This is a genomic window from Psychromarinibacter halotolerans, assembly GCF_029168315.1.
Taxonomy (GTDB): Bacteria; Pseudomonadota; Alphaproteobacteria; order Rhodobacterales; family Rhodobacteraceae; genus Psychromarinibacter; species Psychromarinibacter halotolerans.
The window spans coordinates 222,945-279,414 of sequence record NZ_JARGYD010000003.1 but is presented as its reverse complement, the minus strand read 5'-3'; the positions used below and the strand labels follow the sequence as shown (position 1 = coordinate 279,414).

Annotated in this window: 55 protein-coding genes and 1 tRNA gene (2 of these 56 only partly in view); 30 read left to right on the top strand and 26 right to left on the bottom strand. The window is 60.9% G+C overall.

The window, feature by feature from the left end; all coding sequences use genetic code 11:
- From crcB to P1K30_RS09865, 8 genes are all read left to right on the top strand, one after another.
- On the top strand, positions 1-165 hold the 3' end of the coding sequence (gene crcB / locus P1K30_RS09900; protein WP_275632561.1) for a fluoride efflux transporter CrcB. It extends 213 nt beyond the left edge of the window; only the last 165 of its 378 coding nucleotides appear in the window; the start codon falls outside the window, past its left edge; its stop codon occupies positions 163-165.
- Positions 162-1,208: an RluA family pseudouridine synthase gene (locus P1K30_RS09895; RefSeq protein WP_275632560.1), complete on the top strand. Its 1,047-nt coding sequence runs from the start codon at positions 162-164 to the stop codon at positions 1,206-1,208. The genes crcB and P1K30_RS09895 overlap by 4 nt, the downstream gene beginning before the upstream one ends.
- The gene (locus P1K30_RS09890) at positions 1,205-1,885 is read left to right on the top strand and encodes an HAD-IA family hydrolase (RefSeq protein WP_275632559.1); all 681 of its coding nucleotides are present in this window, start codon (positions 1,205-1,207) and stop codon (positions 1,883-1,885) included. The genes P1K30_RS09895 and P1K30_RS09890 overlap by 4 nt, the downstream gene beginning before the upstream one ends.
- Positions 1,882-2,601, top strand: a complete 720-nt coding sequence (locus P1K30_RS09885; RefSeq protein ID WP_275632558.1) for an ATP12 family chaperone protein — start codon at positions 1,882-1,884, stop codon at positions 2,599-2,601. Before P1K30_RS09890 ends, P1K30_RS09885 begins: the two co-directional genes overlap by 4 nt.
- A gap of 191 nt (positions 2,602-2,792) precedes the next feature.
- A complete protein-coding gene (locus tag P1K30_RS09880) occupies positions 2,793-3,812 on the top strand; it encodes an amino acid ABC transporter substrate-binding protein (RefSeq protein WP_275632557.1) in 1,020 nt (339 codons plus the stop codon).
- Positions 3,813-3,947: 135 nt separating this feature from the next.
- Entirely contained in the window at positions 3,948-5,216 is a 1,269-nt protein-coding gene (locus P1K30_RS09875; RefSeq protein ID WP_275632556.1) for an amino acid ABC transporter permease, read from the top strand.
- 1 nt (position 5,217) lies between these two features.
- Positions 5,218-6,534: an amino acid ABC transporter permease gene (locus P1K30_RS09870; protein ID WP_275632555.1), complete on the top strand. Its 1,317-nt coding sequence runs from the start codon at positions 5,218-5,220 to the stop codon at positions 6,532-6,534.
- A 12-nt stretch (positions 6,535-6,546) separates the two neighbouring features.
- Entirely contained in the window at positions 6,547-7,350 is an 804-nt protein-coding gene (locus P1K30_RS09865) for an amino acid ABC transporter ATP-binding protein (protein WP_275632554.1), read from the top strand.
- Positions 7,351-7,489: 139 nt separating this feature from the next.
- Here P1K30_RS09865 and P1K30_RS09860 read toward each other — a convergent pair whose 3' ends face one another.
- The 3 genes from P1K30_RS09860 to argB are packed head-to-tail and all read right to left on the bottom strand — an operon-like array spanning position 7,490 to position 9,514.
- Positions 7,490-7,999, bottom strand: a complete 510-nt coding sequence (locus P1K30_RS09860; RefSeq protein WP_275632553.1) for a SixA phosphatase family protein — start codon at positions 7,997-7,999, stop codon at positions 7,490-7,492.
- Positions 7,996-8,682 carry a 4Fe-4S dicluster domain-containing protein gene (locus P1K30_RS09855; protein ID WP_379561800.1) on the bottom strand — a complete coding sequence of 229 codons (687 nt, stop codon included), beginning with the start codon at positions 8,680-8,682 and terminating at the stop codon, positions 7,996-7,998. Before P1K30_RS09855 ends, P1K30_RS09860 begins: the two co-directional genes overlap by 4 nt.
- Entirely contained in the window at positions 8,654-9,514 is an 861-nt protein-coding gene (gene argB / locus P1K30_RS09850) for an acetylglutamate kinase (RefSeq protein ID WP_275632552.1), read from the bottom strand. The genes P1K30_RS09855 and argB overlap by 29 nt, the downstream gene beginning before the upstream one ends.
- A 102-nt stretch (positions 9,515-9,616) precedes the next feature.
- Here argB and ttcA point away from each other — a divergent pair, with 102 nt between their 5' ends.
- The 5 genes from ttcA to yihA all read left to right on the top strand — a co-directional run bounded on the left by ttcA (position 9,617) and on the right by yihA (position 15,459).
- A complete protein-coding gene (ttcA, locus tag P1K30_RS09845) occupies positions 9,617-10,486 on the top strand; it encodes a tRNA 2-thiocytidine(32) synthetase TtcA (protein WP_275632551.1) in 870 nt (289 codons plus the stop codon).
- A 78-nt stretch (positions 10,487-10,564) separates the two neighbouring features.
- The gene (locus tag P1K30_RS09840) at positions 10,565-12,115 is read left to right on the top strand and encodes a putative bifunctional diguanylate cyclase/phosphodiesterase (RefSeq protein ID WP_275632550.1); all 1,551 of its coding nucleotides are present in this window, start codon (positions 10,565-10,567) and stop codon (positions 12,113-12,115) included.
- Between the two features lie 127 nt (positions 12,116-12,242).
- The gene (gene yidC / locus P1K30_RS09835; protein ID WP_275632549.1) at positions 12,243-14,072 is read left to right on the top strand and encodes a membrane protein insertase YidC; all 1,830 of its coding nucleotides are present in this window, start codon (positions 12,243-12,245) and stop codon (positions 14,070-14,072) included.
- Positions 14,069-14,812, top strand: a complete 744-nt coding sequence (locus P1K30_RS09830; protein WP_275632548.1) for an MOSC domain-containing protein — start codon at positions 14,069-14,071, stop codon at positions 14,810-14,812. Before yidC ends, P1K30_RS09830 begins: the two co-directional genes overlap by 4 nt.
- Positions 14,812-15,459: a ribosome biogenesis GTP-binding protein YihA/YsxC gene (yihA, locus tag P1K30_RS09825; protein WP_275632547.1), complete on the top strand. Its 648-nt coding sequence runs from the start codon at positions 14,812-14,814 to the stop codon at positions 15,457-15,459. The genes P1K30_RS09830 and yihA overlap by 1 nt, the downstream gene beginning before the upstream one ends.
- 9 nt (positions 15,460-15,468) lie before the next feature.
- Here the strand turns inward: yihA and yidD are convergent, their stop codons facing one another.
- From yidD to rpmH, 3 genes are read right to left on the bottom strand one after another with little or no spacing between them, the layout of a single operon-like run.
- On the bottom strand, positions 15,469-15,690 hold the full coding sequence (gene yidD / locus P1K30_RS09820) for a membrane protein insertion efficiency factor YidD (protein WP_275632546.1): 222 nt from the start codon (positions 15,688-15,690) through the stop codon (positions 15,469-15,471).
- The gene (rnpA, locus tag P1K30_RS09815) at positions 15,687-16,085 is read right to left on the bottom strand and encodes a ribonuclease P protein component (RefSeq protein WP_275632545.1); all 399 of its coding nucleotides are present in this window, start codon (positions 16,083-16,085) and stop codon (positions 15,687-15,689) included. Before rnpA ends, yidD begins: the two co-directional genes overlap by 4 nt.
- A 37-nt stretch (positions 16,086-16,122) precedes the next feature.
- Entirely contained in the window at positions 16,123-16,257 is a 135-nt protein-coding gene (gene rpmH / locus P1K30_RS09810) for a 50S ribosomal protein L34 (protein WP_012177012.1), read from the bottom strand.
- Between the two features lie 290 nt (positions 16,258-16,547).
- Between rpmH and P1K30_RS09805 the strand changes: the two genes are divergently transcribed.
- The 4 genes from P1K30_RS09805 to P1K30_RS09790 all read left to right on the top strand — a co-directional run bounded on the left by P1K30_RS09805 (position 16,548) and on the right by P1K30_RS09790 (position 20,244).
- Entirely contained in the window at positions 16,548-17,282 is a 735-nt protein-coding gene (locus tag P1K30_RS09805) for a TVP38/TMEM64 family protein (RefSeq protein WP_275632544.1), read from the top strand.
- On the top strand, positions 17,282-18,694 hold the full coding sequence (locus P1K30_RS09800) for a dihydrolipoyl dehydrogenase family protein (RefSeq protein ID WP_275632543.1): 1,413 nt from the start codon (positions 17,282-17,284) through the stop codon (positions 18,692-18,694). The genes P1K30_RS09805 and P1K30_RS09800 overlap by 1 nt, the downstream gene beginning before the upstream one ends.
- A gap of 16 nt (positions 18,695-18,710) precedes the next feature.
- On the top strand, positions 18,711-20,114 hold the full coding sequence (locus tag P1K30_RS09795; RefSeq protein WP_275632542.1) for a sensor histidine kinase: 1,404 nt from the start codon (positions 18,711-18,713) through the stop codon (positions 20,112-20,114).
- 53 nt (positions 20,115-20,167) lie between these two features.
- A tRNA-Arg gene (locus P1K30_RS09790) sits at positions 20,168-20,244 on the top strand.
- Here P1K30_RS09790 and P1K30_RS09785 read toward each other — a convergent pair.
- Genes P1K30_RS09785 through P1K30_RS09765 form a run of 5 tightly spaced genes read right to left on the bottom strand, consistent with a single transcriptional unit; the run spans position 20,207 to position 24,503 of the window.
- The gene (locus P1K30_RS09785) at positions 20,207-21,775 is read right to left on the bottom strand and encodes a recombinase family protein (protein ID WP_275632541.1); all 1,569 of its coding nucleotides are present in this window, start codon (positions 21,773-21,775) and stop codon (positions 20,207-20,209) included. The two genes, P1K30_RS09790 and P1K30_RS09785, sit on opposite strands and share 38 nt — an antisense overlap.
- A complete protein-coding gene (locus tag P1K30_RS09780; protein WP_275632540.1) occupies positions 21,772-22,212 on the bottom strand; it encodes a hypothetical protein in 441 nt (146 codons plus the stop codon). Before P1K30_RS09780 ends, P1K30_RS09785 begins: the two co-directional genes overlap by 4 nt.
- On the bottom strand, positions 22,193-22,471 hold the full coding sequence (locus tag P1K30_RS09775; protein ID WP_275632539.1) for a hypothetical protein: 279 nt from the start codon (positions 22,469-22,471) through the stop codon (positions 22,193-22,195). Before P1K30_RS09775 ends, P1K30_RS09780 begins: the two co-directional genes overlap by 20 nt.
- Complete coding sequence (locus P1K30_RS09770; protein WP_275632538.1) at positions 22,468-22,827, bottom strand: hypothetical protein; 360 nt, start codon at positions 22,825-22,827, stop codon at positions 22,468-22,470. Before P1K30_RS09770 ends, P1K30_RS09775 begins: the two co-directional genes overlap by 4 nt.
- Before the next feature lie 2 nt (positions 22,828-22,829).
- Complete coding sequence (locus P1K30_RS09765; RefSeq protein ID WP_275632537.1) at positions 22,830-24,503, bottom strand: type IV secretory system conjugative DNA transfer family protein; 1,674 nt, start codon at positions 24,501-24,503, stop codon at positions 22,830-22,832.
- A gap of 95 nt (positions 24,504-24,598) precedes the next feature.
- On the opposite strand from P1K30_RS09765, the gene P1K30_RS09760 reads away from it, so the two are divergent.
- From P1K30_RS09760 to P1K30_RS09735, 6 genes are all read left to right on the top strand, one after another.
- A complete protein-coding gene (locus P1K30_RS09760) occupies positions 24,599-25,450 on the top strand; it encodes a hypothetical protein (RefSeq protein WP_275632536.1) in 852 nt (283 codons plus the stop codon).
- A gap of 27 nt (positions 25,451-25,477) precedes the next feature.
- Positions 25,478-25,816: a low molecular weight protein tyrosine phosphatase family protein gene (locus tag P1K30_RS09755; protein ID WP_275632535.1), complete on the top strand. Its 339-nt coding sequence runs from the start codon at positions 25,478-25,480 to the stop codon at positions 25,814-25,816.
- Positions 25,817-26,609: 793 nt separating this feature from the next.
- On the top strand, positions 26,610-27,911 hold the full coding sequence (dcm, locus tag P1K30_RS09750; RefSeq protein ID WP_275632534.1) for a DNA cytosine methyltransferase: 1,302 nt from the start codon (positions 26,610-26,612) through the stop codon (positions 27,909-27,911).
- Positions 27,911-29,485 (top strand): ATP-binding protein, encoded by a 1,575-nt coding sequence (locus tag P1K30_RS09745; RefSeq protein WP_275632533.1) that lies wholly within the window; start codon positions 27,911-27,913, stop codon positions 29,483-29,485. Before dcm ends, P1K30_RS09745 begins: the two co-directional genes overlap by 1 nt.
- Complete coding sequence (locus tag P1K30_RS09740) at positions 29,478-31,679, top strand: Z1 domain-containing protein (RefSeq protein WP_275632532.1); 2,202 nt, start codon at positions 29,478-29,480, stop codon at positions 31,677-31,679. The genes P1K30_RS09745 and P1K30_RS09740 overlap by 8 nt, the downstream gene beginning before the upstream one ends.
- A 5-nt stretch (positions 31,680-31,684) precedes the next feature.
- Positions 31,685-32,644: a PD-(D/E)XK motif protein gene (locus tag P1K30_RS09735; RefSeq protein WP_275632531.1), complete on the top strand. Its 960-nt coding sequence runs from the start codon at positions 31,685-31,687 to the stop codon at positions 32,642-32,644.
- Positions 32,645-32,735: 91 nt separating this feature from the next.
- Here the strand turns inward: P1K30_RS09735 and P1K30_RS09730 are convergent, their stop codons facing one another.
- Together P1K30_RS09730 and P1K30_RS09725 are read right to left on the bottom strand one after the other, a co-directional pair.
- Entirely contained in the window at positions 32,736-33,668 is a 933-nt protein-coding gene (locus tag P1K30_RS09730; protein ID WP_275632530.1) for a hypothetical protein, read from the bottom strand.
- Between the two features lie 2 nt (positions 33,669-33,670).
- Positions 33,671-34,750 (bottom strand): hypothetical protein, encoded by a 1,080-nt coding sequence (locus tag P1K30_RS09725; RefSeq protein ID WP_275632529.1) that lies wholly within the window; start codon positions 34,748-34,750, stop codon positions 33,671-33,673.
- 484 nt (positions 34,751-35,234) lie between these two features.
- Between P1K30_RS09725 and P1K30_RS09720 the strand changes: the two genes are divergently transcribed.
- From P1K30_RS09720 to P1K30_RS09710, 3 genes are all read left to right on the top strand, one after another.
- The gene (locus P1K30_RS09720) at positions 35,235-36,137 is read left to right on the top strand and encodes an ArdC family protein (protein WP_275632528.1); all 903 of its coding nucleotides are present in this window, start codon (positions 35,235-35,237) and stop codon (positions 36,135-36,137) included.
- Positions 36,138-36,169: 32 nt separating this feature from the next.
- Positions 36,170-36,430: a hypothetical protein gene (locus P1K30_RS09715; RefSeq protein WP_275632527.1), complete on the top strand. Its 261-nt coding sequence runs from the start codon at positions 36,170-36,172 to the stop codon at positions 36,428-36,430.
- 156 nt (positions 36,431-36,586) lie between these two features.
- Positions 36,587-37,468, top strand: coding sequence for an SIR2 family protein (locus P1K30_RS09710; protein WP_275632526.1), 882 nt, complete (start codon positions 36,587-36,589; stop codon positions 37,466-37,468).
- A gap of 71 nt (positions 37,469-37,539) precedes the next feature.
- Here the strand turns inward: P1K30_RS09710 and P1K30_RS09705 are convergent, their stop codons facing one another.
- Complete coding sequence (locus P1K30_RS09705) at positions 37,540-37,719, bottom strand: hypothetical protein (RefSeq protein ID WP_275632525.1); 180 nt, start codon at positions 37,717-37,719, stop codon at positions 37,540-37,542.
- Between the two features lie 441 nt (positions 37,720-38,160).
- Between P1K30_RS09705 and P1K30_RS09700 the strand changes: the two genes are divergently transcribed.
- Positions 38,161-38,526 carry a hypothetical protein gene (locus tag P1K30_RS09700; RefSeq protein ID WP_275632524.1) on the top strand — a complete coding sequence of 122 codons (366 nt, stop codon included), beginning with the start codon at positions 38,161-38,163 and terminating at the stop codon, positions 38,524-38,526.
- A 39-nt stretch (positions 38,527-38,565) separates the two neighbouring features.
- On the opposite strand, the gene P1K30_RS09695 is transcribed toward P1K30_RS09700, so the two are convergent.
- From P1K30_RS09695 to P1K30_RS09645, 11 genes are all read right to left on the bottom strand, one after another.
- Positions 38,566-39,888, bottom strand: coding sequence for a relaxase/mobilization nuclease domain-containing protein (locus P1K30_RS09695; RefSeq protein WP_275632523.1), 1,323 nt, complete (start codon positions 39,886-39,888; stop codon positions 38,566-38,568).
- Positions 39,885-40,307 (bottom strand): plasmid mobilization relaxosome protein MobC, encoded by a 423-nt coding sequence (gene mobC, locus P1K30_RS09690; RefSeq protein ID WP_275632522.1) that lies wholly within the window; start codon positions 40,305-40,307, stop codon positions 39,885-39,887. The genes P1K30_RS09695 and mobC overlap by 4 nt, the downstream gene beginning before the upstream one ends.
- 1,037 nt (positions 40,308-41,344) lie before the next feature.
- Positions 41,345-42,721, bottom strand: a complete 1,377-nt coding sequence (locus tag P1K30_RS09685; protein WP_275632521.1) for an amidase — start codon at positions 42,719-42,721, stop codon at positions 41,345-41,347.
- A gap of 224 nt (positions 42,722-42,945) precedes the next feature.
- Positions 42,946-43,848, bottom strand: a complete 903-nt coding sequence (locus tag P1K30_RS09680) for a polysaccharide deacetylase family protein (protein ID WP_275632520.1) — start codon at positions 43,846-43,848, stop codon at positions 42,946-42,948.
- A 3-nt stretch (positions 43,849-43,851) separates the two neighbouring features.
- The gene (locus P1K30_RS09675) at positions 43,852-45,348 is read right to left on the bottom strand and encodes an aldehyde dehydrogenase family protein (protein ID WP_275632519.1); all 1,497 of its coding nucleotides are present in this window, start codon (positions 45,346-45,348) and stop codon (positions 43,852-43,854) included.
- Positions 45,348-46,097: a maleate cis-trans isomerase family protein gene (locus tag P1K30_RS09670; RefSeq protein WP_275632518.1), complete on the bottom strand. Its 750-nt coding sequence runs from the start codon at positions 46,095-46,097 to the stop codon at positions 45,348-45,350. Before P1K30_RS09670 ends, P1K30_RS09675 begins: the two co-directional genes overlap by 1 nt.
- The gene (locus P1K30_RS09665) at positions 46,094-47,308 is read right to left on the bottom strand and encodes an FAD-dependent oxidoreductase (protein WP_275632517.1); all 1,215 of its coding nucleotides are present in this window, start codon (positions 47,306-47,308) and stop codon (positions 46,094-46,096) included. Before P1K30_RS09665 ends, P1K30_RS09670 begins: the two co-directional genes overlap by 4 nt.
- A gap of 13 nt (positions 47,309-47,321) precedes the next feature.
- On the bottom strand, positions 47,322-48,641 hold the full coding sequence (locus P1K30_RS09660) for a TRAP transporter large permease (protein ID WP_275632516.1): 1,320 nt from the start codon (positions 48,639-48,641) through the stop codon (positions 47,322-47,324).
- A 2-nt stretch (positions 48,642-48,643) separates the two neighbouring features.
- Positions 48,644-49,168, bottom strand: coding sequence for a TRAP transporter small permease (locus P1K30_RS09655; RefSeq protein ID WP_275632515.1), 525 nt, complete (start codon positions 49,166-49,168; stop codon positions 48,644-48,646).
- Between the two features lie 67 nt (positions 49,169-49,235).
- Entirely contained in the window at positions 49,236-50,213 is a 978-nt protein-coding gene (gene dctP / locus P1K30_RS09650; protein WP_275632514.1) for a TRAP transporter substrate-binding protein DctP, read from the bottom strand.
- Positions 50,214-50,376: 163 nt separating this feature from the next.
- Positions 50,377-51,408 (bottom strand): LysR family transcriptional regulator, encoded by a 1,032-nt coding sequence (locus tag P1K30_RS09645; RefSeq protein ID WP_275632513.1) that lies wholly within the window; start codon positions 51,406-51,408, stop codon positions 50,377-50,379.
- A 92-nt stretch (positions 51,409-51,500) separates the two neighbouring features.
- On the opposite strand from P1K30_RS09645, the gene P1K30_RS09640 reads away from it, so the two are divergent.
- Positions 51,501-52,274 carry an SDR family oxidoreductase gene (locus P1K30_RS09640; protein WP_275632512.1) on the top strand — a complete coding sequence of 258 codons (774 nt, stop codon included), beginning with the start codon at positions 51,501-51,503 and terminating at the stop codon, positions 52,272-52,274.
- Positions 52,275-52,278: 4 nt separating this feature from the next.
- Here P1K30_RS09640 and P1K30_RS09635 read toward each other — a convergent pair whose 3' ends face one another.
- A complete protein-coding gene (locus P1K30_RS09635; protein WP_275632511.1) occupies positions 52,279-53,739 on the bottom strand; it encodes an aldehyde dehydrogenase family protein in 1,461 nt (486 codons plus the stop codon).
- Between the two features lie 179 nt (positions 53,740-53,918).
- Here P1K30_RS09635 and P1K30_RS09630 point away from each other — a divergent pair, with 179 nt between their 5' ends.
- Positions 53,919-55,547: a GMC family oxidoreductase gene (locus tag P1K30_RS09630; RefSeq protein ID WP_275632510.1), complete on the top strand. Its 1,629-nt coding sequence runs from the start codon at positions 53,919-53,921 to the stop codon at positions 55,545-55,547.
- Positions 55,548-55,823: 276 nt separating this feature from the next.
- A protein-coding gene (locus P1K30_RS09625) for an AbrB family transcriptional regulator (protein ID WP_275632509.1) crosses the window boundary here: on the top strand, positions 55,824-56,470 show its 5' portion. 376 nt of this gene lie beyond the right edge of the window; only the first 647 of its 1,023 coding nucleotides appear in the window; its start codon is at positions 55,824-55,826; the stop codon falls past the right edge of the window.

Below are 56,470 nucleotides of genomic sequence, written 5' to 3'. Positions count from 1 at the left end.
CTGTTGGGCGGGTTCACCACCTTCTCGGCCTTCTCGCTGGACGCGGTGACGCTGTATGAACGCGGCGCGATCGGGACGGCGGCGCTGTACGTAATCGCCTCGGTGGTTCTGTCGCTGGCCGCCTTGTTCGCGGGCCTTGCCGCCGCGCGCGGGGTGGCGGCATGAGCGGTGTTCAGACCCTGACCGTCGGTCCTGACGAGGGCGAACAGCGGCTCGACCGCTGGTTCCGCCGCCAGTTCCCGCACGTCCCGCAGGGCCGCATCGAGAAGATGTGCCGCAAGGGCGAGATCCGCGTCGATGGCGGCCGGGTAAAGACCTCGACCCGCGTCGGGCCGGGGATGCAGATCCGCGTACCGCCCCTGCCCGAACCAGGCGAGGCGCCGACGCTGCCCGCGCAGCCGAAGATGTCGGACAAGGACGCCGAGATGATCCGGTCCTGCGTTCTGTGGCGCGACGACCATATCATCGCGATCAACAAGCCGGCGGGCCTGCCCACGCAGGGCGGCAGCAAGCAGACGCGCCACGTCGACGGCCTGTCCGAGGCGCTGCGCTTTGGCTACGACGAGAAACCCCGGCTGGTGCACCGTCTGGACAAGGACACCTCGGGTGTCTTGCTCCTGGCGCGGACGCACGCCGTGGCTCAGGGGCTGACCGCCGCGATCCGGCACAAGATGACGCGCAAGATCTACTGGGCGCTCGTCGCCGGGGTGCCGACGCCCTATCTGGGCGAGATCCGGTTCGGTCTTGTGAAGGCCGGCGGGCACGGCAAGGGCGGCGAGGGCGAGAAGATGCACATCGTCCACCCCCGCGACATCGACAAGACGCCGGGCGCGAAACGCGCCGACACGCTGTACGCCACGCTGTACCGCGTCGCCAGCCGCGCCAGCTGGGTCGCGATGGAGCCGATCACCGGCCGCACGCACCAGCTTCGGGCGCATATGGCGGCAATCGGCCATCCGATCATCGGCGACGGCAAGTATGGCGGGTCGGGGCAAGAGAACCTTGGCGACGGCTGGGGCGCACAGTTGGGCGGCATCATCTCGAAGAAGCTTCACCTGCACGCCCGGTCGATGACCTTCGAACATCCGGTGACGCGCAAGGCGGTCACGGTGACCGCGCCGCTGCCCGATCACATGGCGCAAAGCTGGGAGACGCTGGGCTGGACCGAGGACCTTGCAGCGGACGACCCGTTCGAGCAGGTGAAGTGACCGACCGGCTGAAACTGGTGATCTTCGACGTCGACGGAACGCTGGTCGAAGGAGAGTCCCACATCGTCGACGCGATGCAGCAGGCCTTTGCCGCGCACGATCTGTCGCGTCCCGCGTCCGCCGACGTGCGGGCGGTGATCGGTCTGTCGGTCGAAACCGCCGTCGCGCGCCTGTCCCCTGACCTTGACCCTGCGACCTGCGCCGCCGTCGGGCGTTCGTACCGCACCGCGTTCCGCGACATTCGGCTGTCGATGGGCGCCGCCCGGATGAACCCGCTGTTCCCCGGCATCCGTGAGGTTCTGGACGAACTGGCCGCCGATCCGTGGACGCTGCTGGCCGTGGCGACCGGCAAATCGCGCCGCGGTCTGGATGCCCTGATCGAGGGGCATGGGCTGACCGGCCTGTTCATCTCGACCCAGACCGCTGACGACCACCCGTCCAAGCCGGATCCCTCGATGATTGCCGCCTGCCTTGCCGACGCTGGGGCCGAGGCGCGCGACGCGGTGATGATCGGTGACACAAGCTATGACATGGAGATGGCCCGCGCCGCCGGCGTCCGGTCCATCGGCGTGACGTGGGGCGCGCATGCCGCCGACCGGCTGGCGGCAGACGCTCTTGCGCATCGCGTCGAGGACCTGCCCGGCGCCATCGGGTCCCTGCTCGGAGAACCTGCATGACCGAATGGAAAGCCCGCCGCTTTTGGAAGGACGTCACCGTGGAACCGCACGCCGGTGGCTTCGGCGTCCGGCTGGACGACCGCCCGGTGAAAACCCCCGGCAAGGCGGATCTTGCGGTGCCCAGCCGCGCGCTGGCAGACGAGATCGCCGCCGAGTGGGCCGCGCAGGACGAGGTGATCGCGCCGCTGACCATGCCGTTCACCCGCGCCGCCAACTCTGCCATCGAGAAGGTCACGCCGCAGCGGTTCGAGGTGGCCGAGATGCTGGCGGCCTATGGGGACAGCGACCTGACCTGCTATCGCGCGGACTCGCCCGAGGGGCTGGTGCTGCGCCAGTCCGAAGCGTGGGACCCCCTGCTGGACTGGGCCGCCGACACCTTCGGCGCCCGGTTGATCCCGGTCGAGGGCGTGATGCACCAGCCGCAGCCCGACGCCGCGCTGTCGGCCCTGTCCGCCGAGGTCCACCGCATGGATCCGTTCGAGCTGACCGGTTTTCACGACCTCGTGTCGCTGTCGGGTTCGCTGGTGATCGGCCTTGCCGCGACTCGGAATCTTCTTCCGGTGGAAGATTTGTGGGAAAGGTCGCGCATAGATGAGACATGGCAGGCGGAACAGTGGGGCGTCGACGACGAGGCGGCCGAGCTGGCCGAGGCAAAACGCACCGATTTTCTCCGGGCGCACAGGTTCTTTCACCTGTTGTCCAACGAGTGCCCGTAAAAACTGCGCCTGACGAAAAATCAGGCTGTTGACCCTTCCCTTTCGTCCACAGCAGCCTTGACCTTCCAGTCAATTCTCGCCCACACTCCCGGGCGTTGAGGGGGGTTCTCTGCCTTCACATGATCTCAATCCGGCCAAAGGGCCGGGAGAAACGCCCGACGGGAAGGGCGGTAACTCAGGAAGAGGTAAACATGAAAAAATCCGTATTTCTTGGCGCACTCACCGTCGCCGGCGTTGCCGCTGGCGTGGCTTCGGCCGCTACGGTTGACGACGTCAAGGCCCGCGGCACGCTGAACTGCGGCGTTGCGACCGGCGTGCCGGGCTTCGCTGCTCCCGATGCCAATGGGGAATGGCAGGGCTTCGACGTTGCTGTCTGTCGTGCCGTCGCGGCCGCCGTTCTGGGCGACCCGACCGCTGTCGAATTCGTTCCGACCACCGGCAAAACCCGTTTCACCGCGCTTGCGTCGGGTGAAATCGACATGCTGGCCCGGAACACCACCTGGACCTTCTCGCGCGACGTGGACCTCAAGTTCACCTTCGTCGGCGTGAACTACTACGACGGCCAGGGCTTCATGATTCCGAAAGAGCTGGGCGTGACCTCGGCCAAGGAACTCGACGGCGCCACCGTTTGCATCCAGACCGGCACCACCACCGAGCTCAACCTCGCGGACTACTTCCGCGTCAACAACATGAGCTACGAGCCGGTTCCGATCGAAACCAACGCCGAAGCTCAGCAGCAGTACCTTGCCGGTGCCTGCGACGTGTACACCACGGACGCGTCCGGCCTTGCCGCGACCCGCGCCACCTTCGAGACCCCGACGGATCACGTGATCCTGCCGGAAATCATCTCGAAAGAGCCGCTGGGCCCGCTGGTTCGTCACGGTGACGACGAGTGGGGCGACATCGTCCGCTGGACGCTGAACGCGCTGATCGCTGCCGAAGAATACGGCGTGACCTCGGCCAACCTGTCGGACATGGCTTCGGCCGCCACCGACAACCCCGAGATCAACCGCCTGCTGGGCACCGAGGGCAACCTTGGCGAAATGCTTGGCCTCGACGCCGACTGGGCCGTGAACGCCCTGGGCGTCGCCGGCAACTACGGCGAGATCTTCGAGAAGAACATCGGTGAGTCCACCCCGATCGGTCTGGCCCGTGGCCTGAACGCTCAGTGGACCAACGGCGGCCTGCTCTACGCACCGCCGTTCCGGTAACACGGACACGGCGAAGGGCGCGGGTCAAACCGCGCCCTTCTGCCATATAACAACAAGAATAAGCCGCACCCGCAGTTCCAGGAACGCCGATAACGGCGTCGGGAGGAGAGGCCGCGGGGCAAACAGGGGAAATTCATGACGACCTTGACGGACCCACCACGGGAGTCGTTCAGGCTGAGCATGCTGATCTACGACACCCGGTATCGTTCCATGACGATCCAGGTTGTTGCGATGATCGGCTTCATGCTGCTGGCGGCCTGGCTCATCAACAATACCATCGCCAACCTGAACACGCTCGGCAAGCCGGTCGAATTCGGCTTCTTCACCGAGCCGGCGGGTTACGACATCAACCAGATGCTGATCGAGTACAACAACCAGGACTCGCATCTTCGGGCCGCCTTCGTCGGCCTGCTGAACACGCTTCTGGTCGCGTTCCTCGGCTGTATCACGGCGACGATCGTCGGTGTGCTTGTCGGCGTGCTGCGCCTGTCGAGCAACTGGCTGGTGGCGCGGATCATGACGGTCTACGTCGAGATGTTCCGCAACGTGCCCGTGCTTCTTTGGATCGTGCTGGCGATGGCCGTCCTGATCGAAAGCCTTCCGGCGCCAAGCGCCTTCCGGGGGGACGAGCCCGAGGCGACGATGAAGGTGTTCGACACCGTCGCGATCACGAACCGGGGCGTCTATGTCCCCGAACCCCTGTTTTCGCGGTCGCTGGGCGATGCCCACCTGTTCGGAAATTCGTCGCTGCGGTTCGATATCTCGCTGGACCTGATCCTGATCCTCGCCGTGCTGGTTGCCAGCATCTTCGGCATCCGCGCGATGTCGGCACGGGCGAGCCGCATTCAGGAATCCACCGGCGTCCGGCCGAAGACATGGCACATCAACCTTGCCATCCTGTTCGTGCCGATGCTGATCGTGCTGATCGCGCTGGGCTTCCACCTTGGATACCCGGAACTGCGCGGCTTCAACTTCGGCGGCGGCACGCACATGCGCAACTCGCTGATCGCCCTGTGGCTGGCCCTGTCGCTGTACACCGCGGCCTTCATCGCAGAAATCGTCCGGGGCGGCATCCTTGCCATCTCGCGCGGGCAGACAGAGGCGGCGAACGCCCTTGGCCTGCGTCCGGGCAAGACGATGCGTCTTGTGATCCTGCCGCAGGCGATGCGGGTGATCATCCCGCCGCTGATCTCGAACTATCTGAACCTGACCAAGAACTCCTCGCTGGCGATTGCCGTGGGCTACATGGACATCACCGGCACCCTTGGCGGGATTACGATGAACCAGACAGGGCGCGAGCTGGAATGCGTGCTGCTTCTGATGCTGGTCTACCTTGTCATCTCGCTGCTCATCTCGGCGGTGATGAACTGGTACAACAACCGTGTGAAGCTGGTGGAGCGGTGACATGAGCGATACGCATGAAGAAACCATCCGCTTCGTCCGCGACAGCATGCTGCCTCAGCAAGAGCCGCCGGCATCGTCCGTCGGCGCCGTGGGCTGGGCGCGGGCCAACCTGTTCTCGGGGCCGGTCAACACGGTCCTGAGCCTCCTTTCGCTGCTGTTCATCGCCTATATTCTGGCGGGCATCCTGCCGTGGGTGTTCCAGTCCGTCTGGACCGCCAGTTCGCTGAACGAATGCCGCGAGATCATGCAGGCCACTTGGGGCGAGACCCACGGCCACGCCTGCTGGGCCGTGATCAACGAACGCTGGCTGCAGTTGATGTTCGGCTTCTACCCGTCCGAACTGTACTGGCGCCCGATCTTGGCGTTCGTGCTGTTGCTGGTGGCGGTCGCCCCGGTGCTGTTCCCGTGGGCGCCCAACAAGCTTCTGTGGGTGACGGCGGCCTATCCCTTCGTCATGCCGTGGCTGATGTGGGGTGGCACCATCTGGGGCCCGATCTGCGTGGCCGTCGGCTTTGCGATCCTGTTCTTCGGCGCCAAGCTTCTGGCACCGCGGATCGGCTCGCTGTCTGCGCTGATCGCGGCGGTCGTCGCGGCGGTGCTGTGGTGGCTGTTCATCGCGGGCCCGCTGGCCGGAGAACTCGGGCAGATCATCAATATCGGCCTCGAACCCGTCGCCTCGCGCAACTTCGGCGGCTTCATGCTGTCGATCCTGATCGGCGTCGTCGCCATCGGCTGTTCGCTTCCCATCGGGATCGTGCTGGCGCTGGGCCGCCAGTCCGACCTGCTGATCGTCAAGGCGATCTGCGTGGGCTTCATCGAGTTCATCCGGGGCGTGCCGCTGATCACCCTGCTGTTCGTGGCCTCCACGCTGCTGAACATCTTCATGCCGCCGGGCACGAACTTCGACATCATCCTGCGGGTGATGATCATGGTGACGTTGTTCGCCGCGGCCTACATGGCCGAGGTGATCCGTGGCGGTCTCGCCGCACTGCCCAAGGGTCAGTACGAGGGCGCCGACAGTCTTGGCCTCGACTACTGGCAGTCGCAGCGGCTGATCATCATGCCGCAGGCGCTGAAGATCTCGATCCCGGGGATCGTGTCGACCTTCATCGGGGTGTTCAAGGACACCACGCTGGTATCGATCATCGGCCTGCTCGACCCGCTCGGGCTGTCGAACTCGATCCGCTCCGACTCGGCGTGGAACGGCGTCTACTGGGAACTGTTCGCCTTCATCGCCCTTCTGTTCTTCATCTTCTGTTTCTCGATGTCGCGCTACTCGATGTATCTCGAGCGCCGGCTCAAGACGGACCACCGGTAAGGAGACCTCTCTATGACCGATACTCAAAACGAACCCGTCATGGACCGCGCCGTGGACAAGAGCCACATGAAGGTCTCGGACGAGGTCGCGATCCAGATCTCCGAGATGAACAAGTGGTACGGCACGTTCCACGTTCTGCGGGACATCAACCTGACCGTCTATCGCGGCGAGCGGATCGTGATCTGCGGGCCCTCGGGCTCGGGTAAGTCGACCCTGATCCGCTGCATCAACCGGCTGGAGGAACACCAGGCCGGACAGATCGTGGTGGACGGGACCGAGCTGACTTCGGACCTGAAGAACATCGACAAGATCCGGTCCGAGGTCGGGATGTGCTTCCAGCACTTCAACCTGTTCCCGCACCTGACGATTCTGGAAAACTGTACGCTGGCGCCGATCTGGGTTCGCAAGATCCCCAAGAAGGAAGCCGAAGAGACGGCGATGCACTACCTTGAAAAGGTGAAGATCCCCGATCAGGCCAACAAGTACCCCGGCCAGCTGTCGGGCGGCCAGCAGCAGCGGGTCGCCATCGCGCGGTCGCTGTGCATGAAGCCGCGGATCATGCTGTTCGACGAACCCACGTCGGCGCTGGACCCCGAGATGATCAAAGAGGTGCTCGACACCATGATCGAGCTTGCGGAAGAGGGCATGACGATGCTTTGCGTCACGCACGAGATGGGCTTCGCCCAAGCGGTGGCGAACCGGGTGATCTTCATGGACCAGGGTCAGATCGTCGAACAGAACGAACCCAAAGAGTTCTTCAACAACCCGCAGTCGGACCGGACCAAGCTGTTCCTCAGCCAGATCCTCGGCCACTGACGACCGGGCGACGACACGAAAAGGGGGCCTCCGGCGAAACCGGGGGCCCTTTCGTGTTTCCGGGCGCCCCTGCTTCTTCTGTCCGGAAATATCCTGGGGGGAGGCCCGCAGGGCCGGGGGGCAAAGCCCCCTCGCGGTCTCAGTCCGTCAGATCGGCGGGCACCGTGAAGGCCACCACGCGACCTGTCCCGAACGCCACGGTCCGCCAATCGTCGCCATCGAACTCTGCCACCAGCGTGGCGCAGGTCGGATAATCGCTGAACCGCGCATGGTGCGGGGGGCTGGCGACGATCGAGGCGGCGAATTGCGCGATGCCGGGGTTGTGGGCCAGCAACAGGACGCTTCGGGCGTCGCCCGCGCCGCGCAACGCGGTCAGGATCGCGCCGGTCCCGGCAAGGTACAGCGACCGCGTCCACTCGGTGCGGGCGGGTGCGGGCAGGGCGTCCTGCATACAAGCCCATGTTTCGCGCGTGCGGGTCGCGTCGGACGACAGCACAAGGTCGGGCACGTACCCGTTCCCGTTCAGCCATGCGCCGATCGTCGCGGCCGCCTGCCGGCCGCGCTTGGTCAGCGTCCGCTCGTGGTCCGAAAGCTCGGGGTCGTCCCAGCCGGACTTTGCGTGGCGGGTCAGAATCAGGCGAAGGGTCATCGGTGAAAGGCTTTCATGTGAAATCGGGACTGTTCCGGCAGGCGACCGTACCGCGCGGACACCGGGCAGGCGCGGCGCACCGCACATCCGTTCTCCATGCAGTCCCGTCCTTCCGGTCCGTCAAGGAAGCTATGGCACGCCGCCAGATCGTAGCCCGCCGGCGTCAGGGCGCCAACAGGGCAGGCCGTGGCGCAGGGCGCGCCGTCGCAGGTGTTGCACGGGCGCGAAGCGGCGGGCGGCAGTGGCAACCGGTCCGTCAGCGCAAGCGCGCCGCGATAGGACACCATCAGCCCGGCCCGGTCGTGCACCAACAGTTGCACGGGCGAGGTCCAGGCCCGACCGCTGCGCGTCGCCCAGCGGATAAAGGGCCGCCACGGCGGGCCGCCGAAGGGAAACAGCGCCGTTGTCCTGGTCGCCTTTGCGATGTCGGCAATCACCCGAAGCGACCAGCGGTCCATCGGGTCGGCACGCCCGTCCAGAAACTCGGGCGCGGCGCTGACGTGGGCCCAGAAACCCGGCTCGTGCGGGCCCAGCAGCAGGATCGTCCCGGTGCCGTCCGGCGCGTCGTCGTCGGCGTTGGGGTGAAACGCGCCGAACACGTCCAGCCGGGCAGCCGCCAGCCGCGCGGCCAGATCGCCGGGCAGGGCGAGGCCGTCAGCCGCGGATGAGGGTGCCGGCGCCATGTTGGGTGAACAGCTCCAGCAGACAGGCATTGGGCGCGCGACCGTCTAGGATCACCACCGCGCGCACGCCCGCGGCCATCGCGGCCAGCGCGGTTTCTGTCTTCGGGATCATGCCGCCGGCGATCACGCCGTCGTCGGTCAGCTGGCGCACCTCGGCGGCGGTCAGCTGGGTCAGGACGTTGCCTTCGCCATCCTTCACCCCGGCCACATCGGTCAGCAGCAGCAGGCGGTCGGCCTTCAGCGCCCCGGCAACCGCGCCAGCGGCGGTGTCGCCATTGATGTTGTAGGTCTCGCCCGAGCGGCCGGTGCCGATGGGGGCGACGACCGGGATCGTGTTGGCCGAATGCAGCTGACGGATCAGCGTCGGGTCGACCTCTACCGGGTCGCCCACGAACCCCAGCGCGGGATCGGCCGGGTCGCAGACGATCATGTTGGCGTCCTTGCCCGACAGGCCGACGGCGCGGCCGCCCTCGTCGTTGATCGCCTGCACGATCCGCTTGTTCACCCGGCCGGACAGCACCATCTCGACCACTTCGACCGTGGCCGCGTCGGTGACGCGTTTGCCGCGCACGAACTCGCTTTGGATATCCAGCCGCTTGAGCATGTCGTTGATCATCGGGCCGCCGCCGTGGACGACCACGGGATGCACGCCGACCTGCTGCAGCAGCACGATGTCGCGGGCGAAACTCGCCATCGCGTCCTGATCGCCCATCGCGTTGCCGCCGAACTTGATGACCACCGTCGCCCCCGCGTATCGCTGCAGGTAGGGCAGCGCCGTGTTCAGGGTGCGGGCCGTCACGATCCAGTCGGGGTTCATCTCGCGGGTCTTCATGCTGTCTCCGTTGTTGTGATCCCTGTTAAGCGTGATCACGGGTCGGCTCAAGTCCTGCCGAGATTGCCTTTGGACCCCGCGCAGGCTAGGAGATCGGCCATCATGCTCGACGAATCCGAAGACATCCATCCGCTCTTTTCCGGCGCGCCCGCGACCACGGAGTTCAAGAAACTCCGCAAGCGGATCGTGCGCGACACGCGCGACGCCATCGAAAAGTACGGGATGATCGAACGCGGCGCCCGCTGGCTGGTCTGCCTTTCGGGCGGCAAGGACAGCTACACGCTGCTGGCGGTCCTGCATGAATTGCAGTGGCGCGGGCTGCTGCCGGTGGACATCCTTGCCTGCAACCTCGATCAGGGTCAGCCGGGATTTCCCGCGACGGTTCTGCCCGAGTTCCTGCAAGCCAAGGGCGTGCCGCATCGGATCGAGTATCAGGACACCTATTCCATCGTGATGGACAAGGTCCCCGAGGGCCGCACCTTCTGCGCGCTGTGTTCGCGTCTGCGGCGGGGCAACCTGTACCGCATCGCGCGCGAGGAAGGGTGTTCGGCGGTCGTGCTTGGCCATCATCGCGATGACATTCTGGAAACCTTCTTCATGAACCTGTTCCACGGCTCGCGGCTGGCGACAATGCCGCCGAAGTTGGTGAACGAGGAAGGCGACCTGTTCGTCTACCGTCCGCTGGCCTTCGTGGCAGAGGCCGACTGCGAGAAATTCGCCCGGGCGATGAACTATCCCATCATCCCCTGCGACCTGTGCGGATCGCAGGACGGGCTGCAGCGGATGCAGGTAAAGGCGCTGCTGGACCAGTGGGAAAAGAACCACCCGGGCCGCCGCCAGAAGATGTTCCGCGCGCTTATGAACACGCGGCCCTCGCACCTGCTGGATCCCGACCTATTCGATTTCGCGGGCCTGATGCGGGAACCCGTCGCATTAAAGGAAAATGCGCCGGAAGTTCCGAAGCTCTCTTAACCTGACGCAAGGGCGGCTTGCCTAGCCTGCCTGCGACCGCCGGGATCTGCGATTGCCCGGCCAGCAGGGGGCCGGGACATGGCACGTATCATCAGCAAATTCTTGAAACAGGCTCTGACCAGCGCCCGGACGGCGTTCGTCGGACCGCAGATCCTTGCCTTCGTCCCGGCCCTGACGCTTGGCGGCTACTGGTTCGGGGGCGAAGGGCTGTTGCTGTTCATGGCGATCTTCGTGCCGGCGGCGATGGGGCTTGTCGGACTGTTCGCCCCGATGCGGTCGGCGGACCGGTCCGATCCGGACGGCGACGCGATCACCGGCCTGCCGCTGAAGCAGGCGGTTCTCGACACCCTGCAACGCGCGTTCGAGAAGGACGGCGACACAAGCTCGCGCACCGCCGCCGTGGTGCTGGAGATCGACGAATTCGAATCGTTCCGGAACACCTATGGCGCGGACGCCGCCGACCAGGTGCTGGGGCAGGTGGCCGAACGCATCGGATCGACGTTGCGGCAGGGTGACACTGCTTGCCGCCTGCACGGGGCGACGTTCGCGGTCGCACTGGCCCCGGCCCGGCGTCTTGACCTTGAAGCGATGATCCAAGTCGCGGCGCGGATGCAGCAGGCCATCGGCGCGCCGATCGTGATCGGCGGGATGCGGCTGTTCCTGTCGGCGTCCATCGGGTTCTGCCTGCCCCGGCGCGCCTCGGAACGCAGCCCGGATGCCTGCCTGGACGCGGCAGAGACCGCGCTGCGCGACGCGCAGGCCAGCGGCGTCGGAGCGATCCGCGCCTTCGCGCCGCAGTCGCCGCGCAAGCGGGTGAAGCGGACCGGGCTGGCCGAAGAAGTGTCCGATGCGCTTGAGGCCGGGCAGATCCGCCCGTGGTTCCAGCCGCAAATCAGCACCGACACCGGCGACATCGCCGGGATGGAGGCGCTGGCGCGTTGGGAACATCCGGACCGCGGCGTGATCCTGCCCGGCGCCTTCCTGCCCGCGATCGCGGCGTCGGGCCTAAGCCAGCGGCTGGGCGAAGTGATCCTGAACCACAGCATGACGGCCCTGCGGGACTGGGGCGCAGCGGGCGAGCATGTGCCCAATGTCGCAGTGAATTTCAGCCACGAGGAACTTGCCGACCCGACCCTGTGCGACCGGATCCGGTGGGAACTCGACCGCTTCGACCTGTCGCCCGACCGGCTGTGCGTGGAGATCCTCGAAACCGTGATCTCGCGGTCCGAGAACGACAGCATCACCCGCAACGTGACCCGCCTGAACGAGCTTGGCTGCAAGATCGACCTTGATGATTTCGGCACCGGCCACGCCTCGATCGCGAATATTCGCCGCTTCTCGGTGGGGCGGATCAAGATCGACCGGTCCTTCGTGACCCGGATCGACACGGACCGCGACCAGCAGTCGCTTCTGACCGCGATCCTAGAGATGGCGGAACGGCTAGGAATCGAAACGCTGGCCGAAGGTGTTGAAACCGTGGGCGAACATGCGCTTCTGGCCCAGCTTGGGTGCAACTTTGTACAAGGATTCTCGATCGCGCGACCGATGCCGTTCGCGGAAACGCTGGACTGGATCCGCATCCACCGGCAGCGGCTGTCCGACCAGCCGCGCATCGCGCGCGAGGCCTGAGAATGACATTTGGTCCTTGTGCAGGGCCGCAGCGTTGCAGTCACCTTTCCGGGATTCCGCTTGACCTTTCTGGCCTTGGATTGTTGAACCTGCGCTGACCTGACTTCAGCGTATTGGCAAACGGTTCATGAACGACCAGAACAAGAATCTCATTCTGGCAACGGCCCTTTCTTTCGCGGTGATCCTGGTATGGTTCCTGCTGTTCCCGCCGGAAGAACCGCCGATCGCCCCGGAAACCGACGTGATCGAAACCACCGAGGGCGAGCTTGCAGCCCCGCCTCCGGGCGGTGTCGGCGACACGGCCACCCCGGCGGGCGAGGCACCGGCCCCTGCACAGGAAATCGCGCGTCTGCCGATCGACACGCCGCGTGTCGAAGGCTCGATCTCGCTGTTGGGCGGCCGCATCGACACGCTGCGCCTGAAGGACTACCGCGAGACGCTGGACGACGACAGCCCGACGGTCCCGCTGCTGTCGCCGGTTGGCGGCAATGGCGCGTACTACGCGCTGTACGGCTGGACGCCCGCTGGTAACCTCGGCTTCGACGACGTGCCCGGCGCCAACACCGAATGGTCGGTCGAAAGCGGCGAGACCCTGTCGCCCGGCAACCCGATTACGCTGTCGTGGGACAACGGCAACGGCGCAATCTTCCGCCGGACGCTGTCGATCGACGAGGATTACCTGTTCACCGTCACGCAAAGCGTCGAGAACACCACCGACGCGGCCCTGCGGCTGGCGCCTTACGGCATCGTCGCGCGGCATGGCGAACCCGACACCGCGGGCTTCTTCATCCTGCATGAAGGCGTCGTGCGCCAAAGCGACAACTCGCTTGAGGAACTCGGCTATTCCGACCTTCCCGATCTGGACTTCGTCGAGCGTGAGGCTGCCCGGGCCGAGGTGATCGACGTCGCCGAGAACGGCTGGATCGGGTTCACCGACAAATACTGGATGACCACGCTGATCCCGCAGCCGGGGCAGTCGTTCCAGTCCGTCGCCAAATACGTGCAGAACGCCGAGATCTATCAGGTCGAAAGCCGCCTGCCGGCGATCACCGTCGAGGCGGGCGCGACCGGCGAGGTTTCGACCATGCTGTTCGCGGGCGCCAAGGAATGGGAGACGATTCGCGACTACGAGGAAAACCTCGGCATCCGCAATTTCGTCGACTCGATCGACTGGGGCTGGTTCTTCTTCCTGACCAAGCCGATCTTCCGCGCGCTGCACTTCCTGAACGGTGTGATCGGCAACATGGGCTGGTCGATCCTTGCCCTGACGCTGCTGATCAAGGCGATCCTGTTCCCGCTGGCCTACAAGTCCTACGTCTCGATGGCGAAGATGAAGGAACTTCAGCCCGAGATGGAGAAGCTGAAGGAACGCGCCGGCGACGACCGCCAGAAGATGCAGCAAGGCATGATGGAGCTGTACAAGAAGAACAAGGTGAACCCCGCTTCGGGCTGTTTGCCGATCCTTCTGCAGATCCCGATCTTCTTCTCGCTGTACAAGGTGATCTTCGTCACCATCGAACTGCGGCACGCCGCGTGGTTCGGGCCGTTCCGCGACCTGTCCGCGCCGGACCCGACCTCGATCTACAACCTGTTCGGCGCGTTTCCGTGGGCCGCCCCCGATCCGGGAACGACGCTGGCGCTGATCTTCATCGGCATCCTGCCGCTGCTGCTTGGCATCTCGATGTGGCTGCAGCAAAAGCTGAACCCGGCGCCCACCGACCCGGCGCAGCAGATGATCTTCGCGTGGATGCCGTGGGTGTTCATGTTCATGCTGGGCGGCTTCGCCAGTGGCCTTGTCGTGTACTGGATCGCGAACAACACGATCACGTTCACGCAGCAGTACATCATCATGCGCAGCCACGGTCACAAGCCTGACGTCTTCGGCAACATCAAGAAAAGCTTCGGTCGCAAGAAGACCGCCGAGGCGGCTGCCGGGAAAGGCAAGCCGAAGAAATGACCGCGCGCGTCTCCGGGCTCTGGCGTTTCCCGATCAAGAGCCACGGGCGCGAGCAACTGGATCGGACGGACCTGCGGCAGGGCGAATGCCTGCCGTGGGACCGCGCCTGGGCCGTTGCACATGAAAAATCGCAGGCGACCAACGAAGAGTGGTCGCGCTGCGCCGCCTTCACGCGGGTGACATCCAACGCGGCGCTGGCTGCGATCACCGCCGCGTTGGATGAGGCGACCGCCACCGTCACCCTGCATCACCCGGATCTTCCCGACCTGACGTTCCGGCCCGATGACGGGGCAGAAGCGTTTCTTGACTGGGTCACCCCGCTGATGCCCGAAGGGCGCGCCATGCCGGCGCGTATCGTGCGGGTGCCGGGCCGTGGGATGACGGATGCCGCCTTCCCGTCGATCACGCTGTGCAACACCGCGTCGCACGCCGCGGTCGAACAGCGTATCGGCAAACCGCTGTCGATCCATCGCTGGCGCGGCAACATCTGGATCGACGGCCCCGCGCCGTGGGAAGAATTCGACTGGGTCGGACGCTCTGTCCGGATCGGCGGTGCCGTGCTGCGCGTGGTCGAACCGACGGGGCGGTGCATGGCGACCGCCGCAAACCCCGAGACGGGCGTGCGGGATGCGGATACGCTGGGGACGCTAAAGACGTTCGGACACCGCGATTTCTCGGTACAGACCGAGGTGGTCGAAAGCGGCCCGGTGGCTGTCGGTGACAAGGTAGAGGTGCTTTGATGGAACCTGTCTTCCCGCTGGTCGAGGTGTCGGACACAGAGCGCAACGACGGCGCACGGCTGTTCCACGGCGAGATCGACTTTCTCAAGGGCGTCGTCGCGATGAACGGCCTGCCGCCGGCGGACCGGATGGAGATCTGCTTTGCCGGACGGTCGAACGTGGGCAAGTCGTCGCTGATCAACGCGCTGACGGGACGCCGCGCGCTGGCGCGGACGTCGAACACACCCGGCCGCACGCAAGAGATCAACTTCTTCACCGTCAGCGACGGCCTGTATCTTGTCGACCTTCCTGGTTACGGCTTCGCCAAGGCGCCTTTGCCGGTGGTCGAAAAGTGGCAGCGCCTGCTGCGCGCCTATCTGACCGGCCGCCAAAGCCTGCGGCGGGCCTTCGTGCTGGTGGATTCCCGGCACGGGGTGAAGGACCCGGACGAAGAGATCATGAAGGAACTCGACCGCGCTGCGGTGACGTTTCAGGTGGTCATGACCAAGACCGACAAGGTGAAAGCCGGAGAGCTGGACAAGGTGCTGGACCAAGTCCGGCAACGGCTTGCGAAGCACCCCGCCGCCTTCCCCGGCATCGTGACGACGTCGTCCCAGAAGGGCGAGGGGATCGACACGCTGCGGGCCGTGATCGCGGGCCTCGACTAGGCCGCGCCGTCAGTCGGGCACGTTGTCGACGCCCGAACCGCCCCACGGATTGCACCGCGCGATGCGGCGCAGGGCCAGCCAGCCGCCCTTAAAGGCGCCGTGGCGTTCCAGCGCCTCGAGCGCATAGACCGAACAGGTCGGCGTGAAGCGGCAGGAATGTCCGATCCACGGCGACAGCAACAGCCGATAGGCGTGGACGGGCAGGGCCGCGATGCGGGCCAGGGGGCTCATGTGTCGTGAATCCGCGACAGGGCGACCTGCAGGTCCGCCTTCAGCACCTCGAACGGGCGGCGCGCCGTTTCACCGGCCCGCCCGATCAGGACATAGTCCCAGCCCGACCGACCTTCGACCGGCAGGACCAGTCGCGCGATTTCACGCAGGCGCCGCTTGGCACGATTGCGCGCCACGGCGTTGCCGACCTTTTTGGAACAGGTGAAGCCGACCCGCACGTCCGTCTCTGACGGCTCGGCAAGATCGCGGCGGCGGGCCTGCAGGACGAATCCGGGCATCGCCTGCCGCTTGCCGCGGTTGGCTTTCAGGAAATCGGGCCGATTCCGCAAAACGGACAGCCCAAACGGCACCGCCGGCGGCTTCCGTATCCCGGAGGCCGCCGGCGGTGTCGTCATTGGAACCTCTACCCTGATAACGGGCGTGATCGGTAGATCAGGCGCTCAGGCTTTTCCGGCCACGCGCACGGCGCGCGTTCAGGATCTTGCGGCCAGCTTTCGTCGCCATGCGCGCGCGGAAGCCGTGCCGCCGCTTGCGGACCAGGTTCGAGGGTTGAAATGTGCGCTTCATCGCGAAACTCTCCGTCTGGCCGACCCACGCAAAAGGATTCGCAGGTCGCGTCATATTCGAAGCCCGGTCTTTAGGCGGAGCCGTGCGTGCTGTCAACCGATCCGCCGGCGGAATGTTTCAATTCCACGAAGGACATCGCCGCGCGATTGCCGGTTGTCCGGATCGGGTGCCGCAGACTGTAACAAACGGCGCGCAGGGCTCAATCCCCATCACTCGCCCGTGAAGGGCCTGTTCGCGGACCGGTGCCCGCGCCATTCTTTGTGGGGGCGATGAAACGGGAGCGATCCGAGATGACGGACAGGACAGGCGGCACGGCTGCGAACGGGCTGCTGCGCAAGCTGCCGATCGTGGTCATCGCCGTGGTCGCGGTGGTGGGCGCGTTTACCTTGCGCGATCATCTCGGTTTCGATGCGCTGCGCGACAATCGCGAGGCGCTTTTGCAGTTCCGCGACCGGAACTACCTGCTGACGGTGCTGGCCTTCATCGCGATATACACCGCAATCGTCGCGTTTTCGTTGCCGGGCGCGACGATCGCGACGCTGACCGGCGGGTTCCTGTTCGCGACCTTCCCCGGTGCGCTGTTCAACATCATCGCCGCGACCACGGGCGCCACGCTGATCTTCCTTGCGGCGCGCAGGGGCTTCGGTGACCGGCTTGGCGCACGGCTGGAGGGCAGCGAGGGGCTGGTGAAGCGAATCAAGGATGGCATCGACGGGAACCAGTGGTCGATGCTGTTCCTGATCCGCCTGATCCCGGCGGTGCCGTTCTTCGTGGCGAACCTCGTTCCGGCCTTCGTGCAGGTGCCGACATGGCGGTTTGTCGTGACCACCTTCCTTGGCATCATTCCGGGGGCGGTCGTCTACACCTCTGTCGGGGCGGGGCTGGGAGAGGTGTTCGAGCGCGGCGAGACCCCGGACCTGGGCATCGTGTTCGAGCCACATATCTTGTTCCCCATACTCGGTCTGTGTGCGCTGGCGGCGCTGCCGATCGGGCTGAAAGCATTGCGCGGCAAGAAGGGGCTGTGATGACACAGACGATCAAGACGGACATTTGCGTCATCGGCGCCGGGTCGGGCGGGCTAAGCGTCGCGGCAGGTGCAGTGCAGATGGGGGCGCAGGTCGTGCTGCTGGAAGGCGGCAAGATGGGGGGCGATTGCCTGAACTATGGCTGCGTCCCGTCCAAGGCGCTGATCGCGGCCGCGTCGCAGGCGCACGCGATGACATCTGGTGCGGCGCTTGGCGTGGCGCCGGCCGCGCCCGACGTCGACTATGCCGCCGCGATGGATCACGTCCGCCGCGCGATCGAGACAATCGCGCCCGTCGACAGCCAAGAACGGTTCGAAGGACTGGGCGTGCGGGTCATCCGCGAATGGGGGCGCTTCATTTCGGACCGCGAGGTGCAGGCCGGGCCCTATGTCATCCGTGCCCGCCGGTTCGTGGTCGCGACCGGGTCCGCGCCGCTTGTACCGCCGATCCCGGGGCTGGATACGGTGCCCTATCTCACGAACGAGACGCTGTTCGACCTGCGCGAGCGGCCCGACCACCTGCTGATCATCGGGGGCGGTCCCATAGGCATCGAGATGGCGCAGGCCCACCGTCGGCTGGGCTGCGCGGTCACGGTGATCGAGGGCGACAAGGCGCTTGGCCGGGACGACCCGGAAGCGGCCGCCTTGGTGCTTGGCAAGCTTCGCGACGAAGGCGTCCGGATCGTCGAGGGCGCGCAGGCTGAGAAAGTCACTGGCGGCGACGGCATCACCGTCGAGACGGGGCAGGGCGCCTTCACCGGCTCGCATCTGCTGGTCGCGGTCGGGCGCAAGGTGAACACGGACGGGCTGGACCTGCACAAGGCAGGGGTAAAGACCGACCGTGGCGTGGTGGTGGGCGACGACCTGCGCAGCAGCAACCGGCGGATCTATGCGGTGGGCGACGCCGCCGGGCGGCAGCAGTTCACCCATGTCGCGGGCTACCATGCTGGCGTCGTGGTCCGCGCCTTGGCCCTTGGGCTGCCGGCGCGTGCCAAGGACGCCCACTTACCGCGCGCCACCTACACCGATCCCGAACTTGCCCAAGTCGGCCTGACCGAGGCGGAGGCCCGCACCGAATACGGCGGCCGGCTAGAGGTCGTTCGTGCCGAATACGCCGAGAACGACCGCGCCATCGCCACCGGCCGGACGACGGGATTCGTGAAGGTCATGGTGGTTGGCGGACGTCCAGTGGGGGCGACCATCGTGGGCGCCGAGGCTGGCGATCTGGCCGCAACGTGGTCGCTGGTCATCGCCAACAAGCTGAAGATGAGCGCGGTCAGCGCAATGGTCGCGCCCTATCCGACGCTTGCAGAGCTTAACAAGCGCGCCGCGGGGGCCTATTTTAGCCCCAAGTTGTTCGATAACCCGACCGTGAAGCGGGTCGTCGGGCTGGTTCAAAGGTTACTGCCCTGACGGGCAAAGGTCATTCATGGCTCTCAATTCGCTTTCGGGTCGATTCCTGATCCTAACGGCGGTGTTCGTGATGTTCGCCGAGGTGATGATCTTCGTCCCCTCGGTGGCGCGCTTCCGCGAGGACTATCTTCAGCTGCGGCTGGAGAAGGCGCAGATCGCGTCGCTTGCCCTGCTTGCGAACGACATGATCGACGCGGGGCTGGAACGCGAGCTTCTGGAAAATGCGGGCGTCTACAACGTCGTTCTGCGGCGCGATGAGGCGCGGCAGCTGATCCTGTCCTCCGAGATCCCGGCGCCGGTGTCGGCCACCTATGACCTGCGGGACCCGGCAGGGCTGGAACTGATCCGCGACGCGATGCTGCGGCTGCTGCGGTCGGGCAACGACGTCATCCGGGTGATCGGCGACCCGGTGCGCGAGGCCGGGCAGCTGATCGAGGTCACGATGGACAGCGCCCCGATGCGGGCCGAGATGGTCGAATACGGGGCGCGGATTCTGGCGCTGTCTGCGGTGATTTCGGCGGTCACGGCGCTGTTGCTGTTTTTGTCGGTGCGCGGCCTGATCGTGCGCCCGATCAAGCGCGTGGTGGCCGCGATGACCAGCTACGCAGAGGCACCCGAGGATGCGCGCCGGATCATCGTGCCGACGGCGGGGGTGCGCGAGCTGCGCGACGCCGAGGTGGCGCTGGCCGAGCTACAGACGCACCTGTCGGGCGCGCTGCGGCAGAAAGACAGGCTGGCGCAGCTGGGCGGTGCGGTGGCCAAGATCAGCCACGACCTGCGCAACATCCTGACCACTGCGCAGCTGTTCGGCGACCGGCTTGAACGGTCCGAGGACCCGATGGTCAAACGCGCAGCGCCGAAGCTGGTCAGCTCGATCAGCCGGGCCGTGAACCTATGCGAGTCGACGCTCGCCTTCGGGAAGGCCGAAGAGCCGCCCCCCGCGCTGGACCGGCTGATGCTGGCGGATCTTGTGGCCGACGTGGTCGAGGCCGAGCGCCTTGCCTGTGGCGATCACGACGTCAGCTTCTCCGAGGATGTCCCCGCCACGTTGTCGATCCGTGCCGACCCCGAGCAGCTGTATCGCGTCATCGGCAACCTGCTGCGGAACGCGCGGCAGGCCATCATCGCCAGCGGCGAAAGCGGAGAAATCGCCGTGCAAGCCGAGGAAACCGACCGCGACTGGATCGTGCGTATCCGTGACACCGGCCCCGGCCTGCCGCCCAAGGCGCGCGATCACCTGTTCCAGCCGTTCCAGGGCGGCACCCGCAAGGGCGGCTTCGGTCTTGGCCTTGCGATCGCGCAGGAACTGATCCGGGGCCACGGCGGCCGTCTGATGCTGGAAACCACGGGCCCCGAGGGCACGACCTTCACGATTCATCTGCCCAAGGTGGTCGTCGAACTCGACGCGGCGGCAGAATAACGAAATCGCCCTTGCAAAGCCCCGGCGGGACCGTTACATCGCCCTCACCCCGCGCGCTGGTAGCTCAGTTGGATAGAGTACTTGACTACGAATCAAGGGGTCGGGGGTTCGAATCCTCCCCAGCGCGCCATCTCACATTTGTGACCGCAAATGTCACCTAAAGCCTTGAACGGTAAGGCTAAATTAGGTGTTCGAAGTCCTTGGTTTCGGCGGTAGGGCAAAGGCTCTACAAACGCCAACCTAAGGACGGTTTTCTTTAGGGTTAAATCTGAATTCTTCCATATACTCCAGGGGTTTGAGAGAAAACGCATGGCGTGTTCGAACGACTCCTCAAAGGTGTGGCGGGGTTTGCCACTCTTGGCGAGCTTTTCTTCGGCGAGAACTTTCTCGCGCTCCAGCTTGGCAATGCGCTTCTCATAAGCAGAAACCACGGAGTCGCTGCTGGCATCGACAATCCGATCAAGGAGCTGATCGACCTGCTTCTCAATCTGCTTGATGTTCGCCTTCACGCCCTTCGTGTCTTCAGACGCTTGAGCAAGGCGCATGTCCCACGCATCGCGGAACATTGCCTTCACGAGAGCGAATAGGCCTTCTGTGGGCTGGAGGGTCTGCAGAACGTCCTCGAATTCGCCCTCCAGCTCTTCACGCTTGATGGACTTCCGATAGCTCGGGCAGCCCTTTGTCGGGCAGAGGTAGTAGGGATATTTCTTGCTCTTGCCTTGCGACCAGCAGGCCGTCAGTGGCTTGCTGCAATCATCGCAGAGCACGAAGCCGCGCAGCGGGAAGTCTTCGTTGATGTCCTTGCGAGCAGGAGCCTTTGCCGTCCCCTTCAGACGCGCCTGAATCTTCTCGAAGGTCTCAAAGCTAATCAGGCCTTCATGCTGCGCCTTGCGCAGCGAGACGTTCCAGTTCGGCGCTTCGATGTAGCCCGCGTAGATCACGCGGGTGAGCATGTCATAGATTCGCTGATTGCGGATTTCTCCGCCAGGCAGGTCTTTCGGGAATGAGGGCTGGCGCTCCAGGAAGCGTTTGACCTCCACTTGCGTTTCAAAGCGCCCCGAGGCGTAGCCTTCGAGCGCTTCCTGCAAGGCCGAGGCATTGGGCTCATCGCGCACCAATACCTTGCCTTGACCGCTGACGCGCTCATAGCGGTAGCCTATAGGTGCCTGAAAAACCCAATAGCCATTCTGAACCCGTGCCCGCCTGCGGTTCACGGTCTGCTCGCCGTTCTTCTGACGTTGGTGTTGAGACACCGACGCCAGAAGGTTTTCCACGAGCTGCGAGTCCGAATCCTCGCCGAATTCGATAGAAGGGCTGACGAGGACGCCGCCAGCGTCCCCGATCTTCACGCGCAGATCGAAGTGAGCCATCAGGCCGCGCGCAAGGCGGCTGATGTCGTCAATGATGACGGCGTGTGGTTCTTTGCGACGGGTACTCAGGAACGCGAGCATCGCTTGCATTCCTGGGCGGGACGTGAGGCTGCCCGAGCTGTCATCTTGAAAGACCTCGACAACCTCATATCCCTTGTACTTGGCGAACTCGCGGCAACGAGTCTCCTGAGAGCCGAGGCCATCGCCGCGTACCGTTTGCTTCGTGCTCGATACGCGGCAGTAGATGACTGCCTTGCTGATTTCAGGGGTATTGTTCTCGTGGTACGTCATTCCGCCTCCAGTCGGGGCGGCATATCGCGCCCCGTCTTCTTGTCTTCTGCATTCGACGATCCTAGCCGATTGAAGTCAGCTTTGGGGCTGTGAGCTTCGCTCTTGTGATCTTTTCCACAGACTTCTTGAAGCGGATGGACACCAAAGCCGTGCTCGACAAAGCTCACGATGATGAACCATAGCGACTGTAAGAACTCTTCCTTCTGCGCGTCAGTCATGTCGGCGCTGTCCAGAAAAGCTTGGTATTTCTCAACATCAACGCGAATGACGGGTCTTGCGGACGCATCAAAGCGTTCTTGCAGGTTATGACCTGCGAAGTCTAACTCATCCTTCATGGCACAATCCTCCTGAAGAATGTTATTTTCAGTTATCTTCATTTTACCACTTTCCACTGTAACCCTACAAATTATGCGGTTTTCAGAAGGGTAGGTCGTCATCGATATCCTCTCCTCTTTTCAGGTCGCTGAGGTCGAATTCGCCCCAGATTTTCTCCTGCTCATTTTCGAAATCGATGATCTGGTACCTGTAATTCAGATACATTTCAGAATGCATCCAGATTTCGGATTCCTCGATTGCGTGCTGCAAAAGTTTCTCGGCATAAGCGTCGATATCTTCCTTGCCGTGGAATTTCGCGAGACGCTCCAGTTTCTCGGCGTAGTATCCATTCAGCGTTGCGGTGTAGTTTTTCTTGGTCATTTCAGGACTCCTTCGATCAGTTTGTTCCAGTTCAGGGGGATGAAGGTCACGAGCTGGCAGCGCTCGCCGTATCCAGGCCGCTCAACGCGGCGGCCTTGAATGCCGTAGTAGGCGCACCAAGCAGCGGAATTGCAGGAGCCAAATCCCCGCGTTGAGTGGCTGCACTGGTAGTCCCATCCAACGTGCGGAGTGCCGACGAAGAGCACGAAGCCCGCGATGCCCGAAACGAAGATCATTCTCGGGCGGATCAGCACGGCTTTGACCCCGCCGCCAATCCTGCGGCGCAGCCGTTTGATCGCGCCTTCGGGGCGCTTGGGTGGCTTGGAACCAACGACTTTGACGTCAAACTTGCTCATGGTCATTTCCTTTCCTGGCGTTTGAGTTCGTAGCCGAGCTGGAAGAGCGGCCTCGGGTTGGGGAAGTCTCCCTCGACGGGGTTGGGCTCTGCCCAATCGCGCCAAGGCGAAACGAACCAAAGGGGCACGAGCTGCGCCTTCACGGGCAGAAGGCCGTTGACGAGAAGCAACTGCTTGTCCCGTGGCATCAGTCTGATTTCATCGGCAGCCATGAGTGGTCTGCCTGTCTCGGACAGGCTTTCGCCGATCTCATCGGTGTCGAGGCGGCCAAGGTTGAAGTTGCGTGTCTTCACGGTCTTCTGGCCGAGTGCTTGCGAAAGCGTCCTTGCCAGCTCGAAATCCTGAACGGAGAAGAACTGCTTCACTTCAGCCTGCGAGAGCAGCGTCCGAGCAGTGTACTGACCGTAGATGCGGATCAGTTCTGCGAGTTCCTGCACGAACATCCAGACCCGCACGCCGAGACCAGGCAGCGCGGTCAGGCTTTCGGCGAGCCCTGCGAGCTTGCCCATGTTGGCAAACTCATCGAGCAAGAACAGGACTTGGCCGCGTTCATCGGAGCGGGCAACGGCGGTGATGGCCTGATTGACGATCAGGCCGAGCGCAGCCCCGTGCGAAGCAATCCGATCCTGCGGGAAAGCCAGATAGATCGAGACGTCACCGCTTTTCAGATCGGCGAGCGCGATATCTGAAAAGCTGACCGCATCGGCGAGATATCCCCCAGGCTCGAAGATATCGAGCGCCTGCACCGCCCCCGCGCGGAAGTCGGCGAACTGGTCGGGATTGCCTTCGATCTGAGAGGCGAGATCATCGCCGAGATCGGCCAGAAGCCCGCCAAGTGCATCCGAACGGCACATCGCATCGACGGCGCGGGCAAGCCGCTTCGGGTTGGCGACGAGCCTCCATGCTTCGGGAAGCGTGCACAGCTTGGGCTGGCTGAGTGCGAGATACAGGAGCACCGCGCGCAGGATCGTGCGCGACCCCTCGCGGAAATAGAAGTTCTTGGTGTCTTCGGGCTCAGGGAGAAGCTGAAGCGCGATGGCTTTGACTTCATCGGTCAGGCCGCGCTGACGGGCGGGATCGCCCGCAATGGCGATCAAGCCTTCGAGCGGATTGATGCGGTCTTGCGGCAGGCCGTGCAGCCCCCACGGGTTCAGCACGACAACGCGCTGTCCGAACCGCTCGCGGCGGTGAGCAGCCGTGACGGCAGCCAACTCACCCTTGGGGTCGGTGACGACGACCGAGCCCGTGTAGTGCAGCAGGTTCGGCAGGACGACATTGATGCCCTTGCCCTGGCGGGCGGGGGCGCAAGTCAGAAGATGCGCCTTGCCGCTATGGAAGAGCGGCTGGCCGTCCAGTGTGCCAAGGTAAAGGCCTTGAGGGTTCAGAAGTCCCGCATCGTCGCAATCTTCGACCGTCGCGAAGCTGGCTTCGCCGAAGACGCCCGAGGGTTTCTCGCTGGCAATGCGCTTTTCAAGCTGTCTCCAGGCACTGTAGTAACCCGCGATACTGCCAAGCACGGTGATGCCGCCAACCGCTTTGAAAAATCCAAGGTAGAGATCATCAGCGGCATTCGTGCCGCCGAGCATCGCAGGCGCGTAGTGGGCGAGCGCGATGAACGACACACCCAGGAGCAGGGCTCCAGTCGGTGAGGTGTTCTTGGGTTGGTTGCCAGCCATCTTGACTCTCCGTCGGTTGACGCGGGTTCATGTGATGGCTCTCCATAGATACAAAGAATCCGAACTCGTCACGGACACAACCTGGACACGGCAAGATGGCAGAGCAGTACTTTCACTATTCCGATGACGAGAGAGAACGCCTGCGCCGCGCCTTGCGCGAATACGGCGAGGCGATGAAGCTCACCGCTCAGGGGCTGGCAATCGACATCACAAGGAAGACAAATTTCGCTTTGGATTTCGATGCAGGCCGAAAACGTGTTTCGCGGTTTTTGGAAGGGAAGCACCGCCAGCCTGACGACTTCATACACGCGATAGCCGTTTATCTTGGCAGTGTGCCGCCGCCTGATATCGAACAGGGGGCTGCTACGTTCGCGCACTTCTTTTCACGCGGCGGAAAGCCGCAAATAGACTTGGCCGAACTGGCGGGGCGCTACCACGTCTATGCCAGTACAGATAGGCGTCAGGACGCCCAAAGCGGCTTCAGCGAAATAACCGTGATGAGCGCATTCGCAGAATTTTCGCCCGCGCCAGTCGAACCGCTGGCGTCAAAGGTCGCCTATGCGGTGATTGAAATGAAGCCGATGGAGAAATCCAATTCGCTTCTCGTTTCTGAAAATATCGTCAATTTCTACGCCGAGCCCGAATACGACAGTTTTCCTGATGAGCTGTCTTTCATCCACGATGCAGGAGTCTTCGTTGGGTTCGGTAAGTCCGACAGGGCTGTGCCGCGCTTTCTGATGGCAACCCGAACCGTACTCGAAACGCGGCTCTACCGCCTCTACAAAACCAAGGACAACCCGATGACCTTGAGGGGTGAGCTGAGCTTCAGCGGCATAATGGGCAGGCCGAACCACATGACGCACGCCAACCCGCTCCATCCCGAGTTCGAAATCGAGATGGTCAGGATCGAAGATGGGGGCAGCGGCAAAGAAAACGGGATTCCGTAGCCCATCCAGATAGGCTAGAATCCTCGCATGAAAGTTCTGTTCGTCTGCACCGCCAACAAGCTCAGAAGTCCGACCGCAGAGGATGTGTTCAGGGATTTCCCTGGCATCGAGGCCGTGTCGGCGGGCACGGATTCGGAAGCCCCGAGACCGTTGACCAAGGAGCTTGTCGCCAGTGCCGATCTGATCTTCGCGATGGAAAACCACCACCGCGATCGCATCAGGAAAAAGTACAAGCAGCGCCCAGCCGACAGCAGGATCGTCACGCTACACATCCCCGATGAGTACGAGCGGGGCGACCCCGAGCTGATCGAACTGCTACGGGCGAAGGTTGAGCCCCGTCTGGAAAGCATCCTCAGCGCCAGTTGAGGGTGCAGTAGTCCAGAGTTGGTGCGCATTGATGCGCCGCGACATTCATTGTAATACAAAGGCTTAAAGGAGCCGAAAGGCGATACCGCAAGATGTGTTTTGTAGTACAAAACCATCTTGGCAAGGGGGCTCGCTGCGCGCCCCCGTTGCATCCCCCAGGCCGTGGCTCTGTCAAGGGGGGTGACCCCATCCAGAGCCAGCAGAACGTATCGCCGTTCAATCACTCGCGGGAGACTTCGCTCTCCCTGCACCCATCGATCCTTTCAGGAAGATCAGGGGCTATCGCGCCCCTTGAAACCCACTCGCAACGTCTGACCGTTGCATCACCAATCAGGGGCGCGTTCCTGCTCCCCCGATACCCCCATGACCATTTCATGGAGACCAACCCTGCGCGGATTGGATGCCGCCATCTTGCCGAAGATGGATCACTCTCGGGGGTCTATCACCACCCCCAAGCCCAGTTCGTCGGACTTGGAGACTTGCCTCTCCACCGACACCGAACCATGAACAACCGACCGCTCGATTGAACTGCGCCACGCCGTGGAGGCCACTTCATGGAGACGACTTCATCGAGACCAACCGACGCGGGTTGGGTCGCGTCAGTGCGACGGGGGAACCTACCCAATACCCTCTTTCGTTCATCTACAACTACGTTGACAGTTCGCAGAAAGGCGCACCATCTTGTTAATAGGCGCTCCACGAGCCCAATATGGAGTAGATGAAGCGAAAGCTTGTGTTGCAAAAACCGATTGGTGGATGTAGCCTCAACAAAAACGTGAGGCAGTGTAACCGAATGAAATTTATCGATCTTTTTGCAGGTCTAGGGGGGTTCCACCAAGCGCTTAGTCAGCGCGGGGCGGAGTGCGTGTTCGCGTCTGAGTTGAACGTTGGTCTCTCCGATCTGTACGAGAAGAACTTCGGTCTTAGGCCACATGGCGACATTCGCAACGTAGACGTAGCCTCGATTCCAGATCACGACGTCCTGTGTGCGGGGTTCCCGTGCCAACCGTTCTCAAAAGCAGGGGATCAAAAAGGACTGGAGTGTCCGCAATGGGGTAATTTGTTCGATTATGTCGTGGCGATCTTAAAGCAGAAGGAGCCGCGATACTTTATCATCGAGAATGTGCCGAATCTGATTAAGCATAACGGCGGAGACACATGGAATACTATTTGCTCACAGCTTCGCGAAGACTACGATATCTCTTTTGAACGCCTGTCGCCGCACATGTTTGGAATCCCCCAGAAGCGCGAACGTGCCTTCATTGTTGGAGATAAAAAGGGGTTGGGCGGCTTTGATTGGCGGAAGCCAAAGAAAATGCCTGAAATCTCTATTCATTCGATTCTCGACAACAATCCTCCCGATGCGCATGGTCTAAACGAAAACCATGTAAAGTACATCGAAACCTGGCAGGAATTTGTCGCAGCATTTCCTCGCGAAGAAGAGTTGCCGTCATTCCCAATATGGGCAATGGAATTCGGAGCTGACTATCCCCTCGATGGAACTACGCCACACAAGCGTTCCTATAAAGGGCTCGGAAATTACAAAGGCGCATTCGGTAGGCCTCTAAAGGGGCTGTCTTCCAAAGATGTGAAAGAGGCGCTGCCAAGCTACGCACGCACTGAACTGGATGCATTTCCTGAATGGAAAATTGATTTCATTCAGAAAAACCGCGATTTTTACGTGCGACACCAGAAGTTGATCGATGGCTGGATAGAAAAGATCAAAGACTTTCCACCTAGCTTCCAAAAGTTGGAATGGAACTGTAAAGGTGCGGAGCGTGATATCTGGCAGCATCTTCTTCAGTTTCGTGCAAGCGGCATTCGTGTGAAAAAGGCAGATTCAGCCCCATCACTTATAGCGATGACTACAAGCCAAGTACCAATTGTAGCTTGGCGTAGGCGGTACATGACACCTCGTGAATGTAGCCGTTTGCAGAGCATGGGGGCGCTTAAGCACCTGCCAGACTCCAAGAATGGTGCATATAAGGCATTCGGAAATGCGGTTAACGTAGATGTAGTCGGGCACATTTACGATTGCCTGCTGAACCGTGAACCTTTTGAAAACACCGATAGCATGGCGGTAGCGGCAGAATAATGATACAGGTAAGCTCGGTAAATATTCGCCCTGGCGTCAATGTTCTCTCGGTGCTCCCCCATCTGAACTACAAGTCTTGGTTCGCCCTTGCCGAGTTTGTCGATAACTCGATACAAAGTAGCATAGAAAATAAAAAGAAGCTTAAGTCCGTAGATGGCAAGAATTTTAAGCTTCGCGTTGATATAGATTTCAATGTTCCCGCTAATACAATTTCTATAAAAGATAACGCCGCTGGAATTTCTTCTTCCGACTACCAAAGGGCTTTCCGCCCTGCGGAAATACCACCCGACGCCACTGGATTGTCTGAGTTCGGCATGGGGATGAAGAGCGCGGCTTGCTGGTTTGCTCCGAATTGGAGTGTCCGCTCCAGCGCTCTAGGTGAGAACGTTGAGCGAACCGTCATCTTCAATATCGATGAGATCGTTCATGACAGCATCGAAGAACTCAACGTGCTGTCAATGAAAGTTGCGGAAGACAAGCACTACACAGAAGTAAGGCTTGAGAATATTCGCCGCTTCCCGCGCGGCAAGACGATTCACAAGATCAAGGAACACCTCTCAAGCATCTATCGCGTCTACATTCGGGACGGCTCCCTGGCGCTCTTCGTTGATGGTGAGGAGTTGAAGTATGAAGATCCAGCTATCTTGAGCGCACCTAGTTATCGCGACCCAGATGGCGAAACCGTCTTGTGGAAGAAGGAGATCGACTTCGACCTTGGTGATGGAAAGTCGGCAACTGGCTTCGTGGCGATACGTGAGACCGCGAGTACGCGCTTGGCGGGACTGGCGCTCTTTCGGCGCAAGCGCTTAATCATGGGAAGCGCAGACGAGGCCTATCGCCCTGAGGACATATTTGGTCGCTCGAACACATACCCTTACCAAAGGATTTTCGGTGAGATTCATTTGAAAGGCTTTTTTGTTTCACATACGAAAGACGGTATTAAATGGGAGGAAAGTGAAGACGAATTTTTGCGGAAATTGCGCAAGGTCTTGTCGGAAGAAAATTTCCCGCTTCTTCAACAAGCGCGCGAACATCGCACCAAAGCTAGCGTAAAAGGCATCCGCAAGGATGCCACTGCAGCTCTGAATGCGACTGCGGCTAACCTTAGAAATGCGACACTGTCGGCGAGCGACGAGGTGAACGATTTGTTCACCCATAACAGCGATTCTAGCCAGGCCACCCCAGATCAGGATGAGACGCTCCCTGATCTTGCAAGTGCGGACAAGGAACATGCCGAGTTTCAGCTTCGCTTTAGAGGTGAACCATGGATCGTTGGCATCGAACTTTCCTATGCCGATGATGATACAGACTGGCTTACCATTCAGGATCACCCTTCGATCCTTGACCCTGAGCCGCGCCGTGTGACGGTGCGGGTAGCCATGCTTCACCCATTCATGGCGCAGTTCCCAACAATGGATGCCGACAGCTTTACTGCGATACTTAATATAGCGGCAGCTATGGGGTTGGCCGAAGTCGTTGCGGCAGAGCTTGCAGACAAGAAACCTACAGTAATCCGCCGCTACACCAATGAAATTCTAAAAAACCAAATGTCCAAGAGAACGATGAATGACTAGTAAAACGAGCGTTATTAAGGTTGCTCCCACTGCACCATTGGGGCGCGGGGGCTGGAACCCTGTGCAGGGTAGTTCCTTCGGTGATATGCTGGAAGCGAGCAGTGCGTTGTCCCAAGAAGAGAAAGATAGACTCTCTGAGGAAACGACTAAAATTCTTGGCGACTGCATTAATCCGAACGTGGCGGGGAAGACCAATACAGGTCTTGTCATCGGCTATGTGCAAAGCGGCAAGACACTCTCCTTCACAGGCCTTGCTGCGCTAGCCCGAGACAACAAGTACCGCCTTGTAATCTTGTTGGCTGGGACCACCAATAATCTTGTTGAGCAGTCTCACGCGCGCCTGAAGGAAGACCTCGATATTGATGCTACGCGCGATTGGAAGTTGTTTTCCACGCAGCAGAAAGGTTTTCAGCAAAGCGAGCTTGATCGCGTGAACATGGAACTCGCCAAATGGCGGCGGGGTAGTCCGCGTGCACGAACTATCCTCATCGTTTCGATGAAGCAGCACCAGCACTTAGACAACCTTTCGAAGTTACTTTCAAAATCTGATCTTTCGGATGTGCCGACGCTTATTATCGACGACGAAGGAGATCAGGCTGGAATTAATACCAGGGCAAAGCAAGATGAAGAGAGTACTACATACTCGCGGATCATGGGTTTGCGAAAACTATTTCCCCATCATAGCTACTTGCTCTACACCGCCACTCCGCAAGCTCCGCTGTTAATCAGTCGGATTGATACCCTTTCGCCCGACTTTGGATGCGTTTTGACCCCTGGTAGCATGTATGTGGGAGGACAGGAGTTCTTTGTTGACGGTGCAAGCAAGTACATTGAACCAATTCCGTTTGGCGATGTACCTGACAAGAACGACCCGCCCATTGAGCCGCCCAACAGTCTACTTGCTGCGCTTCGTCACTATTTTGTAGGTGTAGCGATAGGCTTGTTGGAAGAGGACTATCAGAACGGGCGTAATCGCTCGATGATGATTCATCCTGCAGTGCCGAAAGATGAGCATCTGATGTTTGCGCGGTGGGTGAAGCAGACTAAGAAGAATTGGTCGATCATACTCCAGGATGAAGACCACGAAGACTATGCCGACTTGGTAGACGCCTTCGAAATTTCTGCGAAAGAGCTCTTCAAGACGTACGAAACATCATTCACCTTTGCGGATGTGTTCTCTGTTCTCTTCGATGCCATCGAGGAGACTGCTGTGGTTGAACTTAACACACGGGAAAAGAACCGCATCCCAAGCGTAGATTGGAAGGGTGAGTATAGCTGGATTTTGGTCGGCGGTATCGGGCTTGATAGGGGGTTCACAGTCGAAGGCCTGACGGTAAGCTACATGCCTCGATCAACGGGCGTGGGTAACGCTGACAACATTCAGCAGCGGGCTCGTTTTTTTGGTTACAAACGAGGCTACCTAGGCCTTTGCCGAATTTATCTGACTGCAGAGAATATCGATGCCTTCACTGACTACGTGAAGCACGAGGAGTCCATCCGTGGCTCAATTCGATACCATCTGGCGCAAGATAAGACACTGAAGGACTGGAGGCGCACCTACTTCCTCGACCAAAGCCTGAAGCCAACTCGCAGTTCCGTTATACTTCTGGAAATGTATCAATCCAAAGGCCGTGGTGGTTGGGTTGTCCCTGACCATCCGTTCGATGACTCGGAGATAGTTTCGGAGAACCGCGATGTCGTTGATAGCGTTATCGCTGACTTTGATTTTCAGAGTTACGCTGAACCTGGATGGAACGACAAACAGTTGGTTCCAGCATTTAGCGATAGTATCAAGCTCGCCGACTTGCTCCCTAGGATTGGACAGCTTCGCTACAAGTGGCCGGACGACAACCTGCAGCATTCTGCACTTCTGCTAGGGCTTGAGCGCCTGGCGAACGAAGAGCCCGATTTGACCTGTAGCTTCTATGCTTTTTCAGGGCCTTGGTCAGACGTTGATGCCGTCCGCACCCTTGGGAATACGACCCCGCCAAAGATCAAGAACCTCTTCCAAGGTGCTAACGCAAATACAAACTATCCAGGCGCCAGAGCACTTGTATCTGCGGAGAAGATAACCTTCCAACTCCACCGATATGATATCCAGACTTCTGACAAGAAGCGGATGATCAGGGATGTGCCCACATTGGCCGTTCATGTTCCTGATCATCTCATGGAGCGCGTGTGGATCGAAAGGTAGCGGAAGTGCTTTTCGAGACCTACGTGAAGCTTGTTAGTGACTTCCCCGAAGGGTGTGATCAACTCTTTGGTCAACCGCTGAATTCCGACTCCTCGTTGTGGCTGTCTGTGGATGGCGAAGCGTACCCATCGTTGCTCTTCACCGCGCGTCTGGATGATCATAGAAGCGATATCGAATTACGCTCTATTTCTGCCCATTTTTCCAGAGATTGTACCATTGACGCGGCAGACGGTGCGAGTGCTTCAGGTATCTACACCATTGTCAGTCTACGCGAGAATGACCCAGACATTGTTCGGATGCTGTTATTGGTCCTCGAAGAGACTTTTAATAGTGCCCGTGCACCTTTTTCAAATCGAGATATTGCCTCTAGTATTCAAGAGCTTGCAAACCTGTTCAAGAAGATCGGGGGTGCGGATAGAGACATTGTCGGCCTTTGGGGTGAACTGTACATACTATCGTGTGCGGACAATGTTGAATCTGCTGTTCGCTGCTGGTGCAGCCACAAGATGGCTAAGTATGACTTCGTGACTAGTGGGGCTGTTCTTGAGGTCAAAACGACTACAAGTTCAAGGAGGAAGCATCGGTTTTCTCTCGATCAGCTTCGGCCAAATGACGACTTTCAGGTCTATATTGCGTCACTCAATTTGGTCGAATTGAACTCTGGATCCACCACAGCGGAGTTGATGGAGGAAATTTATTCCCAGATCATAGAAACAGAATTGCGCGCATCGTTCTTGCGTCAATGTTTGATGAAGGGCGGGCAGGATATCTACCGCAATTCAATGAGGTTGAGTGCATTCCCAGATGGTACATCACTTGCAGTTTTCGATGCGACCGATCTTCCTGTTCCAGAGATTTCTCCGAAAACTCCGATTGATAATGTAAGGTTCGATCTCGATCTGACTGAATTTGTGTCCATCTCTCATGCCACACTGACCTCTATACTGTCTTCGAATGGCGAATAGAGGTTGATTTTAGGCGAAAGGCCAAGGCCGATGAGGTGCAACTTGACCGCCGCTGAATTCTCAACTTTTCATTTAATGATAGCACCACCAATCAAGCTATCGGCAAAGCATCGACTCTCACTTGCATCCAAGCCTTAAGGTCATTCGCGAGTTCATCAGGCAGCTCAATGGGATTTTCCCGTTTTGCACTCAACAGCCTTAGGCGATCAAAAACAATAGCTTGCCCTTCCAGTGAGGCTCGCTTTAGCTCTGCGCTTTCGATTACGAAAGGGGCAATAATTCCCGTGCTAGGCATCACAGCCGCATTCAAGTATTTTTGCCAAGTTCTACCGTTTGGAGTATGTATTTTATCTCGCCAGTTTTTTCCGCTGGCGCATTGCAGAAAGAATACAGGCATTCCTTCCCGCTCATCCCCGAATGTTTTGTAGCAGACGAGATCAAGACCGCCATCGTTTCCTTGCGGTGCGATCCACTCATTCAGGTCTGCTGCGCCTGAAGTAAACAGCAGTTCACATAGAGCATCAACAATTCCTGGGATGTTCTTCGCGTCTTCGGGCGTCCAACCTGCACGGTAGGTTTTCCAGCCTGGCAGTAGGGCAGGACATATCAGTTCGGTACAGCGCTCAAAAAGATCACCTTGACCGACAAAATCGCGATGCCCCGCCGCCCACTCAGGAAATATTTTGAACAATGACAACAACACCATGAACGAGGAGAAGAGGTCATCCTCCCATGTTGTACGGCGCGTCAGTCTGTCTCTTGTGAAATCGGCCTCAAGTGACAGTCCACCCCACCTCTGGCGGCGGCTAAGTTCATCCCATCCGTTCGTGGCAATCTGATAAGCCAAGTCCTGACTATCATCGTCACACACTTGCTCTTCGATAAGCAAATCTACGACGTCGTTCTTAGACACGCGGTCACTGGAAAAAAGTAGGCAAGCTTCCAGCCAGTCCCCTAGGGACGTGACCCCTACGTTAGAGACATTCACGGATTTTTTGAAATCTTTCTCGGGAATCTGGAGCATATTTACTCGATTCCAAGGGTTTCTTTGATTTGAAGTGCTGTACTAAACATCTTTTTGGATACGCTTTTCAATCGATCATCTTCTTTGTAGAAGTGAATTGTAGTAAGCGCCTCCTGAAGATTAACTGTCGCTGTTGATATTAGGTCATAGACTTCTTCCTGATCGCCGCCAGCGATTACAAATGCTTTGTCTAGGCTTGGTTTCCTAACCCTTCGCAAATACTCTAGACCGTCCTCCGAAGCCAACACACTTGCAAACTTTTCTATTTGACGAGAGTCGTTCACTACTGGGCTATTCTCCTGGTCGCCAAACAGCCATCTCGAGAACTCAACTAAATTCGGGATACTCTTTTCTGGGATGGGGGGATAGACTTCGCCTGGCTCTACCTGAAACTTTGGATCAAGGTTGAGGAAATTTCGGACGCCTGAAGTTCGAATGGATAGGAAAAGGACGCTAAAACGATCTTCGACCTCTTGAACGACAACGTCTTCAATATCATCCATTTGGCGAAGAATGCAGTAGGCTATATAGTTTCGTTGCACAGTTGGCGTCTTGCTGCCAATTTTTCGCATAACATCGCGGTAGGACAGTCCGCCCTCGTCGATCATTTTGGCTATAAACTGCGCCTTTTCAGGGGGCGCCCATTCTTTAATTCCCGTTACATGCCTAAACCCCAAGAATGAAACGATCTCTTGGCGCGAACCGACCACAATAATTGGCACGTTTTTGAACATATCGTCGGGGCGGGTTTCGCCGTCAATTATGTCCAGCCAGCGTTTGGACGTGTCTTCGCCATCGAAGGTCTTCGCAAGTCGTTTTAGAGCGGCTATCCGCCGATTACCTTCGACCACCACTAATTCTTCTTCGCCGTCGAGTTCCTCTTTTACACACAAGACGGCCTCGTGGACCCAAAAGCCGCTCTCCAGAAATGATGTTGCTAGCTCTTCCAGAGACCAATCTTTCATTCTGTCGTAGATTTCATCTTGTGACAGACTCGCACCATTAAGGGAGCGACCGAGCCTCGGGTTAAGAGGGTCGAGCTTGATATCTTTCAGTTCTGCGTATTCGATGGTGCCTGTCATTGCTCGTCCATTTTAATCCATAGAAATCAACATTGTAAAGCTCGATGTTCGATTTCAGATTACCTTCGGTTAGCCAAGCGCACCGCTTCTGCAGTGCGCTTGGCTTGTAAGAAAAGTCATCGATTCTTGGCGATGATTGGCCAATGTAGCCAGTTGGCGCAACCCTTCGGGTCGGGCTGTCGTGAACCGAGCCCGCCTTTGGCGGTCTCGGCCATTCGGCTTCCATCCCTTGCGCGTGATCTGGTGCCAGCCCTGGCGGGCGACTTTGTCTTCTTTGTTTTGGGGTCTGCGACCCCATCCGCCGTCAAGACCAAGCCCTTCGCATGAGCTTCGGGCGCAGTCAGCGGTCTCCCCATCCTTCCGCGCTTCGCTTGTGCAGGACGGGTGATCCCCCACCGCTGTCTGCGGTCTGGACGGTCTCCCCCCTCTCTTCGCCAGAGGGGCAGTTCGGTTGCATGCGCAACCAAACATAGGAGAAAAGGAAGTGAAACAAGACATTTACCAGAAAGTCACAGGCAAGATCATCGCCGATCTGGAGCAGGGCGAACTCACATGGCTGAAGCCGTGGAGCGCTGGCAACATGGATGGGCGTGTGACCAAGCCCCTGCGCCATAACGGCCTAGCCTATAGCGGCATCAACGTTCTGATGTTGTGGGGCGCGGCGATGGAAGCGGGCTACTGCTCCCCGTACTGGATGACCTATCGCCAAGCCCAAGAACTGGGCGCACATGTCAGAAAGGGCGAGCGCGGCAATTCCGTTTTCTATGCCAACACCATCACCAAGACCGAAGAGCAGGACAACGGCACGGAGGAAGAACGCACCATCCCGTTTATGAAGGCCTACACCGTCTTCAATGTTGAGCAGATCGAAGGCTGGCCCGAGCACTACTACCTCAAGCCCGAGCCTGTCATCGATCCCGCGCGACGCATCGAGCATGCCGAAGACTTCTTCGCGGCGACAGGTGCGGACGTTCGGCACGGCGGCAATCAGGCTTTCTACAGCGGCGGCAGCGATCACGTTCAGATGCCTGTTTTCGAGTGTTTCCGCAGCCCCGAGGCCTACTATGCGACCTTGGCGCACGAGCTGACGCACTGGACGAAGCACCCCAAGCGCCTTGATCGTGAATTCGGGCGCAAGAAATGGGGCGACGAAGGCTATGCCCGCGAAGAACTGGTTGCCGAACTCGGTGCGGCGTTCCTGTGTGCCGATCTTGGTCTGACGCCAGAGGCTGGCACAGACCATGCCGCTTATATCCAAAGCTGGCTCAAGGTGCTGAAAGACGACAAGCGGGCGATCTTTTCGGCAGCCGCCCACGCCCAGAAGGCGGCGGATTTCCTGCACAGCCTTCAAGCCCAGACTGAAACCAAGGAAGGAGTCGCCGCGTAAGCGGCGGCTCCGCCATGGCGGAGGGCAAGATAATGGAAAAGCATACAATCGTATGGTGCGGTGTTCGGATCGAGATCACGTTCACCCCCGAAGAATTCGGCATGGTCGATCACATCGAACTACGAAGCGAGGGCAAAGCGCCGTTACCTGTCACCAAGACAGGCTACCGCTCGCACTTCATGAACAATGGAACGGTGACGGAGTACGGCGGCGCGGTCGCATTCGTCACCGCATGGCTCGACCACGAGGCCGAGCGTACAGGCTGGCGCGGGGCGCAGCTTTCTTTGTTCTGAAAGCGCAAAAAATTTTCGGCTGGCCTTGAGGCCAGCCGCGACGCGATCCGCCAATAAACTGTGGATCGCTCAAAGATTGCTTCTTAATCATCCTGTTATACGCACGTGGCGTGTACTAACCTAGACCAGCTTGAAATGGGGAGCAGTATGGTTTCATTGAACGACATTCTTACACGGAAGGAAAAGCCAGCCCTGCTTATTGGGAATGGCATTAATATTCATGGCGGGGACAGCACCTCAAGCTGGGTTGGTTTGCTTGGAGCACTTTCTCGTCAGCAAGGCCTACGCCTAACAGCAGACGAAAGGAAAGAGATGTCGAATACGGAGTTTTTCGATATCCTCGATCTCGCCCATCCCAGGGAGGATCGCAGTAGTCTGCAAAGTGAGTTTTGCGATTTGATGAAGGGCTGGAGACATACGGTTCACCACGAGACCATAACTGGGTGGGCGCATCGGCATGGTCGTCCGATCATCACAGTGAATTTCGACGAGAACCTCTCCCGATCTAAGCAGCTTGAGCTCTTCCACCCCAAGAAAGGGTTCACAGATTTTTACCCTTGGAGTTCGTATTTCTCTGATCGAAGAGTAGATGACCCCAGGTCGGAGTTCGCAATCTGGCACGCCCACGGTATGATGAAGTATTCTCGGAGTATTCGCTTGGGATTGACTCATTATATGGGTTCTGTTCAGCGAGCGCGGTCTTGGGTTTACAATCGCAAGAACAGCTTGCGCGAGGTCATAAAGAATGGGGGCGGTGAATGGCATGGTTCAGACACTTGGCTCGAAGTCATCTTCTTTTGCCCTATCGTGATCTTTGGCTTCACCTTCGGAAAGGATGAGAACTTTCTAAGGTGGTTGTTCTTGGAACGAGCCAAGCTACAAAAAATCACACCCGAGCCACCGAAGAAGATTTGGTTTGTTGTGAAAGACGACGAAGGCAGCGATAGTCGTAGGCTGTTCTTCAAGCGATTGGGTGTCGAGTTCGTCACGGTTCCTGACTACCCTGATATTTATGAGAATGAGGCTTGGCAAAGCTAATCCTGCTAAGCCAAGCCGCACTGCTTTAGGGCAGAAAATTCGCGGCTGACCTTACGGCCAGCCGCTTCAGGTTAGAGACCTGGCGCACGGGTCGCCAGCTCATCTTCGATAGTTCGCATCGTCACGAGCGCGTCGCGCTGATCCTGCGAGCCGCGCGGGGCGGCGGTGAAAGCGATGAACGCCTCTTTGCGCAGGCCGTACAATTCGGCGGTGCTCAGCGTTGCCGCCTCAAATCGAGTGACAAGTTTCATGTCATCCTCCTTTGGCTTCAAGGAGGCTCCGAACTGCTCAGAGCCATTCGGCTCACACCCATCATCTCGGCCTATGAAGGCTCTGATGGTTCGGACTGACGCCAGAACGTCACAGGCGGATGCGCAGGGAGCGCCGCCACGGTTTGCGGTGGTATCGCTAGAGACCAGCAGGATTGATCGCGGTACTGATCGGAAAGAGCAGGGCATCGGGTTCGCTCGCCGTCCCGTTGCTTGCCAAGGACAGCGCCAGCGTTTCCAGACGCGGATTATCGCTAGAAAATGTGTAAGACACGAAGCAGGGTTGACGGATGCGGCTGGCCTAAGAGCAGGCATCCTCTTTCTGACCCTGAACCTATTCGGCGAAAACTTGATTGAAGTTGATTGAAGGCTTTAAAAATATTAAGCTAAGCGTCTTTTGATAAAACGTATCAGGAGTTTCTTTTGGGTTTTTGCGCGCCGATCAGCAAAAGGGAAGCCATTGGCGTTCTTTCGCTTTCCTCCAAGTCTATTGCGTGTGCCGTGGCGACGCTCATTTTTTCGGTCGCATTTCTTTGCTCAAGCTTCGGGAGGTTTATTAGCTCAGTTGATGGAGTTGGTGAAAAAGTAATTCTGCATAGCTTCATGATTACGATAGCAATAATTGTGATTCTTCTTTCTCCTCGATGTGGAAAGGAAAAAACTATGGCTATTGGCGTCGCGGCGGCGCTTTATTCAGTTATCTTTGCTGCGGGACTCTGGGATGCCGCGATGGTTGCAGCGGCAATAGGTTTTTATCTGATTGGTTTAAGGTATTGTATCCACGTCTGATTAGCGAAGCTGCGGATGCGTGATCAAATGATGGGAAACTCACGGCTCCATACCCTGCCTACGTCGTCGACGCGGAACGCTTTCGCGTTTGCGACCTTCTTCTACTCGATCCTTCTCACGATCACGAGTGCGGCTGAACTCAGGGTCAGGCCGATCATCGCGCATATAGTGCGTCACGTCCTCGCGTAACCGCAGCAGCTCGTGCTGAGCGGCTTTCCTATGCGCGTGGATGTCGCGCTGAAGCGCTTGCCGCTCTTTGATCTGTTTGACGATCAGAGTGTCTTTCTCGGCACGGTCACGGCGCAGGGCTTCGAGCGCTTCATGTTCGTTTCGTGCTCTGACCTTGGCGTAGCGTCCTGTCAGGCGATGCCAGATGCCCGAGAATCCTTTCGGCAGACGTTCAGCCCGCTTGCGGGTCTCAGCCTGCCAGCGCTTTTCATGGACTTCGGTTAGCTGGAGGCGCTCTTCACGGTGACGCTGCACAACCTCCGCCTTGCGGAATTCAATCTGCGCTGCACGTCTCGCGGCGTCGCGCTCCACATCCTTGATGAACTCTTGCAGCTTGGATGAAATGCCGCTTGCGATCTCGGCTTTGACCTCATCGACCGTGCGGAGGGGGTTCGGATCGCCGAGCTTGGCTTCTACGTCCTTTGCCTTCACGCCGCTGTAGCGGGCAACGGCATAGACCTCGCCGCGATAATCGACCGCGACAAAGCCGCGCCGATCACCTTTCGCGAGCCAAAACCCGCGCTCCTTGAGTGCCTGTTCAAAGGCTGCGCGGTTGTCTGAGGCCTCCCAGACAGTCTTGAAGACGGCCTTCAGTTCCTTGGCGTCAAGACCAGCCCGCCGCGCTTGCTGCCACTCTTCATGCGTAAAGGTGAGGGGATCGCGCAGACGGCGATCTTCCAGGCCGCGCGGCATCGCCCAGCCGTGTTCAAGGTAGAGCTGACGCGATACATCGCGCAGCTTGATTTTGTAGTGGTTCAGGTTCAGCGCTCGCATCCGCGCACTGTCGATCCGCGACCAGACAGCGTGCGCATGTCGCCGTCCGTCCTTTTCGTGGAAGACGATGGCGCGGGGCTGATTTTCCAGCCCGAGCTTCGCTTCGACTTGCTCGATGGCCTTCTCGAAGTCCTCGATGGAGGCATTCGCACCTTCGGGCGGATTGAAGCTCATCGAGAACATGTGCTTCTCGCAGCGCGTTCCCCGCGCGATGGCATCGGCTTCGCCGAACGCCTCGATCAGATCATCACTGATGAAGCCGCGCATATCGTGCAGCTCGACGTGATCGTTGTCCCGCATCGCCAGAAGGTAGCGGGCAAGTTGCGGGGCGTTGCCGCGCTCTTTGGCTTTCAAGATCATCGCTCGCTCCCTGGCGCTTTGCCGAGCGCCGCCAAGAGTTCAGCACGCATCTCTGAAACTTCGCGGCAGGCTTCTTTGAGTTCCGCTTCGGTCTCGGGCGTGACGGGCAAAGAACCCGAGTTCACGGCCTTGGCGAGCTGGTTCAGGTTTTGCGATATGCGCGACTGACCGAGCGCCCCAGCTATACGACCAAGCGCTTCCTTGTCCTGAACAGGGCTGTTGCCGCGCCGCTTGCGCGGTGCAGCATCATCGCCAAACAGACGTTCTCGGATATAGGCGGCAAGGGACTTGTCGCCCCGTTCGGCATCCAGCCGCGCTCGCTCTTCATAGGTCAGGCGCAGCGAAAACGGCGGCGGATACTTCGCCTTCTTCGCCTCGGGCTTCGCTATCTCATTGAATTTATGGCGCGAACTTGTCATTTTCGCACCTCGAACGCTTAGCGTCTATAGATGCGAGATGACGTTCCCAATCCGCCAAAACCTCAAACAGAGTGTTCGAACTTTCTCCGTCGAGGTGCGCCACTTTCCAAAACACGTCAGACATATCAAAGGCTTGCGGGCCTTTTTTGTTCGTCGGGCTACGCCCTGAACAATTTCTGTTCCTAGTTCGGTCCCATCAGTAACCGCTTTCTGTTCGCCTGTTTGCTGTAGTGCTCGATCTCTTTGAGGCTTTCGTGACCGGTCCATGCGCCGATCTGATGGGTGGTGGCCCCTGCTTCGGCAAGCCGGATCGCGTAGAGAGACGCTCTAGGGGGAGACGTGTGCCGTGCGCAGGACCGCGACAGGTCGATGTTTCGGTACTTCGACACGCACCCAGAAGTCGTTGCGATGACCAAGGCGGCAAGAGCCGAGCACTTAAATGCGCTCGGTGTGCTTAACAAGACGCGCATGAGTGGACCGCCGGTCGCCTGGACCAAGGCAACCGTGACGAAGCTGTGGCACTGCTACTGCCACCATCTTGCCGCAGAGCGAGAGATGGATCGGGACGACGCGTGACCGTGCTCCATGTTGCCGCGCACGTCCAAGCGGGCTTCGTCGATCCCTTGCGTGTTCATTTCCACGGGTGTTGGCGATACTTCCGGGACGCGCTTTCCGGGGTCGATTGGGCGATCCTGTCGGCATCGACATGTAGGGTCGTGTCCGGTTCAGCGCAGACTCCTACTGACCGGTGTCTGTTCAAAGTAGCGGCGGGTCGTGAGCTTGTTACTTGCGCGGGGTTCACACGACAGAGCTCCGAATGTGGTGTGAGGAATGGCTACGCGTCCCGGGACCGATGGATGGGGCGCCCGATGCGAAGTCCTAGGAAAACCGAAAGTATGCGATGGGGATGCCTTCTGGCCCCCCAACTTTCCGGCGACATAACCTGCCTCTCGGGCTGGAGCAGCGCAACAGCCTGCGGACTCTCCGCGAATGCGAAGGAGAGTCGGGCTCAGGTCAAAGCTCCCAGGCGCGGACGCCTACCAAGCCATCGGCGGCGCGGGCGCCGGGCCGCGAAGTTTCTCTAACGCGATGGCCGCCCCGAGGAGAAGGTCTTCGGCATCTTCCCGCGCGGCGAGTTGGATGGACAGCGGATGCCCTTCTCCGGTCAGGCCGAAGGGAAGCGTAAGCGCCGGAAAACCGGTGATGTTGAACGGGGTTCGCGCCTGCCGGACATAGGTCCGCGCGGTTTCTTCCGGGTCGTCGAACCGTGCAGGGGGCTCCATGGAACTGGCGCACAGCAGCAGGTCAACATTGTCGAACAAGGCCGTCATCTCGTTGCGCAGTCGGTCCCTCAACCCGCGGGCCGCCGTCACCGCTGTCGGGTCAAGAAAGGCGCCGACCATGAGACTTTCGAGGGTGGCCCGCCCATAGGCCGACGGGGTCTCACGCAACCAGTTGCGGTGGATCGGCCATGCCTCGGCGTGAAGGATGACGCGGTTGACTGCGAAGTACGTCGTCAAAGGCGGCAGGAAGACCTCTGTCACATCGGCGCCGGACGCGCTCATGTGGGTCGCTGCCATGTCGAGCGCCGTCGCGACGTCTTCGATGGCGTCCATATCCGTCGTGTGAAAGTGCCGGACGTAACCGACGCGCAAACCTGCCAGCGGCCGCTCGGCGGCACGTCTAGAGCCGGTAAGAGCAGCGTAGGCAGAATCGGCGTCCTCAGCGGTGTGCGTCACTAGGCCGACGTGGTCAAGCGTGGGGGAAAGCGGAAACACCCCCTTCACGGGGAGCCTTTCATATCCCGGTTTGAAACCGACGACACCGCAAGCGCTCGCGGGATGCCTGACGGACCCGCCGGTATCGCTTCCTATGGCGAGCGGCAGGAAACCCGCCGCAACCGCCGTGCCCGCGCCTGACGACGAGCCCCCGGGATGATGCTCTGGGTTCCACGGATTGCGAGCGGGGGGAAAGGGCAGGTCGAAGCTGGGCAGGCCATTCGCAAATTCATGCGTTGCAAGCTTGCCCACGATCACGGCGCCTTCCTGCTTTAACATACGCACGATGTCGGCGTCGGATGAGGCGACATTGTCGACAAGAAGGTGCGATTGGCAGGTCGTCGGAAGTCCCTCGACATCGATGATGTCTTTGACGCCGTAGGGAATGCCGCACAGTGCGGGCGGCTCAGTTCCACCCGATTGGAAAGCAGCAAACCGCGCGTCCGCCGCGCGGGCTTCGACCAATGCCCGGTCGCGGGTCAGGCGCACGAAAGCATTGAGCGTCGGATCGTAGCGGTCGATCCGGTCTAGAAGATCCTGCAAGACCACGCTGGGCTTCAGTTCGCCGGATCGGAACGCAGTCGCAAGCCCGGCTATGCCCATTCGCCATGCAGGCAGGTCTTCCGCGCGGTCCATCTGTTCCGGTTGCCGGGGTGTGCCGGAACGCGGCGACCAGCTAGTCCCAGCGCCAGAGGGCGCCGTGGCGGCAAGATCGCGCACGGTTGCCGCCACCTGCGTGGCCCGGCGGGCGGCAGCCGAAACCGCGTCTGAATCCAAGTCCATCGCGCGTTGAAGCCCGGCTTTTAGCGCTGCATCGGACCAGTGCGGCATGCTGGAAAATCTGTCCCCCATGGCGGCCTTCAGGCGGTTACCCGGCGGGCCGCTTCATCGACGTCTTGCGGAACGGCCTCGGCGAACCAGTCCATCGTTTGATGTGGCTGGACGAAGACCACGTCCGGGTGCGCCGTCAGCAGGTCCAGCATCGCGTTGAACTCGCCCGCCCGGTGCGGCACGCCCATCAGGTGCGGGTGCAGTCCGAGCGACAAGACCTTGGGCGATGTCTCGGGCTCTGCGTCGAACGTTTCAAGCGTTTGGGTGAGACGGCTTAGGAAGGCGCCAGTGGGCAGGTTCCACATTGCGTAAAGAACGCTGTCGTTCAGTTCCAGATTGTAGGGAACGCTGATCAATGGCCTTGGGTCGGAGTTGATCCAGCAGGGCTGATCGTCAAGCACCCAATCCAGGAGGTATTCGATGCCGAGTTGGCTTAGATAATCCGGTGTATCGGCGCTTTCGCTCAGGCCGGGCCCAAGCCAGCCGCGAATTTTCGTACCGGCGAAATCGGAGAGTTTCTGAAGACTGTCCCGGATCACGGCGAATTCGTCCGGTTCGCTGTTCACCGACTGTTGGTACATTCCGTGACCGATGAACTCCCAGCCAAGGTCACGGACCTTCTGGGCGCAACTTTCATATACTTCGACGACGTTGGCGTTCATGCTGCACGACGCGGTCAGACCACGTTTTTCGATAGCATCGAACATTCGGGGCAGGCCGACGCGCATCCCGTATTCCGCCCACGCGAAATTGGGGACGTCCGGGATCGAAACCTTGCCATGCGGCGACGTGCTGATGCCGCGCGGCATGCCGTGGTCAAAACGCCAGTGCTCGAGGTTCATGACCAACTGCACGAGGATCGTCTTGCCCTGAAACGCGGGCAGCCGAGGAGCCTCGGTGCGCATACGGAACGGAATGCGTGGGTTGGACATGGGTTACTCCGAAAATTCGAGGGCTTGAATGCGGGATTCGTCCGCGGTGCCCGCTGCTGGAATGACGATGACCTGAGGCTCCATGTCGCTGGTCACGCCGATGAAATGGCCCTGACGGCCAATGCCTGATTGCTTGATGCCACCGAACGGCAGATCTCGGGTCGTGCCGACATGGCTGTTGACCCATGTGTACCCGGCCTCTAGCCGAGCGGCGATTTCAGCGCCGCGGGCCACGTCCTGCGTCCAGACAGACGCGCCGAGCCCGAACTCAGAGGCGTTCGCACGATGCACAGCCTCGTCCACGGTGTCGTACTTCAGGATCGGCAGGACGGGCCCGAACTGTTCCTCGTCGACGATGCGGGTGCCCTCGGCGATGTCGGCGACGATGGTGGGCTCGATGAAATATCCGGTGCGCTCGGACGCGCGACCGCCCGCGGTGATGCGCACGCCGGGTTGCCGCCGGGTGTCCTCGATCAGGTCCAGCACGCGGCGGTATTGTGCCTCGTTCTGCACCGGGCCGACGGTGACGTCGGGGTCTGTTCCGTCCCCGACGACTGCGGCCTTCGCGGCGGCGGTCATCGCGGCGACGACGTCTTCGTAGATCGAGGCCGAGGCATAAAGTCGCTTAATCCCCATGCACAGCTGGCCCGACAAGCCGAAGGCGCCGCCGAACAGGGCGGGCACGATGGACGGGATGTCCACGTCATCCAACAGGATCGCCGGGTCGTTGCCACCCAACTCCAGCGTGACCCGCTTCAGGGTTCCGGCGCTGGCGGCCATGACCTTCTTGCCGCTTTCGACCGAGCCGGTGAAGCTGATCTTGTCGATACCGGCGTGCGCCGTCATCCAAGTGCCCAGATCGTTGCCGCCTGACAGGATCGAAACAAGGCCGGGCGGAAGGTCATCGCTCGCGATTTCCTGCGCCCAAAGCTCTCCCATCCGCAGCGAGGCGAGGGGCGTGGTCGGCGCGGGCTTCAGGATGACTGCGTTCCCCGCATAAAGCGCGGACGCGATCTTTGGCGCGGCAAGGATCAGCGGCACGTTCCACGGCGTGATCGCACCGATCACGCCAAGCGGGCGATAGATCAGATCGACGCGCCCGGTGGCGTCCGAGCGGATCGTTTGGCGTGGGATCTCTATGCCGGCGATCTCGCGCATCGCACCGGCGGCGCGCATCACCTCTCCCCGCGCGGCAGTCAGCGGCTTACCCTGTTCCAGCGTGGTCAGCCACGCAAGTTCCTCGACGTGGGCGATCAGCACATCGGCCATTCGGCCCAACGTCGCTGCGCGGTCCGTGAAGGACCGGTTGGCCCAGCCCGGCTGCGCCGCGCGGGCGCCGTCGACGGCGCGATCGAGGTCGTCGCACGTGGCCAGCGGCGCCGTCGTCACGGGGGTCAGCGTTGCCGGGTTCAGGACCGGAGCCTGCCCGGTCGCGCTCACCAGCGCGCCCGCGATCCACATGCGTGGCACTGGCGGGGGAATAGAGAAGGGCGCGCCCATCAGTGCTCCTCTAGCACGCGGCCCAGACCGGCGACGCGGTCGGTGATGCCGGCGCTGCGCATGGCGTGCCACGCGCTGACGGTGTTGATCTGGATCGCAGGCTTGCCCAGCCAGCGTTCCGCCTCGGCACAGACACGCGCCCCGGCAAGGTTGGTGCCAACCTGCACCAGTGCGTCCACTTCCGGGCTGTCGATCCGCATCAGCGCGGCGCGGATTTCGGATTCCTGAACTTGAGCAATCGCCAGAGGGCTTTCGCATTTCAGACCTTCCAGCGCCACGACTTCGAATCCCGCCTCGGTCAGCCAGTTGCGCACCTCGTCGTCGCCTTTGGGCATGTGCGGGGTCAGCACGGCAATCTTCTTCGCACCGAAGGCGTTCAGTCCCGCGCGGATAGCTTCTGACCCAAGGATAACAGGCACCTTCAGCCGCTCTTCCAGCCGTGCCTGCAATTCGGCCGAACCCTTCAGCCCGCCCCAGAAGCATTCCAGCGCGACGCCCATGATCAGGCTTTGCACGCCGGCGGTCAGAACCTGATCGGCGGCAACCTCGATCCCGGCTCGCATGGCTGCGACGTGATCAAGGAAGTTGTCGGTAGAGATCTTTTTCTGGCTGATCGGAATGCGCCCGATGTGGTACGTCACGCCTTCGACGCGGACGCTGTCGGTTTCCGGCTGGACGGTCGTGTTCGTAGAGGGAACCACCACACCAACCTTTAGTCGGTGTCCAAGGGCATCGGGTTTGACGGTCATGCCGCTTTTCCTTTTTCTTCAAGACTTCTGAGACTGCCAAGCAGGGACGCATCCAGAACCCACGCGCGATGCAGCTCCGGGTCAGCGGCGGAGTCCGCAAGGTTGCGGCGTGCGGCAGCCCGCGCCTCGGGCGTCCGCGCCTCAAGGCGCTTTTTGTTGCGGATGGTCTGGGCCTGAACGAATTCCTTCGCCAACTCGCGCCGCTCGGTGTCGTAGCGGTCAAGGATGGCGTCCGCGTCGGCGGGGCTGGCGACCGCTTCGGCGATCTTGCCCGCAAGGTTGACGCCGTCATGGATGCCCGAGTTCATGCCAAGCCCGCCCAGCGGGTTGTTCACGTGCGCGCTGTCCCCGGCAAGGAACACGCGCCCCGCGCGGAACCGGCCCGCGACGCGCTGGTTCACGGTGTAGACGTTGCGGTGCAGCACGTCTTCCTCGGTCAGCCCGTGGTTCAGCGCGGCCATCTGGGCGCCGACGTGCGCGTCGGACAGGACCTCGTCGTTGCTCAGTTCCGCATCGGGACCGGCGACGGGAAAAACGCAGCGCCACAGACCCGGCGGGCCGTCGTGCGGCACCTTGAACATCGAGCACCACTGCGCCGGGTCCAGCGAGTAGTTGCGGACGACGTAACCGTGCTGGTGGAAATCGTAGCGGGTCGTCAGGACAAGGAACCGCTCATCGTAGGTGAAGCCTTCGAACGAGATCCCACTGGATTTGCGAACAAAGCTCCGTCCGCCGTCGCACCCGACAAGGTAATCGGCGGTCAATGTATCGCCGCTTGCCAGCGTCACAGATACCGAGTCGGCGTCTTGCGAAAGCCCGACGACCTCTTCACCCAGTCGGATCTTGACTTGGGGTTCGCTACGCAGCGCCTCGACGACAGTGCTGGCGATCTTGAACTGCTCGCATTGAAGGGCGAAGGGGAATTTCGTCTCACCCTCCAGCCGGCCGTAGTCGAAGGTGGCGATGACCTCGCTCGTGGCGCGGTCGCGGAATTGGTATTCCTGCGCCATCAGTCCCTGCTCCAACAGGCGCGGCGTGACGCCAAGCTCGTCGAGCATCTCCAGCGTCGGCGGCTGGACGGTTGCTGCGCGGGGGTCGGCGGGGAGGGTCGCTTCGCGTTCCAGCAGCGTGACCCGGAACCCCTTCTTGGCAAGAGCCAGTGCCGTGCTCGACCCGACCGGGCCCGATCCGACAACGATGCAATGTGTCATGTGACGTCCTTCCTTATCGCATCAGCGATGGCAGCCAGAGGGCCAACCCCGGCATGAGTATGAGCAGCAGCAACAGGACGGCGTCGGCGGCGAGATAGGGGAAGCCGGCTTTGACGATGGTCCAGAAGCGCGTTCCTTTGGGCGCGACGCCCTGCATGACGAACAGGATCAGGCCCATGGGTGGCGTGGTGCCGCTCATCTCGATGGCGAGCAGCATGATCAGTGCGAACCAGATCGGGTCGAAGCCCAGTTGGGTGATGATCGGGAAGAAGACCGGAATGGTCAGCAGCATCATCGCGATGCCATCGACGAACATGCCCAGAACCAGTAGCACCCCGAACAAAAGCGCAAGCGTGCCATAGGTGCCGAAGTCCAGCATGGTCACCGCGTCGATCAGGCCGCGCGTCGCGCCGGAGAAGGCAAGGATCTGGCTGAAGTTCTTGGACGTCAGGATGATGAAGAACACCATTACCGACACGTGCAGCGTCGAGATCAGCGACTTCTTCAGCATCTTCACGGACAGGCAGCGATAGCACGCCGCAAGCGCGAGGACCGACAGCACACCGAACGCGGCGGACTCGGTCGGCGTGGCAATGCCCAGCAGGATGAAGCCGACCACGCAAAACACGACCAGCGACATCGGAAGGACATAGACCGCGAACAGCCGCAGTTTTTCCAGCAGCGGAGCAGGTTCCACATCGTAGGCGGGTGCGGCCTCGGGCCAAGCCATCGATTGAATCTTGACCACTGCCATGTACAGCGCGCCAAGGACGAGACCGGGCAGCATGCCGGCCAGCAGCAGGGCCGCGATGTTGAGTTGCGCAATCGAACCCAGCAGCACACCCAGTGTCGAAGGCGGGATCAGCAGCGCAAGTCCGCCAGAGCCCATGATCGGGCCGATGGACATCATCGGCTTGTAGTTCCGTTTTTCCATCTCGGGCAGCAGCAGATGGCCCATCATCGCGGTGTTCGCGATGTTCGATCCGGAGAGGGCCGCGAAGATCGTGCTGGTGATGATCGCGATATAGCTTAGACGTCCCGGGGCCTTCGATAGGCTTCGGTCGACAGCGCCGATGATCTTCAGCGCAAGACCGGAGTGGAAGAACAGGGTGCCCATCAGGATAAATAGCGGCACCGTGACCAGAACGAAGCTTGCGACGGCGTCGCCAGAGTTCGCCACCAGTTGTACGACCCCGCGCCAGCCCCCCATGAAGATGTAAGCACCGGCGATGTTGATCAGCAGGAAGGCGAAAGCCACCGGGATGGACAGACCCATCAGGACCAGCACCGAGCCGATCATCATCAGGGCGGCTTCATACCATTCGAACCCCATGATCAGAGTCCTTCTTCGGTATCGGCGGGCGTGAAGAACGTCCCGGGAGAAAACAGGAAGCGCAGGAACTGGATCGCGCACAGCACGAAGCAGACCAGGATCGGGGCGTACAGCCACCAGCGGCGAAGAAAGCGCGCCCTAGTGTCGTAGTTGGTCCAGTAGCGGTCGATGACAGTGATCGTTGCAGCGATCGCGACGAGGCAGGCAAAGATGCAAAGGACCAGCACCAGACGCTCCAGCCAGACCAGAGCTGGTTCCGGCAGATGGCGGCGGATAGCCTCGATCGACACGTGGCCGCGATTGCGCAAAAGCCAAGGTGTGCCGAGGGCGGTCATATAGACCAGTCCGTACTCGGTCATCGCCAAGACCCAAGTCACGCCGTACATGTTCAGGTTCCGGGTGATGACGTCATAGACGATGGCAACCAGCGTCAGCGCGAGAATGGCGCAGGCGATTGCGGCCATTGCGTCCAGCAATTTATCGAAGGCTCGGGAGAATGCAGAGGGAGAAGCGGCAGCGGTCGTCATCCGGGGGGACTCGTTATTAAGAGAGGACGCCGGGCCGCAACTGACGCGCGGCCCGGCTGGGAAGGGCTCAGCCTTCGGCTTCGGCTGCAGCGGCGGCCTCGTTCGCGGCGTCGATCAGCGGCTTGAACCGCTCGACAACCTCGGCGCCGGCATCGGCTTCGACGGCTTCCCAGAAGGTGTTGGCGAAGGCACCCAGGATCGTCTCGGCGCCCGGGCCTTCCAGCATGATGTCCTCGACACCGGCTTCGCGCATTGCGGCCGTGTCTTCTTCTTCCAGCGACTGGGCGAGGTCGTAGGCCAGCATCTCGTGCTTCAGGACCATGTCCATCAGATAGGTGCTTTGCTCTTCGGTCAGGCCGTTGAACACCTCGGCATTCATCGCAAGGATCGTGTTGCCCTGACGCCAGGTCGGGAAGATGCGGTAGCCGATGAAGTCCTGCCAGCCGCTGTCGGCAACGCCCAGCGTGGTATAGCCCACGCCGTCGATCACGCCGCGTTCAAGCGAGGTGTAGATGTCCTGCACAGGGATATCGATGCGGGTCAGGCCCAGCGCGTCGTACATCGCCGCATAGCTCGGGCCGCCACGCACGCGCATGCCGGACATATCGACGTCGCCGTCATCGGTGATGGTGGGTGCGTCGATGGTGTAGAACTGGAAAGCATACCCGGTGCCGAACGGCGCCAGCAGCTTGACGTTCGTCTTTTCCTGCATGACCTCGTCCAGCGCGTCGATCACGCCTTCGGCACGCATCACGTCGGCCGGGGCCGAGGCGGCGTCGATCACCGCCAGTTCCGGCAGGACGCCGTGGTAATAGCCGGCCGCGCCGATGAACATGTCGACCACGCCAGAGCTGACGGCGCCGTACTGTTCGTTGCGCGGGATCACCTCGACACCGCCGCGGATGTCGATCTGCAGAACGCCCTCGCCGTTGGCATTCACGTCTTCGACGAATTCGACGAAGCTTGCTGCGAGTGCATGGCCGGGAGAAATGGTGGTCACCGCGCTAAGGGTGACTTCCTGCGCCGATGCCAGACCGGTGGACAATAGAAGAGCGGCCGGCCAAATGGCCGTTTTGCTTACAAATTTCATTTGATTGTGCTCCTTGAGCGTGGAGAGGCGGACCTTGTCGTCTGTGTGACAAGTCCAATTCAGGCATGCGGTTCGCGGTCCTGTCCAGCGTCAGGACCGATGTGGCGCGGCATAACTGCTATGCGGTTTTCTGCAATGCAGCGTCGTACTTGCGCCAGACGCCGGACGCCGATTTCTCGTGCATCAGGTCGCGCAGGATCTGGGCAACGTGGCGCGATGCGGCGGCCGACTGCCGCTGCGATGCCGTCGCGACATGAAGCACGCGGCTGAGTTGCGGGGCAACGATGCGAAGCGCGATTAAGTCTCCAGAATCAATGACTTCCAGCGCACCGCAAAGGGGAAGAACGGTATACGCGAGCCCCTGTCGCGCGGTCGCGACCATGGTGTGCAGGGACTCGATCTCGAACCGGACGTCCAGCTTTATGCCCGCGTCGCTGGCCGCATCCGCAAGCTCTGTGCGCAGGCTGTGCGCCGGACCGGGGAGAGCGAGAGGCAGCCCGTCCAGCGCGGCGAATGGAATCGTCCCATCCACAGCGGCGGCGGGCAGAAGCTCGGATGCACAAAGAAGCATCAGGTCTTCTTCCACAGTTGGCTCCGCGATGATCGAGGCGGTGCTGGTCTGTTCGTAGATGACGCCCACGTCGCAGCGTCCGCTGCTTAGCCAATCGACAACATGCCCGCTGAAGCTTTCGGTGATGCGCAGGCGCAGGCCGGGGTATTGCCTTTGCACGCGTTCCACCAGCGAGACGCCAAGTACGCGGCCGACGCTTTCCGGCATTGCGATCGACGCGGATCCAAAGAACTTGCCGCCGGCGGTCTGGACCTCGTTCTTGGTGGCTTCCAGATCGGCGATCAGCTGCCTGCCGTTTTCCAGAAGGACTTCACCTGCAGGTGTCAGGATCGCCCCACGGCCATTGCGATACAGAAGCTCGACGCCCAGTTCGTCTTCCAGCTTCTTGATTTGCCGCGACAGGGCAGGCTGCGCAATCTGCAACACAAGGGACGCGCGAGAGAAGCTTCGCGACTCGGCGACCTGAACGAAAGACTTGAGCGTCCGAAGCTCCATACCCGACTCCGTATTCCGGTTGGGTATATCTGTTAGGCACCCGACGGGAACTGCAACGCGCCCAGCTTCCGATAATGTGGCCACGAGACAAGCGCGCGTTTTTTATGCGGAAAGTCGGCGGATGACGCTGTCGCTTGGTCGAATTGACAAGAACCGCCGCCACAGGAGCAGCTTGAATGGAACTTGGTTTGAAAGGTCGCACGGTCATCGTTGCCGGGGCTACGCAGGGGATCGGCGCTGCCACAGCCCGTGAGCTTACCGCCGAAGGCGCCCGCGTCTTTGCGATGGCGCGCAGCGCTAAGGCGCTCGCCGCGCTTGGCGACGAGATCGGCTGCGACTGGCAGGCGGCAGACCTGACCGACAGCGCGTCGGTCGATGCGGCAATCGACACTGCAGTGCAACGGCTGGGCGCGCCTTCGGCGTTGGTCATCAGCGTGGGCGCGGCGCAGGGCGGTCTGTTCTGGGACCTTGAGGACAAGGTCTGGCAAGACGCGATGGACCTGAAGTTCTTTGGGATGGTGCGCCTGATGCGACGTGTCGCACCGGCAATGGCGCAGGCAAAGGACGGGCGGATCGTTGCGATCGTTGGCAACAACGGGCACCAGCCGGGTGCGCGTATGGCTCCGGGATCGGCGGCCAACGCGGCCTGCCTTGCCGCAGTGACGGCATTGGCGCAGGAACTGGCAGGCACGGGGGTCTCGGTGAACGCCCTAAACCCAGGGCCGACGCGGACGGCGCGCTGGGACAAGATGTTGGACGGCATGGCCAGCCGTTCGGGCGAGACGCGTGAGGTGATCGAAGCCCGGATGCTGGCCGACCTTCCGGCGGGACGGATTTCGGAACCCGAGGAAATCGCCAAGCTGGCGACGGTGATGTGCTCGGACCTGATGTCGATGGTCACTGGCACATCTCTGACGGCGGATGGCGGGGCCACGCGGGGCCTTGCCTGATCCGTCAGGAAAGGATGATGTTGATCGCCTTTTCCTCAGTATAGCTCAACATATCCTCGTAGGTTTCCTCGCTGCCCACGCCCGAGTTCTTCTTCCCGCCGAAGGGGACACCCGGATAGTGGGCGCCGACGCCGTTCACCCAGATCACGCCACTTTCGATACGCCGCGCGACGGTCAGGCCGGTGGTCAGGTCGCTGGTCCAGACCGCGCCGGTCAGCCCGTAGTCGAGCGCGTTCATGTGCACGATCGTCTCTTCAAGGTCGGTCCAGCGGAAGACCGACAGGATCGGGCCGAAGACCTCTTCGCGCGCCAGCGTCATGTCGGGCGTCATCCCCGAGAAGATCGTTGGTTCATACCAGTAGCCGTCCGGATCGAACCCGTCGGGCCGCTTGCCGCCGCATTCCAGCCGAGCGCCTTCTTCCAAAGCCTTCGCGACATAGGACTGTGTCTTGTCGTACTGCGGGCGGTTGTTGATCGGCCCGACCTGAGCGTCCGCGTCCATCGGCTTGCCGATTTTCATGCCTTGCACGATCGAGACGATGTCGGTCAGCACCTCGTCGTGGATGTCGTCATGAAGGAACAGGCGGCTGGTCGAGCCGCAGGATTGGCCCTGCCACGCAAAATTCATCCCCGCCACCGCCGCACGGGCGGCTTTCTTCAGGTCTGCGTCCGGGAAGACGATCATTGGGTTCTTGCCGCCCAGTTCCAGCGAGATGTTCTTGACCGCGACCTCTGCCGCGCGGCGCTGGATCATCCGCCCGGTGGTGGCCGAGCCGATGAAGCCCAGCCGCTTTACGCGGGGATGGGCGACCAACGCGTCACCCGCTTCGGCGCCAAGGCCGGTGACGATATTGACCACGCCCGCGGGAAACACATCCTTGCACATCGCACCAAGATAACAGGCCGACAGCGGGCTTTGGTCTGACGGTTTCAGGACGACGGTGTTGCCGGCGATCAAGGGCGCCGCGATCTTGGCCGCGGCGAACATCAGCGGGTGGTTGAATGGGACCAGCTTTCCGACGACGCCATAGGGCTCGCGGATGGTCATGTGGATATTGCCGGGAGTCGCCGGAATCGTGTGGCCCTTCAGCTCCAGCCCGAGCCCCGCGTAGTATTCCAGCGCCTCGGCCGATCGGCGGATATCGGTGCCCATCTCGCTGATCACGTTGCCGGTGTCCTGAACTTCGACTTCCAGCAGAGGCTGGGCATGTTCCATCAGCGCGGCGGCGAGCTTGCGAAGAAACGTTCCGCGTTCTCGCACGGACAGAGCGGCCCATGCAGGTTGTGCGCGTTCCGCAGCCTCGATCGCGCGGTTCATGTCGTCGGCGCTGGCGCGCGGCACGCTACCCAGCGGCTTGTCCGTACAGGGATCGAGGCTGTCGTAGCGGGCGCCGCTTGCGGCCTCGACCAGTTCACCGTCAATCAGCATCTGAGCCGTCTGCATCGAGAAGGAGAAAGTCGTCATCTGCCGCGGTCCTTGTTCAAGCTGGGTTGCGACCATGCATCCGCGCTTCGCGCCGCCCGTCGAGGCATAACTGATATGTTTGCCCCGCCACCGCATGGCCTTTGGTTCGCCGCAGCGCGGCATGCTAGCGCCTAGGGGACCGGACAACGTCACCGGACCGACACGCAGGGAGAATGCCAATGACCGAAACTGCCTTCGACTATGTCATCGTCGGCGCAGGATCGGCGGGGTGCGTCCTTGCCAACAGGTTGACTGCGGACCCCGATTGCCGGGTTTTGCTGATCGAGGCCGGCGGCTGGGACCGAGATCCGCTGATCCATATTCCGCTTGGCTGGGGCATGATGCACAAGCGACGGATGCACGACTGGATGTATTTCGGCGAACCCGATCCGGGACTTGGCGGACGATCGCTGGAATTTGCGCGGGGCAAGACGATCGGCGGGTCTTCCTCCATCAATGTCATGGCCTATGTCCGAGGAAACCGAGCCGACTATGACCGATGGGCCGGTCTTGGTTTGCCGGATCTGGCCTATGAGAAAGTGCTTCCCTACTTCAAACGAAGCGAGACGTGGGAAGGGGGCGAGACCGCCTTTCGCGGCGGCTCGGGGCCACTGCGCACACGCCGTACCCGTTTCCACGATCCGTTGACCGATGCGTGGGGCGAAGCGGGGCAGGCGATGGGCTTCCCGTGGGTCGAAGACTACAACGGCGCCAGCCAAAGCGGCCTGACCCGGATGCAACAGTTCATCTATCGGGGCCGGCGCCACAGCAACGCGCGGGCATATCTTTACCCGGTCCTTGGCCGGAAGAACCTGACCGTCGCCACCGGGTGCCTTGCCAGCCGGATCGTCATGCAGGGAACGCGCGCCACCGGCATCGCCTATCGGCAGGGCGACAGCGAGCATGTGGCTTTGGCAGACCGCGAGGTTATCCTCTCGGGCGGTGTCATCAACTCGCCCCAACTTCTTATGCTCTCGGGCATTGGCGACCCGGCGCATCTGGCCGAGGCCGGTGTCCGGCCGGTCGTGGATCTTCCGGGCGTGGGGCAGAATCTGTCGGACCACGTTTCGGTCGGGATCGAGTTTACGCGGAAAGAGCCGGGGCCTTTCCACCACCTGATGCGCGCCGACCGCATTTCGCGGGCGATGGCGCAGGCGTACCTGACAGGAACCGGCCCCGCAACGGAACTTCCCACCGGCGTCACCGGGTTCTTGCCGCTGGATGGAGGGGACGGCGTTCCCGAGGTGCAGCTTCTTTTCCGGGCCTCGGCGGCCAAGCCGTATATGCGCGCCGGACTGCTGCGGAAACCCTATGCCGACGGATTTTCGGCGCGGGCCGTCCTTCTGCGCCCCGAAAGCCGTGGGCATATCAAGCTTAAGTCGAACGACCCGTCGACCCCGGTCGCTATCCATCAGAACCTGCTGTCGCGGGACGCGGACATGCGCGATGTCATCCGTGGCGCGAACCTGATGCGCGAGATCTCGCGGCAGCCATCGATGGAACAGTATCTGCAAGCCGAAACCGCGCCGGGGCCGGGGCACGAGGTGACAGAAGACTACGTCCGCCGGAACGCGGCGACTGCACACCACCCGGTCGGCACATGCAAGGCGGGCGCGGCCACAGACGATACGGCTGTCGTCGATCCGGCGTTCCGGGTTCGCGGCACAGAGGGGCTGCGCGTCGTGGATGCCTCGGTTTTCCCCGACCTTGTCGGTGGCAACATCAATGCGGCCGTCACGATGATCGCCGAATTCGCCTCGGACTTGGTCATCGCGGCATCGGCGTCGATGCGGAACGAGGTGGCATGAGGTCCGAAACCGCCACGCCTGAGGCTGTCCGACGCGCCGGGGTGCGGGGCGCAAACCAGCTGAATCGAAAGCGACAGGACGCCGAACAACGCGCGTTGGTCGGCCAGAAGATTGGCGAAAGCGCGTGACTGAACAGAGCGACGTTGGTCGCAATCTCGTAACTGCGATAGCCGATCCGTTGCCCGGCGTGCTTTTGAGACCTCCAAACGCGCTGGCGCTAAGGGCGGCTTACTCCTCCAAGCGGCGACACCCACGAACCATCCCGGCGGACCTAGAATGATCAGACTAATTCTCATCCTGTGCTTCGGCGGCGTTCTGGGCGCCGGCGCAAACGTGCTGGGGCTACCCTTGCCATGGCTGGTCAGCCCGCTGGTCGGCACGGCCATTCTTTCGCTGTCGGGAGTCCGGGTGAAAACGCCTCCGCAACTGCGCAAGATCGGTCAATTGGTCGCTGCCGTCGCCATCGGGACCACGTTCACGCCAGAGGTGGTGGAAGGTTTGGCGTCCTACGTGGGGATTATCTTCGTCTGCGCCGCCGCCTCGATCGCAGCAGGTATTCTTTCGGCGTCGATTGTCGCTCGGTCGGGGGTCGGGTTCGATACCGCCTACTTCGCCTCGATGCCGGGTGGGGTAGCCGAAATGTCGATCATGGCCGAACGGTACGGCGGTGATACAGCGCTGGTCGCCGTGGCGCAGTCGATGCGGATCATTCTGGTGGTGCTAACGTTGCCGGTTTTGCTGGTCTTGCTGTCTGGCGACGCAGGTGCCCGGACGCCCTTGCCTCAGACGATGCCGCTTTCGTGGCTCGGGCTTTTCGGAATGCTGGTGGGTGCCGTTCTGCTGGGCTGGCTGCTGGATCGATTGAAGGTCATGAATGCGTATTTCCTTGCGGGGCTTGCCATGGGTGGCTTTGCCATCCTTGG

Bases quoted from the DNA above. Each gene is read 5' to 3' on its own strand.
- P1K30_RS09860 (WP_275632553.1), bottom strand. From the start codon at position 7,999: ATGACCCTTCGCCTGATTCTGACCCGCCACGCAAAGTCCGGCTGGGAC.
- rnpA (WP_275632545.1), bottom strand. From the start codon at position 16,085: ATGACGACACCGCCGGCGGCCTCCGGGATACGGAAGCCGCCGGCGGTG.
- P1K30_RS09705 (WP_275632525.1), bottom strand. From the start codon at position 37,719: ATGAAACTTGTCACTCGATTTGAGGCGGCAACGCTGAGCACCGCCGAA.
- P1K30_RS09895 (WP_275632560.1), top strand. From the start codon at position 162: ATGAGCGGTGTTCAGACCCTGACCGTCGGTCCTGACGAGGGCGAACAG.
- P1K30_RS09655 (WP_275632515.1), bottom strand. From the start codon at position 49,168: ATGACGACCGCTGCCGCTTCTCCCTCTGCATTCTCCCGAGCCTTCGAT.
- P1K30_RS09830 (WP_275632548.1), top strand. From the start codon at position 14,069: ATGACCGCGCGCGTCTCCGGGCTCTGGCGTTTCCCGATCAAGAGCCAC.
- P1K30_RS09880 (WP_275632557.1), top strand. From the start codon at position 2,793: ATGAAAAAATCCGTATTTCTTGGCGCACTCACCGTCGCCGGCGTTGCC.
- dcm (WP_275632534.1), top strand. From the start codon at position 26,610: ATGAAATTTATCGATCTTTTTGCAGGTCTAGGGGGGTTCCACCAAGCG.
- P1K30_RS09865 (WP_275632554.1), top strand. From the start codon at position 6,547: ATGACCGATACTCAAAACGAACCCGTCATGGACCGCGCCGTGGACAAG.
- argB (WP_275632552.1), bottom strand. From the start codon at position 9,514: ATGAAGACCCGCGAGATGAACCCCGACTGGATCGTGACGGCCCGCACC.
- P1K30_RS09685 (WP_275632521.1), bottom strand. From the start codon at position 42,721: ATGGACCGCGCGGAAGACCTGCCTGCATGGCGAATGGGCATAGCCGGG.
- P1K30_RS09765 (WP_275632537.1), bottom strand. From the start codon at position 24,503: ATGGCTGGCAACCAACCCAAGAACACCTCACCGACTGGAGCCCTGCTC.
- P1K30_RS09745 (WP_275632533.1), top strand. From the start codon at position 27,911: ATGATACAGGTAAGCTCGGTAAATATTCGCCCTGGCGTCAATGTTCTC.
- P1K30_RS09740 (WP_275632532.1), top strand. From the start codon at position 29,478: ATGACTAGTAAAACGAGCGTTATTAAGGTTGCTCCCACTGCACCATTG.
- P1K30_RS09725 (WP_275632529.1), bottom strand. From the start codon at position 34,750: ATGACAGGCACCATCGAATACGCAGAACTGAAAGATATCAAGCTCGAC.
- P1K30_RS09730 (WP_275632530.1), bottom strand. From the start codon at position 33,668: ATGCTCCAGATTCCCGAGAAAGATTTCAAAAAATCCGTGAATGTCTCT.
- ttcA (WP_275632551.1), top strand. From the start codon at position 9,617: ATGCTCGACGAATCCGAAGACATCCATCCGCTCTTTTCCGGCGCGCCC.
- P1K30_RS09770 (WP_275632538.1), bottom strand. From the start codon at position 22,827: ATGAGCAAGTTTGACGTCAAAGTCGTTGGTTCCAAGCCACCCAAGCGC.
- P1K30_RS09630 (WP_275632510.1), top strand. From the start codon at position 53,919: ATGACCGAAACTGCCTTCGACTATGTCATCGTCGGCGCAGGATCGGCG.
- P1K30_RS09665 (WP_275632517.1), bottom strand. From the start codon at position 47,308: ATGACACATTGCATCGTTGTCGGATCGGGCCCGGTCGGGTCGAGCACG.
- P1K30_RS09870 (WP_275632555.1), top strand. From the start codon at position 5,218: ATGAGCGATACGCATGAAGAAACCATCCGCTTCGTCCGCGACAGCATG.
- P1K30_RS09635 (WP_275632511.1), bottom strand. From the start codon at position 53,739: ATGACGACTTTCTCCTTCTCGATGCAGACGGCTCAGATGCTGATTGAC.
- P1K30_RS09680 (WP_275632520.1), bottom strand. From the start codon at position 43,848: ATGTCCAACCCACGCATTCCGTTCCGTATGCGCACCGAGGCTCCTCGG.
- P1K30_RS09715 (WP_275632527.1), top strand. From the start codon at position 36,170: ATGGAAAAGCATACAATCGTATGGTGCGGTGTTCGGATCGAGATCACG.
- yidD (WP_275632546.1), bottom strand. From the start codon at position 15,690: ATGAGCCCCCTGGCCCGCATCGCGGCCCTGCCCGTCCACGCCTATCGG.
- mobC (WP_275632522.1), bottom strand. From the start codon at position 40,307: ATGACAAGTTCGCGCCATAAATTCAATGAGATAGCGAAGCCCGAGGCG.
- P1K30_RS09885 (WP_275632558.1), top strand. From the start codon at position 1,882: ATGACCGAATGGAAAGCCCGCCGCTTTTGGAAGGACGTCACCGTGGAA.
- yidC (WP_275632549.1), top strand. From the start codon at position 12,243: ATGAACGACCAGAACAAGAATCTCATTCTGGCAACGGCCCTTTCTTTC.
- P1K30_RS09660 (WP_275632516.1), bottom strand. From the start codon at position 48,641: ATGGGGTTCGAATGGTATGAAGCCGCCCTGATGATGATCGGCTCGGTG.
- P1K30_RS09875 (WP_275632556.1), top strand. From the start codon at position 3,948: ATGACGACCTTGACGGACCCACCACGGGAGTCGTTCAGGCTGAGCATG.
- yihA (WP_275632547.1), top strand. From the start codon at position 14,812: ATGGAACCTGTCTTCCCGCTGGTCGAGGTGTCGGACACAGAGCGCAAC.
- P1K30_RS09675 (WP_275632519.1), bottom strand. From the start codon at position 45,348: ATGGGCGCGCCCTTCTCTATTCCCCCGCCAGTGCCACGCATGTGGATC.
- P1K30_RS09855 (WP_379561800.1), bottom strand. From the start codon at position 8,682: ATGGCGCCGGCACCCTCATCCGCGGCTGACGGCCTCGCCCTGCCCGGC.
- P1K30_RS09795 (WP_275632542.1), top strand. From the start codon at position 18,711: ATGGCTCTCAATTCGCTTTCGGGTCGATTCCTGATCCTAACGGCGGTG.
- P1K30_RS09755 (WP_275632535.1), top strand. From the start codon at position 25,478: ATGAAAGTTCTGTTCGTCTGCACCGCCAACAAGCTCAGAAGTCCGACC.
- P1K30_RS09780 (WP_275632540.1), bottom strand. From the start codon at position 22,212: ATGACGACCTACCCTTCTGAAAACCGCATAATTTGTAGGGTTACAGTG.
- P1K30_RS09640 (WP_275632512.1), top strand. From the start codon at position 51,501: ATGGAACTTGGTTTGAAAGGTCGCACGGTCATCGTTGCCGGGGCTACG.
- P1K30_RS09840 (WP_275632550.1), top strand. From the start codon at position 10,565: ATGGCACGTATCATCAGCAAATTCTTGAAACAGGCTCTGACCAGCGCC.
- P1K30_RS09805 (WP_275632544.1), top strand. From the start codon at position 16,548: ATGACGGACAGGACAGGCGGCACGGCTGCGAACGGGCTGCTGCGCAAG.
- P1K30_RS09800 (WP_275632543.1), top strand. From the start codon at position 17,282: ATGACACAGACGATCAAGACGGACATTTGCGTCATCGGCGCCGGGTCG.
- P1K30_RS09670 (WP_275632518.1), bottom strand. From the start codon at position 46,097: ATGACCGTCAAACCCGATGCCCTTGGACACCGACTAAAGGTTGGTGTG.
- P1K30_RS09760 (WP_275632536.1), top strand. From the start codon at position 24,599: ATGGCAGAGCAGTACTTTCACTATTCCGATGACGAGAGAGAACGCCTG.
- P1K30_RS09775 (WP_275632539.1), bottom strand. From the start codon at position 22,471: ATGACCAAGAAAAACTACACCGCAACGCTGAATGGATACTACGCCGAG.
- rpmH (WP_012177012.1), bottom strand. From the start codon at position 16,257: ATGAAGCGCACATTTCAACCCTCGAACCTGGTCCGCAAGCGGCGGCAC.
- P1K30_RS09785 (WP_275632541.1), bottom strand. From the start codon at position 21,775: ATGACGTACCACGAGAACAATACCCCTGAAATCAGCAAGGCAGTCATC.
- P1K30_RS09695 (WP_275632523.1), bottom strand. From the start codon at position 39,888: ATGATCTTGAAAGCCAAAGAGCGCGGCAACGCCCCGCAACTTGCCCGC.